Source organism: Nitratidesulfovibrio sp. D1, from assembly GCF_051133415.1.
GTDB lineage: Bacteria > Desulfobacterota > Desulfovibrionia > Desulfovibrionales > Desulfovibrionaceae > Cupidesulfovibrio.
In genome coordinates this window covers 1-56,959 of record NZ_JBPGNZ010000005.1, presented here as the reverse complement: position 1 = coordinate 56,959, position 56,959 = coordinate 1, and the positions used below count along the sequence as shown (strand labels likewise).

45 protein-coding genes, 1 tRNA gene and 1 other RNA gene (1 of these 47 cut by a window edge) are annotated in these 56,959 nt (G+C 67.0%); 4 read left to right on the top strand and 43 right to left on the bottom strand.

Features of this window, described 5'->3' with window-relative positions:
• Positions 1-1,192 carry the 5' portion of a phosphoglucomutase (alpha-D-glucose-1,6-bisphosphate-dependent) gene (gene pgm, locus ACR4XJ_RS10750; protein WP_434755217.1) on the bottom strand. 458 nt of this gene lie to the left of the window's left edge, so only the first 1,192 of its 1,650 coding nucleotides appear in the window; the start codon lies at positions 1,190-1,192; its stop codon lies beyond the left edge, outside the window.
• Between the two features lie 327 nt (positions 1,193-1,519).
• Here pgm and ACR4XJ_RS10745 point away from each other — a divergent pair, with 327 nt between their 5' ends.
• Positions 1,520-2,593 carry a hypothetical protein gene (locus ACR4XJ_RS10745; protein ID WP_434755216.1) on the top strand — a complete coding sequence of 358 codons (1,074 nt, stop codon included), beginning with the start codon at positions 1,520-1,522 and terminating at the stop codon, positions 2,591-2,593.
• A gap of 315 nt (positions 2,594-2,908) precedes the next feature.
• Here ACR4XJ_RS10745 and ACR4XJ_RS10740 read toward each other — a convergent pair whose 3' ends face one another.
• From ACR4XJ_RS10740 to ACR4XJ_RS10720, 5 genes are all read right to left on the bottom strand, one after another.
• Positions 2,909-3,778 (bottom strand): DNA adenine methylase, encoded by an 870-nt coding sequence (locus ACR4XJ_RS10740; RefSeq protein WP_434755215.1) that lies wholly within the window; start codon positions 3,776-3,778, stop codon positions 2,909-2,911.
• A gap of 244 nt (positions 3,779-4,022) precedes the next feature.
• On the bottom strand, positions 4,023-5,120 hold the full coding sequence (locus tag ACR4XJ_RS10735) for a virulence RhuM family protein (protein WP_434755214.1): 1,098 nt from the start codon (positions 5,118-5,120) through the stop codon (positions 4,023-4,025).
• A 116-nt stretch (positions 5,121-5,236) separates the two neighbouring features.
• The gene (gene ychF, locus ACR4XJ_RS10730; RefSeq protein WP_434755213.1) at positions 5,237-6,337 is read right to left on the bottom strand and encodes a redox-regulated ATPase YchF; all 1,101 of its coding nucleotides are present in this window, start codon (positions 6,335-6,337) and stop codon (positions 5,237-5,239) included.
• 186 nt (positions 6,338-6,523) lie between these two features.
• Positions 6,524-7,177, bottom strand: a complete 654-nt coding sequence (locus tag ACR4XJ_RS10725) for a LysE family translocator (protein WP_434755212.1) — start codon at positions 7,175-7,177, stop codon at positions 6,524-6,526.
• 512 nt (positions 7,178-7,689) lie between these two features.
• A complete protein-coding gene (locus ACR4XJ_RS10720) occupies positions 7,690-10,434 on the bottom strand; it encodes a M16 family metallopeptidase (protein WP_434755211.1) in 2,745 nt (914 codons plus the stop codon).
• 390 nt (positions 10,435-10,824) lie between these two features.
• Here ACR4XJ_RS10720 and ACR4XJ_RS10715 point away from each other — a divergent pair, with 390 nt between their 5' ends.
• A complete protein-coding gene (locus ACR4XJ_RS10715; protein ID WP_434755210.1) occupies positions 10,825-12,561 on the top strand; it encodes an STAS domain-containing protein in 1,737 nt (578 codons plus the stop codon).
• A 144-nt stretch (positions 12,562-12,705) separates the two neighbouring features.
• Here ACR4XJ_RS10715 and ACR4XJ_RS10710 read toward each other — a convergent pair whose 3' ends face one another.
• From ACR4XJ_RS10710 to ACR4XJ_RS10690, 5 genes are all read right to left on the bottom strand, one after another.
• The gene (locus ACR4XJ_RS10710; RefSeq protein WP_434755209.1) at positions 12,706-12,978 is read right to left on the bottom strand and encodes a hypothetical protein; all 273 of its coding nucleotides are present in this window, start codon (positions 12,976-12,978) and stop codon (positions 12,706-12,708) included.
• A gap of 141 nt (positions 12,979-13,119) precedes the next feature.
• Complete coding sequence (locus ACR4XJ_RS10705; RefSeq protein WP_434755208.1) at positions 13,120-15,777, bottom strand: TIGR03960 family B12-binding radical SAM protein; 2,658 nt, start codon at positions 15,775-15,777, stop codon at positions 13,120-13,122.
• 226 nt (positions 15,778-16,003) lie between these two features.
• Positions 16,004-16,372: a hypothetical protein gene (locus ACR4XJ_RS10700; protein ID WP_333505492.1), complete on the bottom strand. Its 369-nt coding sequence runs from the start codon at positions 16,370-16,372 to the stop codon at positions 16,004-16,006.
• An 84-nt stretch (positions 16,373-16,456) separates the two neighbouring features.
• A complete protein-coding gene (locus ACR4XJ_RS10695; protein WP_434755207.1) occupies positions 16,457-17,671 on the bottom strand; it encodes an MFS transporter in 1,215 nt (404 codons plus the stop codon).
• A gap of 115 nt (positions 17,672-17,786) precedes the next feature.
• The gene (locus ACR4XJ_RS10690; RefSeq protein ID WP_434755206.1) at positions 17,787-18,851 is read right to left on the bottom strand and encodes a phosphotransacetylase family protein; all 1,065 of its coding nucleotides are present in this window, start codon (positions 18,849-18,851) and stop codon (positions 17,787-17,789) included.
• Positions 18,852-19,273: 422 nt separating this feature from the next.
• Between ACR4XJ_RS10690 and rnc the strand changes: the two genes are divergently transcribed.
• Positions 19,274-19,966 carry a ribonuclease III gene (gene rnc, locus ACR4XJ_RS10685; protein WP_434755205.1) on the top strand — a complete coding sequence of 231 codons (693 nt, stop codon included), beginning with the start codon at positions 19,274-19,276 and terminating at the stop codon, positions 19,964-19,966.
• 100 nt (positions 19,967-20,066) lie between these two features.
• Here the strand turns inward: rnc and ACR4XJ_RS10680 are convergent, their stop codons facing one another.
• The gene (locus ACR4XJ_RS10680) at positions 20,067-20,963 is read right to left on the bottom strand and encodes a flagellin (protein WP_434755204.1); all 897 of its coding nucleotides are present in this window, start codon (positions 20,961-20,963) and stop codon (positions 20,067-20,069) included.
• Between the two features lie 262 nt (positions 20,964-21,225).
• Here ACR4XJ_RS10680 and ACR4XJ_RS10675 point away from each other — a divergent pair, with 262 nt between their 5' ends.
• On the top strand, positions 21,226-21,693 hold the full coding sequence (locus ACR4XJ_RS10675; protein ID WP_434755203.1) for a flagellar protein FlaG: 468 nt from the start codon (positions 21,226-21,228) through the stop codon (positions 21,691-21,693).
• A gap of 250 nt (positions 21,694-21,943) precedes the next feature.
• Here the strand turns inward: ACR4XJ_RS10675 and ACR4XJ_RS10670 are convergent, their stop codons facing one another.
• The 31 genes from ACR4XJ_RS10670 to hysB all read right to left on the bottom strand — a co-directional run bounded on the left by ACR4XJ_RS10670 (position 21,944) and on the right by hysB (position 56,473).
• Positions 21,944-23,590 carry a flagellar hook protein FlgE gene (locus tag ACR4XJ_RS10670; protein WP_434755202.1) on the bottom strand — a complete coding sequence of 549 codons (1,647 nt, stop codon included), beginning with the start codon at positions 23,588-23,590 and terminating at the stop codon, positions 21,944-21,946.
• A 66-nt stretch (positions 23,591-23,656) separates the two neighbouring features.
• Positions 23,657-24,439, bottom strand: a complete 783-nt coding sequence (locus tag ACR4XJ_RS10665; RefSeq protein WP_434755201.1) for a flagellar hook assembly protein FlgD — start codon at positions 24,437-24,439, stop codon at positions 23,657-23,659.
• A 9-nt stretch (positions 24,440-24,448) separates the two neighbouring features.
• Positions 24,449-26,389 (bottom strand): flagellar hook-length control protein FliK, encoded by a 1,941-nt coding sequence (locus ACR4XJ_RS10660; protein ID WP_434755200.1) that lies wholly within the window; start codon positions 26,387-26,389, stop codon positions 24,449-24,451.
• A gap of 260 nt (positions 26,390-26,649) precedes the next feature.
• Positions 26,650-28,215, bottom strand: coding sequence for a glycosyltransferase family 9 protein (locus ACR4XJ_RS10655; RefSeq protein ID WP_434755199.1), 1,566 nt, complete (start codon positions 28,213-28,215; stop codon positions 26,650-26,652).
• 12 nt (positions 28,216-28,227) lie between these two features.
• Positions 28,228-30,114, bottom strand: a complete 1,887-nt coding sequence (locus tag ACR4XJ_RS10650) for a CgeB family protein (RefSeq protein WP_434755198.1) — start codon at positions 30,112-30,114, stop codon at positions 28,228-28,230.
• A 17-nt stretch (positions 30,115-30,131) separates the two neighbouring features.
• Positions 30,132-31,277, bottom strand: a complete 1,146-nt coding sequence (locus ACR4XJ_RS10645; protein WP_434755197.1) for a FapA family protein — start codon at positions 31,275-31,277, stop codon at positions 30,132-30,134.
• A 120-nt stretch (positions 31,278-31,397) separates the two neighbouring features.
• Positions 31,398-31,742, bottom strand: a complete 345-nt coding sequence (locus tag ACR4XJ_RS10640) for an STAS domain-containing protein (protein ID WP_434755196.1) — start codon at positions 31,740-31,742, stop codon at positions 31,398-31,400.
• Positions 31,691-32,161, bottom strand: coding sequence for an ATP-binding protein (locus ACR4XJ_RS10635; protein ID WP_434755195.1), 471 nt, complete (start codon positions 32,159-32,161; stop codon positions 31,691-31,693). Before ACR4XJ_RS10635 ends, ACR4XJ_RS10640 begins: the two co-directional genes overlap by 52 nt.
• 94 nt (positions 32,162-32,255) lie before the next feature.
• Positions 32,256-33,677, bottom strand: coding sequence for a PP2C family protein-serine/threonine phosphatase (locus ACR4XJ_RS10630; RefSeq protein ID WP_434755194.1), 1,422 nt, complete (start codon positions 33,675-33,677; stop codon positions 32,256-32,258).
• The gene (locus tag ACR4XJ_RS10625) at positions 33,664-34,239 is read right to left on the bottom strand and encodes a D-aminoacyl-tRNA deacylase (protein WP_434755193.1); all 576 of its coding nucleotides are present in this window, start codon (positions 34,237-34,239) and stop codon (positions 33,664-33,666) included. The genes ACR4XJ_RS10630 and ACR4XJ_RS10625 overlap by 14 nt, the downstream gene beginning before the upstream one ends.
• 73 nt (positions 34,240-34,312) lie before the next feature.
• The gene (locus tag ACR4XJ_RS10620) at positions 34,313-36,064 is read right to left on the bottom strand and encodes a long-chain-fatty-acid--CoA ligase (protein ID WP_434755192.1); all 1,752 of its coding nucleotides are present in this window, start codon (positions 36,062-36,064) and stop codon (positions 34,313-34,315) included.
• A 201-nt stretch (positions 36,065-36,265) separates the two neighbouring features.
• Complete coding sequence (gene ispD, locus ACR4XJ_RS10615; protein ID WP_434755191.1) at positions 36,266-37,579, bottom strand: 2-C-methyl-D-erythritol 4-phosphate cytidylyltransferase; 1,314 nt, start codon at positions 37,577-37,579, stop codon at positions 36,266-36,268.
• Between the two features lie 338 nt (positions 37,580-37,917).
• Positions 37,918-38,281, bottom strand: an RNA gene (gene rnpB, locus ACR4XJ_RS10610) — RNase P RNA component class A.
• 26 nt (positions 38,282-38,307) lie between these two features.
• Positions 38,308-39,057 (bottom strand): zinc ribbon domain-containing protein, encoded by a 750-nt coding sequence (locus tag ACR4XJ_RS10605; protein ID WP_434755190.1) that lies wholly within the window; start codon positions 39,055-39,057, stop codon positions 38,308-38,310.
• An 18-nt stretch (positions 39,058-39,075) separates the two neighbouring features.
• Entirely contained in the window at positions 39,076-40,110 is a 1,035-nt protein-coding gene (locus ACR4XJ_RS10600; RefSeq protein ID WP_434755189.1) for a Nif3-like dinuclear metal center hexameric protein, read from the bottom strand.
• Between the two features lie 190 nt (positions 40,111-40,300).
• Positions 40,301-40,376: transfer RNA gene (locus ACR4XJ_RS10595), tRNA-Ile, on the bottom strand.
• Between the two features lie 147 nt (positions 40,377-40,523).
• On the bottom strand, positions 40,524-41,453 hold the full coding sequence (locus tag ACR4XJ_RS10590; protein WP_434755188.1) for an NAD(P)/FAD-dependent oxidoreductase: 930 nt from the start codon (positions 41,451-41,453) through the stop codon (positions 40,524-40,526).
• A 229-nt stretch (positions 41,454-41,682) separates the two neighbouring features.
• Positions 41,683-42,429: a protein phosphatase CheZ gene (locus ACR4XJ_RS10585; RefSeq protein ID WP_434755187.1), complete on the bottom strand. Its 747-nt coding sequence runs from the start codon at positions 42,427-42,429 to the stop codon at positions 41,683-41,685.
• Between the two features lie 311 nt (positions 42,430-42,740).
• On the bottom strand, positions 42,741-43,184 hold the full coding sequence (locus tag ACR4XJ_RS10580) for an NIL domain-containing protein (protein WP_333505471.1): 444 nt from the start codon (positions 43,182-43,184) through the stop codon (positions 42,741-42,743).
• A gap of 34 nt (positions 43,185-43,218) precedes the next feature.
• Positions 43,219-44,223 (bottom strand): tol-pal system protein YbgF, encoded by a 1,005-nt coding sequence (gene ybgF / locus ACR4XJ_RS10575; RefSeq protein ID WP_434755186.1) that lies wholly within the window; start codon positions 44,221-44,223, stop codon positions 43,219-43,221.
• A 61-nt stretch (positions 44,224-44,284) separates the two neighbouring features.
• The gene (locus ACR4XJ_RS10570; RefSeq protein WP_434755185.1) at positions 44,285-44,479 is read right to left on the bottom strand and encodes a PLD nuclease N-terminal domain-containing protein; all 195 of its coding nucleotides are present in this window, start codon (positions 44,477-44,479) and stop codon (positions 44,285-44,287) included.
• A gap of 10 nt (positions 44,480-44,489) precedes the next feature.
• Positions 44,490-44,990 (bottom strand): signal peptidase II, encoded by a 501-nt coding sequence (lspA, locus tag ACR4XJ_RS10565; protein WP_434755184.1) that lies wholly within the window; start codon positions 44,988-44,990, stop codon positions 44,490-44,492.
• Between the two features lie 87 nt (positions 44,991-45,077).
• The gene (ileS, locus tag ACR4XJ_RS10560; protein WP_434755183.1) at positions 45,078-47,903 is read right to left on the bottom strand and encodes an isoleucine--tRNA ligase; all 2,826 of its coding nucleotides are present in this window, start codon (positions 47,901-47,903) and stop codon (positions 45,078-45,080) included.
• Positions 47,904-48,109: 206 nt separating this feature from the next.
• On the bottom strand, positions 48,110-48,733 hold the full coding sequence (locus ACR4XJ_RS10555; RefSeq protein WP_434755182.1) for an arylesterase: 624 nt from the start codon (positions 48,731-48,733) through the stop codon (positions 48,110-48,112).
• A gap of 120 nt (positions 48,734-48,853) precedes the next feature.
• Complete coding sequence (locus ACR4XJ_RS10550) at positions 48,854-49,105, bottom strand: HypC/HybG/HupF family hydrogenase formation chaperone (RefSeq protein ID WP_434755181.1); 252 nt, start codon at positions 49,103-49,105, stop codon at positions 48,854-48,856.
• Positions 49,106-49,153: 48 nt separating this feature from the next.
• Positions 49,154-49,648 carry a HyaD/HybD family hydrogenase maturation endopeptidase gene (locus ACR4XJ_RS10545; RefSeq protein WP_434755180.1) on the bottom strand — a complete coding sequence of 165 codons (495 nt, stop codon included), beginning with the start codon at positions 49,646-49,648 and terminating at the stop codon, positions 49,154-49,156.
• A 231-nt stretch (positions 49,649-49,879) separates the two neighbouring features.
• Positions 49,880-51,583, bottom strand: coding sequence for a nickel-dependent hydrogenase large subunit (locus ACR4XJ_RS10540; RefSeq protein ID WP_434755179.1), 1,704 nt, complete (start codon positions 51,581-51,583; stop codon positions 49,880-49,882).
• Between the two features lie 254 nt (positions 51,584-51,837).
• The gene (locus tag ACR4XJ_RS10535) at positions 51,838-52,791 is read right to left on the bottom strand and encodes a hydrogenase small subunit (protein ID WP_434755178.1); all 954 of its coding nucleotides are present in this window, start codon (positions 52,789-52,791) and stop codon (positions 51,838-51,840) included.
• A 458-nt stretch (positions 52,792-53,249) separates the two neighbouring features.
• Complete coding sequence (gene hysD, locus ACR4XJ_RS10530) at positions 53,250-53,729, bottom strand: NiFeSe hydrogenase maturation protease (protein ID WP_434755177.1); 480 nt, start codon at positions 53,727-53,729, stop codon at positions 53,250-53,252.
• A gap of 227 nt (positions 53,730-53,956) precedes the next feature.
• A complete protein-coding gene (gene hysA, locus ACR4XJ_RS10525) occupies positions 53,957-55,489 on the bottom strand; it encodes a NiFeSe hydrogenase large subunit HysA (protein ID WP_434755176.1) in 1,533 nt (510 codons plus the stop codon).
• Between the two features lie 30 nt (positions 55,490-55,519).
• Positions 55,520-56,473 (bottom strand): NiFeSe hydrogenase small subunit, encoded by a 954-nt coding sequence (gene hysB / locus ACR4XJ_RS10520; protein WP_434755175.1) that lies wholly within the window; start codon positions 56,471-56,473, stop codon positions 55,520-55,522.
• Between the last annotated feature and the right edge of the window lie 486 nt (positions 56,474-56,959).

The window sequence follows — 56,959 nt, the reverse complement described above, 5'->3', positions numbered from 1 at the left end:
AGGACGCCCCGGCGCTTTCCTCGCCCCCAAAGCCGCAACTGCCTTCCAGCAGCGGCTGCACGAACCACTTGAAGCCCACGGGCACCTCCACCACCTTGCGGCCCAGCGACGCGGCCACCCGGTCCACCATGGAACTGGTGACCAGCGTCTTGCCCACGGCGCACTGCGGCGACCACTGCGGGCGGTGGCGGAACAGGTACCACACGGCCACGGCCAGGTAATGGTTGGGGTTCATGAGGCCCGATGCGGTGACGATACCGTGGCGGTCCGCGTCGGCGTCGTTGCCGAAGGCCACGTCGAACTTGTCGCGCAGGTTGATCAGCCCGGCCATGGCCCATGGGGACGAACAGTCCATGCGGATCTTACCGTCCTTGTCCAGCGGCATGAACCGGAAGGTGGGGTCCACCGCGTCGTTCACCACGGTGATGTCGAGGCCGTACGCTTCGGCGATGGGCCTCCAGTACGCCAGCGACGAGCCGCCCAGCGGGTCCGCGCCCAGCTTGAGTCCGGCGGCCTTGATGGCGGGCATGTCCACCACCGAGGCGAGGTCGGCCACGTAACCGCGCACGAAGTCGCGCTGGCTCACGCACGGGGTGGCCAGCGCGTCGCGCAGGTGCATGCGGCGCACGGCGCGGTTGCCGTCATCCAGAAGTTCGTTGGCGCGGCGCTGAATCCATTTGGTGGCGTCGGTGTCCGCCGGGCCGCCGTGGGGCGGATTGTACTTGAAGCCGCCGTCTTCCGGGGGGTTGTGCGACGGCGTGATGACGATGCCGTCGCCAAGGCCCTGCGCGCGGCCTGCGTTCCAGGTGAGGATGGCGTGGGAGATGACCGGGGTGGGGGTGTAGCCGCCGCCCTGCTGGATGACCGTGGACACGCCGTTGGCGGCCAGCACTTCCAGCGCGGTGCGATGGGCGGGTTCCGACAGGGCGTGGGTGTCCATGCCCAGGAACAGCGGCCCGGTTATGCCCGCCTGCGCGCGGTATTCGCACACCGCCTGGGTGACGGCGAGGATGTGTTCCTCGTTGAAGCTGCCGGACAGCGCGCCGCCCCGGTGGCCGGAGGTGCCGAAGGACACGCGCCGCTCGGGCGCGGCGGTATCCGGATGCTCGGTGTAGTAGGCGGCGACCAGCGCCGGAATGTCCACCAGTTGCGAAGGTTCGGGCCGCTGCCCGGCCCGCGGATGCGTTGCCATGCGTTCTCCTGCCCTGACGGTGCGAAGTGTGCTGAAGTGTTTGGAGAATTTATATACCGTCGGGGCAGGGGGAGCGCAAGGGTGGGTGTAGAGTTATAATGGCGGGATAAGCTCCCGCAGGCAAACCGTTAGCCAAAGAGCGAGCGGCTTTAGCCAGTTGAAAGAGCGAAGCGACTGAAACAGAGAGCCACCCGCGATGTGGGGGGGGCTTGCTGAACCTCCTCGCCATTGCCACCACTTTGCCCCACTGGTATAGCTTAACCGCAACAACAAGACCCGCAGGCCGCGGACAACTTTGACATATCCCTTTGCCTAGGAGAGCCTCGCATGAGTAATTTCGCAACGTGGGAACAGCGCAACCTTTCTGTCGACAACCTTCGCCTAGACCCCATAAACCCACGCTTGCCTGAGATTATGCAGGGCGAAAATCAAACCAATATTAGACACTACCTAATAGACTCATTTAATGTGCTAGAAATAGCGCAGAGCATTGTTCGTCACGGTTTCTTTCCCAATGAAGCGCCCATTGTTGTCAAAGAAAAAAGTCATTTTGTGGTGCTTGAAGGTAATAGACGCGTAGCCGCCCTTCAAGTGCTTCGCAACCCGGACCTTGCCCCTCCGGGCAAAAAAGCCACCTACCGCGCGCTTGCCCGCGAAATCGATACCGCCATCTGGGCAAAAATCATCACTTTTATAGCCCCTACACGCCTAGACGCTGCCCCCATCCTCCTCGCGCGCCATGGCGATGGACAAATCAGCAATTGGAAGCACACGATGCGCATGCGCTATCTAGCAAAGCCTATCCTAGATGGAGCCAATATCGTCGAGTTTAGCCAAACCGTGGGCGTGGCCCAAGGCGATCTCCGCCAAGCGGTTATTGAGATTCTTATCAGACAAATGCTGTTAGAATCTGACATTTCAGAAACGGAAAAAGAGCTCTATACTTCGGAAGAATTTCCCCTCACGACAATGTGGCGCATTGTTGGAGATGTGGCATTCAAAGAAATCACCGGGCTTGACGTCACAGGTACGACACTGAAATATACAATCGATGATGCAACATTCCTTTCTATTATAATGCAAATTTGCAGCGATATATCTGGAAAAGCACCTATAAAGAACTCTCGCGACCTTAACGACAAAGATTCTAGGAGAGGCTATATCGATAGTGTATTAAAGCCTATTTCAGATCGCGGGACGCGCGAGCCAGGAAGCTACACTCCAAAAAACCTACCTCCACCACAACCAAAACCAGAACCACGCAAGCGGCAAGCGCGCTCACCCCAAGAGAAACTAATTCCGGAATCGTTTGACGTGGTCACAGGGCACACTAAACTTGATGCCTTACTTGCAGAAGGAAAAAAATGCCGCTTGGAGTATACCCCCTTTGCGGCGCAATGAACTATAGATTAGCGTTTGAGCTAGGCATTGTAAAAATACTAACAGACCACGGACTAGATAGTGTCATCCGGAACAAAAATGGATCAACAAAGGGTTTGAAGCAACTTTTACAAGTGCTGCTAGAAAACCCGCAATGTTTGCGTGACGTACGCCAGAAGGATAGGCTTGCGCGCTTTGCCTCAGACGATAATCCAACATTCATCCACTTTGAAACGCTACACCATTACGTGCATAGCGAAGGCGGGATTCCGTCCAAAGATCAATTGCGAGCCCTTTGGGGCGAAATAGCAGAATTTTTGCAATTAGCCGGCAAATCTAGTTGCTAACGCGAACAAGGGCAGGCATCGCTCCGTGCAAATGAGTCCACGGCGGAAGCACTAGCAACTCCGTTCCCACGCGCTTACGTTGCGCAAAATAGTTAATAGCAAAGGTGGCCGTAGTGAACCCCTCTCGATAAAGGCTTCTAATAAACGATGTGTCATCATAGGTCATCACCCAATTAAATCCTCTGTTTGTGGATAGAAACCGGGCAAGATTCCTATGATCCTCATCGCCATAAGCGTTCAGATACAATTGTCCTCCTTTTTCGTGATATGGAGGGTCTAGAAATACAAATAAATCTGCCTGTTCTGCTGTTTTCATCTCTGCAAGAAACTTTAGTGCATCCAGACAATGCAATTCTATATCTGAAGCGCGGAGAGCTATCTTCTCAATGCGCTGCGCCAATCCAGTGCGAGTGAATCGAACATCGAGTTTCCACTCTCCTTTTTGCTCCAGTCCACCAATAGGATTGGCCATCAATATTCCGGACCGATTGCACCTGTTAAGGAAAAAGGCAGCAAATCCACGCTCCAGAGACACGCCAAGTTCGGCGTCAAGGAGACGAGATTTCTGCCTATGCCATTCTTCTACTGTCACCGGAACAGTCCACAGCAGGCGCAAAAAATCTTCCGTGTGATGCAACACTGCATTCCAAAAGCTATAAATATTCTTGTCCGCATCATTCAGTATGATGCGCCTCACTGCACCGTCCAACAATAGCTTGATTGCGGCCCCTGCACCCCCGGCATAGGGCTCGGCGTATACGCCACCCAGCAGATTGTTGTCGCCTAGCAGGGTGGTCAAAAAGGGGGTCAGCGCGGACTTCCCCCCTGGGTAGCGTAGTGGGCTCGCGATAATGGACATGAGCATAGTCTACTTTACCACACCGCCATGGTAAAGGGGGCTCTGGCCTCGTCCCCCCCCTAGACAGGGATAGTGTTCACCTGACACTGCCGTGCTCGGCGGGATGCTGATCAGGCGGCCTCCTACCCCACGCTATGCTCGCCCGGAATTGTCCTTATGACGTGTAAAAAAACGCTTTTTTGGGGCCCCTGCGGTGGCCAAGGACGGCAGCCGTTACACGAGCCTGCGATCGTCGCCTTGGTCGTCAGTTTTTTTCGCGCCGCAGTTTGTCGCGTGTTGAAGGCATCGTCGGATGTTCAGGTTCTTTCGGTGCAGGCAGCGCCTTGGCGGCGTCCTCCAATGCCCGCACATTGAACTTTTCCCCTTCGGCTTCCAGCAGTGCGCGCCGTTGTGCGGCAAACTGCTCATACTGGCCTTCCGCGTGGGTATCCGCCTGTTTTTTGGAAATCCGGCCCGCGCCTTCAAGCACATCGCGTTCGTTGAATTTCAGGAAGGAATCAAGCTTTTCGGCCCAGTCCTTGAGGAAAATCTCCTTGCGGCGGTGGGCCTGGTCTTCTGCGAAGTCCAGCCACATGGTGACGATGCGGTTGAGTTCGCCAATCTCCGGTTCGTGCAGATAGTTCTTGGCAACGGTGACGTCCGCCTTTTGCACGCTTCCCGACTTCCATGTCGTCAGCCCCATATTCGGCAGGTTGCTGTCGGCCCGTTCGGCGATGAGTTCCGCAGCGGTCTTGCCGGTGACGGCAAAGTGCAACTTGTTCTGGATGAACCGGAAAAACTGTGTGGTTTCCGGCAGCGTGGGGGAATAATCCGCCGCCATTGCGAATATCTCGCGCACGCGCAGGTACATCCGGCGTTCGCTGGCCCGAATGTCGCGGATGCGATCAAGCAACTCGTCAAAGCGGTCCGGCACGGCTGATCCGGCAACGGGCGGGTTCTTCAACCGTTCGTCGTCCAGAGTAAAGCCCTTGACCAGATACTCCCGCAGCCGCTCCGTAGCCCAGCGACGGAACTGGGTGCCGCGAGGCGAACGGACGCGATAGCCCACGGCCAGTATGGCGTCGAGACTGTAGAACTTGATGCTGCGCCGGACCTGCCGCACCCCCTCGGACCGAACCTGTAAGTAACTCTTACATGTTGCCTCGGGGGTAATTTCGCCTTCCGCGTAAAGTGCCTTCAGATGCAGGGTGATATTTTGTGACGAAGACTGGAACAACTCGGCCATCATTGCCTGCGAAAGCCAAAGCGTATCCTCGGCAAACCGGCATTCCACACGGGTATGACCATCCTCGGTTTCGTAGAACAGGAATTCACCCGGCAGTGGCGATTGAAGGTCGGTCATCCCTCCTCCTGACTGGCATCTTGCAAGGATGGTGGCTTGCGTCCGGCGGGACTGCGGGGCACGGCCCGCGCCCCGGCGAGCTGTTCTCCGGGGCGCCGAACCTGACGATGCATGCGTTACACGTTGAACAGGAAGTGCACCACGTCGCCGTCCTTCATCACGTATTCCTTGCCTTCCACGCGCAGCACCCCGGCGGAACGGCAGGCCGCCTCGGTGCCGTGCTTCACGTAGTCGTCGTAGCCGATGACCTCAGCCCGGATAAAGCCGCGTTCGAAGTCGGTGTGGATCACGCCCGCGCAGGCCGGGGCCTTCCAGCCCTGCTGGATGGTCCAGGCGCGCACTTCCTTCTCGCCCACGGTGAAGTAGCTGGCCAGACCCAGGGTGTGGTAGCCGGTGCGGATGATGCGCACGAGGCCGCTTTCCTCGATGCCGTAGGACGCCAGCATTTCGGCCTGTTCCTCGTCGGAAAGGCCCTGTAATTCTTCCTCGATCTTGGCGCAGATGACCACCATGTCGCAGCCGCGCGCGGCGGCCAGTTCGCGCACGCGGCGCACGTGGTCGTTGTCGCCGTCCAGGTTGGCCTCGTCCACGTTGGCGCAGTAGATGACCTTCTTGGCGGTGATCAGGCCCATCTCGCGCATGGCCTGCCTGAACAGGTCGTTGTCCTTGCCTTCGAAGGTGGCGGCCGGGTTGCCCGTGTTCATGTGTTCCAGCAGGCGGGCCAGTTCTTCGGACGCGGCCTTGGCGTCCTTGTCGAACTTGGACATCTTGGACAGGCGTTCGTACCGCTTTTCGGCGGACTGGATGTCGGCCAGCAGCAGTTCGGTCTCGATGGTCTCTATGTCGCGGATGGGGTCGATGGCCCCGTCCACGTGGGTGATGTTCTCGTCGTCGAAGCAGCGCACCACTTCAAGAATGGCGGCGCATTCGCGGATGTTGGCCAGAAACTGGTTGCCCAGCCCTTCGCCCTTGCTGGCCCCGCGCACCAGCCCCGCGATGTCGATGAAGTCCACCGTGGCGTGGATGGTCTTCTGCGGCTTGGCCATTTCGGTCAGCTTGTCGATGCGCGGGTCGGGCACGGCCACCGTGGCCTTGTTGGGCTCGATGGTGCAGAAGGGGTAGTTGGCCGCCTCGGCGTTCTGGGCCTTGGTCAGCGCGTTGAACAGGGTGGACTTGCCCACGTTGGGCAGCCCGACGATGCCTATGCTGAGAGCCATGTCTGTCTCCGGAAATTGCGAGGATGGCGCGCGCGCCGGATGCGGCGCGGGGCGCGCGGATTGGGGGCGGCGTGGCCGCCGGGGCTTCATAGCGTCTTTTACGTGGTTTGGAAAGGGCGCACGGGGGATGGGCCGGGGGAAGGGGGCGACGGGCCGGTATGGGCGACGCCCACACGCCAGCCCGGACTAAAACAGGGAAAATACCGAAATGGCCAGCAGCGCGCCCAGCGCTGCGTTGCACCAGCGCACCGCACTTGGCGAATGCAGCAGCCCGCGCAGGGCCGTGCCGCCCGCGCACCAGATGGCCACGGACGGGAAGGCCATCACCGCGAACACGGCGGTGAGCGCCAGCAGTTCCTGCGATACGCCGTGCAGGCCAAGCGCGTTTGCGGCAAGGGCCGATTCCGCCCCGCCGCCGTGCCCGGAAACGTAGGTGGTCACCCCGGCCACGGCGGCCAGCCACGCCTTGGGGTTTACCCACTGGAACAGCGCCCCTTCGATGAAGGTCATGGGGCGGGCGGCATTCCGGCCTTTGGCGGCTTCACCGGGCGTGGGAGGCGCGGCCGTGGCGATGCGCCAGGACAGCCACAGCAGGTAGGCGGACCCCACCCAGCGCAGCCAGTGGTGCAGTTGCGGCACGGCGGCGAAAATCCGGTCCATGCCGAGGCCCACGGCAATGATCATCAGCGGGAAGCCCAGCGAGATGCCCAGCAGGTGGGGCATGGTGCGCCAGAAGCCGAAGGTGAGGCCCGACGACATGACCATGGTGTTGTTGGGGCCGGGGGTGACGCTCATGGCGACGGCATAGGTGCTCATGGCGGCCAGGGTCGCGAATTCCATGGGATGCTCCGGTGAGTGTGGATGCGCCGTTGTACAGGCAGCGGGGATAAAGGGAAAGCGTTGGGGAAGGTGGGACGGGACGGGCGGTGGGGTTTGGTGGTGAGCGGGGACGCTGCTGTCGGAATCCGCGCGCTGCGGTCGCCATCCGTAATGATCGTGCTGCACACTCTCATAACGGCTGCCGCCTTTTTCCGCCGGGTTGCGTTGGCTGTCTTTTTTTGATGCTCACGTACATAAGTACGCTCCGCTCAAAAAAAGCCATCCGCCTTGCCCGGCGAAAAAACTCGTAATTCCTTGCATCGCCCCCGCACAGCCATCCGCGCCGGAAGACCGGCGCGGAGTATAAGGAAGCAAGGCAAGTTGGGACTGAAGAGTGAGGAACCCTTGGCAACGCTAGCAGGTTCCTCATTTTCATTCAGAAACGCGGCCCCCAACGGATACGAAAGCGCCGGGGCATCCATGCGGATGCCCCGGCGCGGGAACTGCATCAGATCATGGTTCCGGCGTGCCGGTTACGGCAGCACGCGCACCGTATACGCCCCTTCCACCTTCAGGTACTTGCGGGCCAGGGAGCGCAGGGCCTCGGCGTCCAGCCTGGCCGCCTTGTCCACCACCTGCTTGTTGAAGGCCAGCGGGTACCCCTGCGAGGTCAGCACCGCCGCCTCGGAGCTGCGGCTGCCAAGGCGCTGATGTTCGCGGTAGTAGTCGCCTTCCAGCTGGTTCTTGCCGCGCCGCAGTTCGTCCTCGGGCAGGCGGTCGGCGTGCAGGCGGGCGATGACGTCCTTGAAGCCCTGCGTGGCCTGGTCCAGCTTGCCCGGCTCGGTGCCGATGTAGAAGATCATGAACCCGGCCTGCTCGGACTGCCAGTTCATGGCGGTGACGGTGTAGCCAAGGCCCTGCTCGTCGCGCAGGTCGCGGAACAGCAGGCCGCTCTGGCCGGACAGGATGGCCTGCATCAGTTCCAGGCCGGGGGTGTCGTCGCTTTTCAGCGACGCGGTGGGGAAGACCAGCATCAGGTGGGCCTGGTTGCGGCCGGGCAGGTGCAGGTCGAGCCCCTTGTCCTTGCTCCACGCGGGGGTGGACAGGCTGGCGGGCTTCGCGTCGGGCGCGGGCAGTTCCTTGGCGTGGCGGATGACCGCCTCGCGGTCGTACTGGCCGCACACGGCCATGACCCACGGTTGGCGCGCCTGCCGCGTCCAGAAGCCGCGCACGTCGGCCACGCCGAATGTCTGCACCGCCTCGGGCATGCCCAGGTGATAGTAACCGTAGGTGTGGCCGGGGAACAGGAAGGGCGTCAGGTGGCGGAAGGCCAGGCCCATGGGCTGGTCCTCGCGCGCCTTGATGGCGGCCACCTGGTTCACCCGTTCGCGGGCCACTTCCGCGTCGGCGAAGGCGGGCGCGGCCAGCACCTGGCCCAGCAGGGCGAACATGTCGTCATTGAAGCGAGAAGGCTGCCGCAGCGACAGGCTGAAGGTCTGCCGTCCGGCGGATGCGCCCATGCTGGCGGCGCGGTCGGACTGGTAGGCTTCCATGGACGGGGCGTCCAGCCCGTCCGCGATGCCCGCGGCCTTGGCCGCGGCCGACTGCGGCGCGGGCAAGGTGCCCTTCACCAGCGCGCTGGCGGCCAGCGAGGCCAGGCCCTGCTTGTCGGCGGGCAGCAGCGCGTTGCCGCCGCTGAACACCATGTCCACCGCCGTGTAGGGCAGGGTGGCGTCAGGCATGAGGATGAGCGTGCGGCCCTTGCCGAGGTCGATGACCTCGGTCTTGTCGGCCACGGCGGCGGAGGAGGCGTCGGACCCGGTGCGGGCCGGGGCGGGCCAGGCTTTCGCCAGCGCGGCGGCCAGGTCGGGCGTTTCGGACTTTTCCGGCGTCAGGGCCACCACGGAAAGCCGTTCGGGCCGCAGCCAGCGGGAGATCAGGTCTTGCAGGGTGGCAGGGGTGACGTCGTGCAGGCCGCGCAGGTAGTTGGCCTCGCCCTGCACGCCGGTGAAGAACTGGAAGTAGCCGAGCTTGGAGGCAAGGCCGGGCAGGGTTTCCTTGGCCCGGAACATGTCGTCTTCCAGGTTCAGCTTGGCGCGCTCGATGTCCTCCGCCGTGAAGCGGCTGGCGGACAGCGAGGCCAGGTCCGCCGTCAGGGCGGTCCAGAAGGCGTCCAGCTTGTCGGCGTCCAGTTCCGCCGCCAGGTACAGCATGCCCACGCGCTCGAAGCTGTAGTTGGACATCGAGATGGAATCCACCAGCTGCTTCTCGTACTTGTAGGTGCGGTACAGCAGCGAGGTGCGGTCGCCGCCCAGCAGGTGGGCCAGCACGTCGAGCTGGGGCGATTGCACGTCGCCGAAGCCGGGCGCGGGGAAGGAAATGCCCAGGTACACCTTGTTCCACGGGCCGGGCTCGATCTTGACCGTGGGCGTGGGGGGCGCGGGGGCGGCTGCGGTCGGCGCGGCGGTCTTGCCGCCGTCCGTCTTTCCGGTTTCAACCAGGGTCAGCGGCCGGGCCAGCAGCTTTTCCGCGTCGATGGGCGCGGGCGGGGTGACCGTGGCGTCGTTTTTCAGGTCGCCGAACAGGCGCTGCGCCTCGGCCAGGGCTTCGGCGGGGTTCACGTTGCCCACCACGGCCAGCAGCATGGACTGCGGCTGGTAGTGCCTGCGGATGTAGTCGCGGATGTCGTCCGCCGTGAACGATTTGATGGTCTCGCGCAGCCCGATGATGGGCGATGCGTACGGCGTGCCGTTCAGGGTCAGGGCCTGCATGTGCTGGAACAGCCGGTTGTCCGGGCTGTCCTCGCCACGTTGCAGTTCGGCCAGGATGACGTCCTTTTCGGACTCCAGCTCGGCCGGGTCCAGCGTGGGGTGGAAGGCCATGTCCTTGAGCACTTCCATGCCCAGCTTCCACTGCGCGGCGGGCATGTCGGTAAGGTACACGGTGTAGTCGAAGCTGGTGGCGGCGTTCAGGTAGCCGCCTGCGCGCTCCACGTCGCGGGCCACGGCGCCCTTGGGCCGGTTTTCCGTGCCCTTGAACACCATGTGCTCCAGCACGTGGCTTATGCCCGCCTCGCGCGGGGTTTCGTAGGTGGAACCCGCATGCACGTACAGACGCAGCGAGGCCAGCGGAAAGCGCTCGTCCGGCTGGATGAGCACCGTCAGGCCGTTGGACAGGCGGGTCAACTGCGGGTGCGGGGCTGTCGGCGTGGCGGCCGTGGCAGCGGTCGGCATCGTCAGGGCTCCGAGGAGAAGAAACAGGGTGAGAAGGGTGCGCATTGCGAATGTCTCCGATGCGCCGCGCGGGGCGGCGTGCGCTGTGTCGTGCCGGCTGCCGGGGCGGCGGCCGGAGATGGCCGGAAAACGCACGGCGCGGCCCTTGCAGGGCGCGTCCGTGGGGCCGGGTGCGTCGGCATGCCGACGGCGCGTGCGGCGTCCGCTCCGCCGGGGCTCCGCGCGGCTCGCGAAAGGCGCGTTGACACGGGTTCCGCACGACGGGGCCGACACGTACATGTAATCGTTTCCCGGCGCAAGGCAAGGTGGCGGCGGAAGACAAACCGGCGCTTTGCTGCTAGTGACGCAGTGGGAAGCCGCGCTGGAGCTTCGCCGGACCCGCCGCGCGCATAATCATGTTTCCGTCACGCCCGCCGGCGTACACAGCAAAAGGCCATGCAACGACTTCTCAAGCAATACCGCAACGACGTGCGCGACGCGCTGGCCGAGGCCGACGTGCACCTGCTGGAATTGGAAGTGGCGGGCGACCGTGCCGACCCGGAACTGCTGGGCCGCCTGTCGCGCCTGGTGCACGGGCTGCGCGGCTCCGCCGGGCTGCTGGGGCTGGAGGGCGCCTGCCGCATGGCCCGCCTGCTGGAGGCCGCCTGCGAACTGGCGCGCGACGGTTCGTTGCGCCTTTCGGCAGAGGCCGTTTCCACCCTGGAAGGCTGCATGCGCGCGCTGGCCGGGCTTTCCGGCGTGGTGGAGCCGGGCGAGCCCGGTGATGCCATGGCCGGGGCCACTGCCGCCGGTGATGGAACGGACGCCGCCGGGCAGTATCCGGCGGTGTGCGTTTCCGGCGACCCGGACGCGCTGGACCGCGAGGATACCCCCGCGGGCCGGGCGCTGCGGCGTTTGATTGCCCTGCTGGACGAGGCGTTGCCGGAGAGCCTGCGCGCCCCCGCGCGCGAGGCGTTGCCGGTCAGCGACCCCGACGGGTATTGCCTGTTCCATCTGCACGGCATCGACGTGCTGCGCGCCCTGCGCGACGGGCTGTTCCTGTACGTGGTGGAGTTCGGCGGGTCGGACGACCTGCTGCGCAGGGACCTGAGCCCGCTGGGGCTGCTGGCTTTCCTGCGCAAGAGCGGCCTGGTGCTGGATGCGCGCTTCGTGCCCGGGCCGGACGGCGTGGAGCCGAGGGGGCCGGGCTGCGGACTGCGGGTGCTGTATGCGTCCATCCTTGAGCCCGACCTGGTGAACACGGTATTTCAGGTGGAATCGGCCAGGGTGCATCCCATCGACGTGGACGGGCTGCGGCGCGGCGAGGCGGGTTGGCAGCGCCCCGCGGCGCGCCCGGCCTCCGCGCTGGCGGTGGCCCCGCGCGATGCCCCCGACGCGGACAGCATCGACGATCTGGTACGCCAGTACGACACGGCCATGCGGAAAATGCGGGAGGAGACCATGAGCAACGGTACCGACGACGAGAGCAGGTTTTCCGGCACGGTGGTGGACCCCGACGCGGAGGAACGCCGCCTGGCGGAACTGGAGGCGGAACTTGCCGCGGGCATGGACGCTCTGGCCATGGATGGCGATTCCGGGCTGGATGTGATCGCCCCCGGCGATCGCTTGGCGGACGAGCCGGGCATGGCCGCTGCCGCTCCGGCGGGTGGCGCCGGCGCGACGGATGCAATCGGAGACGACGCCGACCCCGATGCCGACCTGTTCGCCGACAGCGGCGAAGCCCCCGATCTTTCGTACCTGGACGCCGTGCTGGCCGAGCGGCCGGGCACCGGCGTGGCCCTGGATCTTTCCGGTGGGGCCGCCAGCCGCACCGTGGCCGGGTTCACCGTGCGCGCGGCCGATGGCGAGGGCGGCGAGGGCGGCAAGGGCGTGCTGGTGCTGTCCGGGGAGGTGACCATCGAGCGCGGGGCGGACCTGCGTGAGGCATTGCTGGATGTGCTGGACCATTTCGCGGCGGTGCGCATCGACATGACCGGCGTCACGGCGGCGGACCTGACCCTGGTGCAGCTGCTGCAATCGGCTGCCGTCACCGCGCGGGCCCGCGGGGTGGACTTGGCGGCCACCGGCCCGGTGGCCGAGGCCGTGGCCGAGGCGGCCCGCCGCACGGGGCTGGATGTCCCGGGCATTCGCCGCGTGGGGCTGGAAAGGCTGCTGCTGGCCGAGGGCGCATAGCTTCGGCAGCAATACCGCGATGCATCACGCGAAACGGCGCGGCCCCCATGGGGTGTCGCGCCGTTTTTGCGGTGGCCGGTCATCGGCTGCCGCCATGGAGCGGCAGGAACCCGTCCCCGGAACTCGTCCCCGGACGTACCGGCGTCAGGCCGCGCAGGCGGCCACGGGGCCGTCGCAGTAATAGTTGACGAACTGGCCGATCTGCACGCCAAGGTGCACGCACTCGATGCCGTCCAGGCACTTGGCCGCGTCAACGGCGTTGATGTGCGTCCACAGTTCGTTACCGTCCTTGCGCAGATGGACGATCCAGGCATCCTTGCCGTCGTCGAAGGCGATGCGCAGGGAAATCCCGTGCCTGTCCAGGGCGGGGTGTATCTCGCGGATCTTGTCCGCGAGGATGGCGGCGGTGATGTTCATGGTGCCTCCCCGGCGGGCGGACCTGCCCGCCTACGGAAAGGATAGTGCCGCCTCGCGCCAAGGCAACACCTTGCACCTTCCATCACGAACGGGGCCGCCCCTTGCGGAGCGGCCCCGTGAATTTCCCGGAATCGCGGCAGGCTATGCCCTGGCCACTCCGTCGAAGCGCTGGGACATCTTGAGCAGGCGCACCTCGTGGATTTCCGCCTGCGGAGTCACCGCGCGGGCCAGCGAAAGGGGCGACACGTACAGTTCGGTCCAGTCCATGTCCAGCAGCACGCTGCCATCGTCGCGCACCTCGATGGACCGGAACAGGGGCCGGATGTCGGTGGTGCGCGGGCCCTTCTTGGTCTCGCGCGTCCACTCCAGCGCGGGCGCGGCCGCGAAGTCGCGCCACGCCTGCATGAACGCATCCCGGCGGGTGCCATCCACGCCGTAGCGCAGTTCGAAGGTTTCCCCGGCGGGCTGCGGCGCGGTGTTGCGGCCCACGGGCAATTCCTCCACGAAGGTCACGCGCATGCCGCGCGGCAGGCGGCCGTCCAGCGCCCGGCGCACCTCGTCGGCGGTACGGTGTTCGCGCAGGTACACGGCCAGCCATTCCGCCCGGCTGGCCACGCCCACGGGCAGGGCCCGGCCGAAGGAGAGCAGCGGCAGGGGATGGAACCCGCGCGAGAACGCGGGCGGCAGCCCGGCCCTCCGCAGGGCGCGCTCGAACAGCGATTGCAGTTCAAGCTGGCTGAGGAACACCGCCATGTCTTCCTTGGTGTACCAGATGCGGTAGTGGCCCGCCTTCAGCGCCAGTTCGTCCGAAATCTGCGGCGGTTTGTCCGTCTTTTCCGGCATCCGCACCCGGCCATGCTCGTCCAGGGTGGGCTGGTGGGCCTGCTGGTCGCGCTCGGGCAGGTTGGTCCGGTTGGCGTAGGCGGCGACGCCGGGCAGCTTGTCCAGCCGCGAGGGGGAGGACTTGGTGTCGCATACCCCGCACAGGTGGCAGGCGCCGTAGCGGCAGTCGCCCGTCAGCTTCATGTCCAGCGCGCGGTGGCGTTCGCGCAGCAGGAATTCACGGCTGGCCCCGGCGTCCAGATGGTCCCAGGGCAGGGGTTCGTCCTCGCCGCGCTCGCGGGTGTAGTCCGAGGCGGCAAGGCCGTGTTCGGCCAAGGCGTCCAGCCACGGGGCAAGATCGAACCCTTCGATCCAACTGCTGAAGACGGCCCCCTTGCGGTAGGCGCTTTCCACCACGTCGGCCAGCCGCCGATCCCCGCGCGAGAAGATGCCCTCCAGCGCGCTCATGGACGCCTCGTGCCAGCGCATCTTCAGGCATTTCTCGCCCTTGAAGCGGGACAGCAGGTAGCCGATGCGCTCGCGGATTTCTTCAAGCGACAGTTGACGTTCCCACTGGAACGGGGTGTGCGGCTTGGGCACGAAGGGCGAGATGGCCGCCGTCACCTGCAAACGCCGGATGCCCGGACCGGCCGCGTCGCGCACCTTGCGGCACAGGTCCACGATGGCGTCCAGGTCTTCCCGCGTCTCGGTGGGCAGGCCGATCATGAAATACAGCTTCACCTGCTGCCAGCCGTGCTCGAACAGCTTCTGCACGTGCAGCAGCAGCCCTTCCTCGGTGACGCCCTTGTTGATCACGTCGCGCAGCCGCTGGCTGCCCGCTTCCGGGGCCAGCGTGGCCCCGGTGCGGCGGATGCCCGCCATGCGGCGCATGATCTCGTCGTCGATGGACCCCACCCGCAGCGAGGGCAGCGATACGGCCACCTGCTCCTGCGCGCAGCGGTCCACCGTGGCCAGGAACAGTTGCTTGAGCGCCGAGAAGTCGCCCGTGCTCAGGGACAGGAAGGACACGTCGTCGTAGCCGGTCTGGTTCAGGCATTCTTCAAGCAGCGCATGAAGGTTTTCGGTGGAGCGTTCGCGCGCCGGGCGGTAGATGATGCCCGCCTGGCAGAACCGGCAGCCGCGCGTGCAGCCCCGGCCGATCTCCAGCGCCAGCCGGTTGTGCACCGCGCCGAAGGGTACGGTCTGGCTGGCCGGGTAGCGGGCGGTGTCCATGTCGGCCACCACGCGTCGGGCCACGCGGGTGTACCCTTCATCCACAGGCGGCAGGGGGGGCAGCAGGGGACGGGGCGGAGTGCCGGGCACGTTGCGGGCCGTATCCGGCGGCACGCTGCCTTCGAAGAATTCCGGCACGTACACGCCGGGAATGCGCCGGGCGTCGTCCAGGAAGCGGGACCGGGAATGCCCGGCGGCGCGGGCGGCGGCCAGCAGGTCCACCAGTTCCGCCATCACCTCTTCGCCTTCGCCCAGCACCATCAGGTCCATGAACGGGGCCAGCGGTTCGGCGGCCAGGGTACAGCCGCCGCCAGCCATGACCACCGGCCACGCCGCAAGCGAATCGGCCGTGGCGCGTTCGGACACGCGCAGGGGAATGCCCGCAAGGTCCAGCATGTACAGCACGTTGGAATAGCACAGTTCGTGGGTGATGCTGAACCCCACAAGGTGCGTGGCGGCCAGGGGGGTGTCCGACTCCAGGGTTGCCAGCGGCGCGCCGCGCTGGCGCAGCACCGCGCCCGCGTCGCGGCAGGGGGTGAACACCCGCTCGGCCCACACGTCGGGCCGTTCGTTGAGGATGGCGTACAGGATCTTCTGCCCGAGGTAGGACATGCCCACCTCGTACATATCGGGAAAGGCCAGCGCCACGCGCAGGGTGGACGCGTCCGGCGTCTTGTGGACGGTGCCTTCCTCGATGCCGATGTAGCGGCTGGGCTTGGGCAGCAGGGGCAGAAGTTCGCGCATGGTTCCTGGAGGGATGAAGGGTGTGCGTGGGCCGGAGTGGCGGTTGCGCCCCGGCCATGGAAACGTGCTGGCTGACCGGCGCGGGCGGGCCTGTCTGGAGCCGACGTGAAAAGGGGGCGGCAGAGCCACCCCCCGGAACATGCCGCGGCCCGGCCCGACCCGGTTCGGTAGGTCCGGTTGGGTCCAGCCACGCCGACCGGCGTGCGGCGTTTTGCCGCAGCCGGGCCTACTTCTTCAGCAGGTCGGAAATGCCGGTGATCTTGCCGCCCGCCGGGCCCTTGGCCAGGTTCAGGTTGCCGAGCCCGCCGCCAAGCCCCCCCGTGGACAGGGTGAGGTTGGACGTGGCTTCGAGGTACTTGGTCTTCAGTTCCTCGGGGCAGGTCTTGTATTCGTAGATGACGTGGGTGCGGCTGATGGTGCCGTCGAAGCCCTGTTCGAAGGGGTAGCCGTAGGGCAGCAGCATCATCTGCACGCCCTGCTGGGTGGGCACGGTTTGCAGGGCGGCCACGTCCGTGAGCGAGTTGGTGGCCTCGTCGAACTTGCCGAGCACCAGTTCGCCGTTCACGAGCTTCACCAGTCTGATATCGTAGGCCATCGGGGGTGTCTCCTTGGTGGATGGTTCCCGGCATAGGTAGGGGCTGGGGCTGTTGCTGTCAAGCAACAGCGGGGCGCGGGGGCGTCAGCGTCCCGTTTCCGGCGGCAGCAGCCGCAGGGGGATGATGGAGACCAGCGCCAGCCCTCCCAGCAGGGCGAACCCTGCGCCGAAGGTCCAGGTCTGCCCCACCATCCCCAGCAGGGCCGGGGCCGCGCCCGTGCCGATGAGCGACGATACCGGCGTGGCGATGCACAGCACCGTGGGCTGGCGTTCCGCAGGCCAGCAGCGGGCCAGTTCCTTGAAGATGGCGGGAAAGATGAACGCGGTCATGGCCCCCTGCACGGTCATGCCCGCCGTGACGATGCCGATGGACGGAAAGGCCATGGCCAGCAGCGAGATGCCGGTCAGCGCAAGGCACACGGTGATGGCGCGCCGGGCTCCCATGCGGTCGGACACCCAGCCCCCGGCCAGCGCGGCGAACGGCGTCACCACGCGCGAGGCCGCCAGCAGGCCGTTGGCCGTACCGGGCGCAAGGCCCAGCCCGTCCACCAGGTGCAGCGGCAGTACGCTGTAGGTGGCGTATTCCCCGGCCACCCCAAGGGCCAGCAGCCACGCGAACAGCCATGTCAGCGGCGAGCGCAGCACCCCGGCAAACCCGCGCACCGAGGGCGGCTCCGCCAGGGTAAGCCCCCCGCGTCCGATCCAGGCGAAGACCACCCCCGCCAGGATGCCCAGCACGCCCACGGCCAGCAGCACGCCCCGCCAGTCGGTGACGCGCATGCCCGCTTCGGCCAGCAGGGGCACGGCCACGAAGCTGAGGTTGGGGCCCAGTTCGTGGATGGCTACGGCCTTGCCCCAGTCGCGCTGGCGGGCCAGCGATCCCAGGGTGGCCATGCCCGCCGGAAAGTACAGCCCGGCCGCCAGCCCCATGAGCACGAACATGTACCGCGCCGTGGCGTGATCGCGCATGGCGGACATGCCCATGAGCACCGCGCCGGTGGCCATGCACGAAAAGGCGGCCATGCGCCGGGGCGCGACCCGGCTGAGCAGAAAGCCGCTGGCCGCGAGACTGGCGGTGAACCCGCAGGCCATCAGGAACAGCAGGCGGGTGGCCTGGGCATGGTCCAGGCCCAGGTCCGCCTCCATGGACAGCAGCAGCGGGGCAAGCACGGCGCGCGAGCCGTAGTTGACGAAGAACAGCAGGGCCACCAGCACCACCCAGGGCCGGGCCGTGGCAAAGGCGGGGGCGGTGCCGCCGGATATGTCAGGTGATGCGTTCGGGGGCGTGTTCGGGGGCATGTCGGTTGCGGCACGGTGGTGCCGGGGCTGCTGGTGGCTGCGGGGGCGCGGGCGCGGGCCGCAAAAAAACGGGGGGGCAGGAGCCCCCCCTTGTGTTTCGCTTGTCGCCGTGCGGCTACAGTCCGGCCGCTTCCTTGACGTAGGCGAAATCGATGGAGGAGCTGACGAGCTGCGCGCCCTGTCGGATCTTGATGACGTCGCGCAGCTTGTGGCGCGAGAGGATGACCTCCATCTTCTTGGCCACGGTGTACGTGTCGTCGCGCACCACCACGATGGGAATGTTCAGCACTTCCGAACGGGTGAGAATGATGTCGTTGGGGTACAGGTTGCCGGTCAGCACCAGGCACGGGCAGTTGCCCTCCAGCGCCACCAGTTGCACGTCGGACCGGTCGCCCCCCACGATGACGGCGGAATTCTTGTTCTTGCGGAAGTGGGTCATGAAGTTCTCGACCTGCATGGTGCCGATGAGGAAGTTTTCCACCACCTTGTCGGACTTGTTCTGGGCCGAGATGACCTTGCCGCCCAGCCGTTCGGCCAGGTCGCCCACCTTGATGGCCCCCATCAGCGGGTCCTTGGGGATGACGCCCACCACGCGCACGCCGTTGCGCTCCAGGAACGGCCTGATCAGCCCTTCCACCTCGTTCATGAAGTTGGCGGGAATGTCGTTCAGCACCACGCCTGCCAGGTTGTCGCCCAGGGTATCCTTGAGCACCACCAGGTAGTCGTAGTTCAGTTCCTTGTGCAGGCGGTCGATGATGATGGCCTTCATCCCCAGTTCCTTGACCACGCGGATGCCGTCCACGTTGCAGTAGCGGCCGGAATACATGCTGCCGGAACCGGCCACCACCATCACGTCGTGGCGGCTGGCAAGCTGGCGGTAGGCATCGACGATGCCGGGCATATAGTCTTCGCACTGGCCGCTGAAGGCGCGCACCTTGAAGTCCTGGGTGACCAGCACCGGGGTGACCAGGTTCGAGGGTTCGTCCAGCCCCAGCACGTCCTGCACGAAGAAGGCGTCCTCGTCGCCCAGCACACCGCCGCGTTCCTGCGGCATGGCGCCCACGGGCTTCATGTAGCCCACGTTGTAGCCATCCTTCTGCAGGCGCAGGCCAAGGCCCATGATCACCATGTTCTTGCCGGAGTACCCGGCCGTGGAACCCACGTAGATGCCCGCCGCCATAGCTGCCTCCTGTTGCTGAGTGCGCGCGCATGCCCGCCTCCGGCCTGCCTGGCCGGGGGCGCGGTGCATCCGGCCGTTTTCCGCGATGCGGTGGCCGGTGCGGCATGCCGTGTGCTTGGCCGATTCTGCCCCGAATAACAGCCGAAAATCAAGGGACAACTGCAAACTTGTGGCTGTTCGCCCGCTCAGTGCCGGTGCGCGCGGCGGGGAAACGTCCGGCGGCCGTGTGGGGACGGGACGGGGCAGGGTGGCGGAGGGAGGCGGAGTGCCCATGCCGGAATTTTGACGAGCGCGGACGGCCTTGCGCAACGGGGGCGGTGCCGGTATCGTTCCCGGCCATGACTGGGCCATGACCGGGCATGACCGGGCCACCGGGCGGCAAAAGCTGCCGGGCGGCACCCTGAAGGAGCGACCACCGACACATGTTCGAGAATTTGCAAAGCGACATCCACTACGCCTTCAACGACACCGGGCTGCTGGCCACGGCCATGACCCACAGCTCATGGGCCAACGAGCAGCAGGAACACGTGGAGCACAACGAACGCCTGGAATTCCTGGGTGATGCCGTGCTTGAACTGTGCGTGTCGGAAGAGCTGTTCACCCGCTTTCCCGGCGCCCGCGAGGGCGACCTGACCCGCATGCGGGCGCGGCTCGTCAGCAAACCGGCGCTGGCCGAGCTTGCGCGCGACCTGAAGCTGGAACAGTACCTGCGGCTGGGCAGGGGCGAGGAAAGCCAGGGAGGGCGCGAGCGCAGCTCCCTGCTGTCGGACGCGCTGGAGGCCATGCTGGGCGCGGTGTTTCTGGACGGGGGGTACGAGCGGGCGCGGGCCGTGGTGCGCCATGTGCTGGCGGCCCGCTGGCCCTGCGACACCGACGGCAAGCGCAGCAAGGACTACAAGAGCCGGTTGCAGGAAATGACCCAGAAGGTGTTCCGCGAGCGGCCGGTGTATGCCCTGATGGGCAGCAGCGGCCCCGAGCACGAGAAGCGCTTCGAGGTGCGGCTGACCCTGCCCGACGACACCGTGTTCACGGCCGTCGGCCCCAGCGTCAAAAGGGCCGAGCAGATGGCGGCCGGTCTTGCGCTGAAGGCGCTGGAATCACGCAGCGAGGGCTGAGATGGAGACAATGACCGGGGAGGCCGTTCCTCCCCGGTCCTGTTGTCTTTGGTCAACCTTCGCCAACTGATGCGCGGCGTTACGCCGTGGGCGCTGTCCGCTAGCCGCTGATGAGCTGCATGGCCATCTGCGGCAGCGAGTTGGCCTGCGAAAGCATGGCCACGGCGGACTGGGTGAGGATCTGGTTGCGCACGAACTCGGTCATTTCCTCGGCCACGTCCACGTCGGAAATGCGCGACTCGGAGGATTGCAGGTTTTCCGCCTGGATGGTCAGGTTGCTGATGGTGTTCTCCAGGCGGTTCTGCAGGGCGCCGAGCGCCGCGCGGATCTTGTCCTTGGAGATGATCGCCTGGTCAAGGGCGGTCAGCGCCTGCTGGGCGGCGGACTGGGTCGAGATGGTGTAGCCCGCCGCGTGGACGCCCGTGCCCGACGCGTTGCCGATGCCGAGCTGCGACGCCGTGGCCCCGCCGATCTTGATGTAGTAGTAGTCCTCGTTGGAGTCGTTGCCGGTGCCGAAGTGGATCTTCAGCTCGCCGGTCTGCCGCAGCCCCGACCCGTCGTGGGTGCCCGAAAGGGTGCCGTCCAGCAGGTGGATGCCGTTGAAGTCCGTGGCGTTGGCGATACGGGTGATTTCCGAGGCCATGGCCTGATATTCGGATTCGATCATCAGGCGCTGGTCGGAGTTGTAGGTGCCCGTGGCCGCCTGTTCGGCCAGTTCCTTCATGCGGATGAGCTTTTCGTCGATGATCTGCAACGCGCCGTCGGCGGTCTGGATCATCGAGATGGCGTCGTTGGCGTTGCGGATGCCTTGACGCATGGTGGAAATATCGGCCCGCATCAGTTCTCGAATGGCGAGGCCCGCGGCGTCGTCGGCCGCGGTGCCCACGCGCAGACCCGAGGACAGGCGGCGGGTGGACGTTGCCAGGCGACCGTAGCTCTCGTTCAGGTTGCGAGAGGCGTTCAGCGCCATCATGTTGTGATTGATGACCAAAGACATGTGGTGAACCTCCTTCGGGTTGTCTGGCCAACATTAAGCAATGTTGGTGCCAACGCATTTTTTACAAAGAAAGGTAAAGCGTTAGCAAAACTCTAGACACCCCGTGCCCGGTTGCCGACGCGCCCATGCCAAAATTTTCCCAGGGATTGCGGCGCGCCGCGCGGCGACAGGGGGGGCTAGGGGGGGCCAGAGGGGGGGCCAGGGGCGGCGCGGAGGAATTTTTTGCACCCTGCCCGCCTGCCTGGAACCGCGCCCTAATCCGATGGAGAAATCTGCCGATATAGGGTGTGAGACGATGTTTCCGGGGGAGACAATGTCGCCTCGAGGAGGAACCATGATGCTGCTGGACGACATCCAGGCGGTAACGGCAGGTTCTTCCGCGGGATCGGATATGAATCGCCCCCCGGCACGCGGCCTGGCCGCCGCATCCTCATCCGCTACTTCTCCATCTCTTGCGGAACGGCAGCCGACCGGGGACGAACGACCCGCGGAAGCGGAAAACGTGGACATGCAGCAGCTTGAACGCTCGCTGAACGACCTTTCGCGCACCCTTGAAGCCAAGGGCGCAGCGCTGAAGTTCGAGATCGTGAGCGACCAGGGCGTGGTGCAGGTCGAGGTTTCCGAAAAGAACAGCAACAAGGTGCTCATGCGCATCCCGCCCGAAGGGGTGCTGCGCGTCGGCAAGGACGGCGGCATGACCATCGGCGGGCTGCTGAACCGGCAATACTAGGGCGCGGCGGCGGGTTTTTCCCACCGCCGCGCCAACCCGCCCCTTTCCCGCCCATCTCCGCTTCTTCCCACGCCTCCCGCCGGATGTTCCCCGGCCCGCGCATCGCCCGCCGCGCCGACGCGAAACATCCCGGCCTGCGCCCCTCGGGGGCAGTCCGGGATGTTGCACGGGGGGGCGCCTGGGGCGCTCCCGCCGACACGGCGCGGACGCGGGTTCGGGCCCGCGTCCGCCGGTCGATCATGATCCGCCGCTAACGCTTCATGTTCACGACGGTTTCAAGCATGGTGTCCGTTGTGGTGATGACCTTGCTGTTGGACTGGAAGCCGCGCTGGGTGGTGATCATCTGCACGAACTCGCGGGCAAGGTCCACGTTGGACTGTTCCAGCGAGTTGGAGTTGATGGACCCGTACCCGTTGGCGTTGGCCGGACCCGCCAGCGCATCGCCCGAGGCGCGCGTTTCGGAGAACAGGTTGCCCCCTTCGCGCCGCAGGTTGGTGGGGCTGGTGAAGTCGTACAGGGTGATCTGGTACAGGTCCAGGATGACCCCGTTGGAGTACCGGCCGTGCACGATGCCGTCCTGGTCCACGGTGATGTTCTGCAGGAAGCCGAAGGTGTAGCCGTCCTGCTTCTGGAAGATCATGGACGACGAGCCGCCGTAGCTGGTCATGGCCGTGGACTGCCGTTCGCCCTGCGCGCCCAGCCCGCCAAGGTCGCTGGCGTTGCTGCCGATGGCGGCGGCGCTGCTCGGCATACCGGCGGCCCACGCATTGCTGGTGTTCTTGAGGCCGAAGTTCAGTTCCATCAGGTACGGTTCGGCTTCTTCCGACACGCCGGGAGCGGTGAAGCTGGCGTTGGACACGCCCGAGAAGTTGGCCACAAGCAGCGGGTAGCCGTTGTTGGAGAAGGTGGTGGGCACCCAGTTGTTCAGGTCCTTCAGGTCGCCGGCGGCGTTGCTGGCGATGGTGAAGGCGGTCATGTCCGTCAGTTGTCCGCCAGTGTCGAAGGTCAGCGTGCCGGTCATCAGGATGCCCGCCGCCGGAGTGCCTGCGAAACTGTTGGTGTCGCCATCCACCGCGCGCTTGTCGTCCGCCGGGTTCATGGTGACCATGTATTCCCAGTAGCGCTTGCCGCTAGCCGGGTTATCCAGCGTGTCGGTGGCCACCTGGTCGAAGTAGATGGTCAGTTCATGGGCAGTGCCGCCTTCGTCATAGACCTTGATGGTGGTCTGGTAGGCGAAGCGGCTGTCGGCCAGCGGCGTAGAGGCCGAGCCGTCCCAGTTGTTGAAAAGCGAGAAGAACGGGTTGACGGAGTCGATAGACTTGTCGCCGCCGTCGCGCGCGTCGAGGTTGTGCGCAGAGGTGATGGTGGAGGTGTGCTGCGGCTCGGCCGTGAAGCCGTCGAGCTTGATGTCCTTGGGCGAACCCGCCCCCTTGATCTGCGAGGTGGTGGCGGTCACCTGCGCGGTGGAGGTGGACAGCGAGGGCCGGGCCTTTTCGATTTCCCATCCCTGCAGCACGTAGCCGTGCGGGTCCACCAGGTAGCCGTCGTTGTCGAAGCGGAAGTTGCCCGCGCGGGTGTAGTACGCGGTCTCCTGCCCCTTGGGCCGCACCTGGAAGAAGCCCTTGCCGCCGATGGCAAGGTCCGTGGCCTCGTTGGTGGTTTCAAAGGCGCCCTGGCTGAAGTCGCCGAAAATGGCGCCGATGGACACGCCGCGTCCCACCTGGCTTACCCCGGCCGCGCTGTAGACGTCCTGGTTGATGAAGTCCTGGAAGTCCATGCGCGAGCCCTTGAAGCCCACGGTGTTGACGTTGGCGATGTTGTTGCCGAGAACGTTCATCTTCTCGCCGTGGGCCAGCAGTCCCGAAACGCCGGTCCACATACTTGCCGTGACACTCATGATCGACCTCCTGTGTCCGTGGCACCCGCAGGGGGTGTTGTGTGCTTGCTGTCGTTCCGCGGGGCGCTAGCTTTCGCTGTCCGTGCCGCTGCCGGAACCGTCTCCGGAATCGTCTCCGGAATCGCCGTCGTCTCCGGAATCGCCGTCGTCCGTGTCGCCGCCGCCGCCCGTGGTGTTGGGGGCCACGATCTCGGACACGTTGCTGAAGGCGATGTGGCGGCCGTCCGCCAGGCGCAGGTAGGGTTCGCCGTCCACGTTGACCACGCCGTTGACCTGACCGGTGACCTGGGTGGTGATGTAGACGGCCTTGCCGTCCGTGCCTTCTCCGTACATGGCCACCGCGTAGATGCCGTCCGGCACGGTGGACCCCTGATAATCCTTGCCGTCCCACTGGTACGAGTAGGTGCCGGCCTGCTTGGCGCCCATGAGTTCGGTGCGCACCAGGTTCATTTCGCCGTCGTAGATGTTGATGTAGCCGTTGGCCACCTGCGCCTGCACCGTGAAGAACACCGTGCTGGTGGACGTGGCCGACTTGCTGATCTGGTAGCCGCCTGCGGTCACTTCCTTGCCGATGTAGCCCACGGCCGAGGACATCTGCTGCTGCTTGGCGCTCTCGTTCAGGTCGGTGATGCCGGTGGAGATGTTGGTAAGCTGCTCAAGGCTGGTGAACTGCGCCAGCTGGGCGACGAATTCCTTGTCGTCCATGGGGTTCAGCGGGTCCTGATGGCTCAGCTGGGCCACCAGAAGATTCAGGAACGCCTGCTTGTCCAGCGAGTCGTTCTTGGTCTTGGCGCCAAGGTAGCTGTCGAAGTCCTTCTCGGCCTGGCCGAGTACGGGGCTGGTTGCCATGGTGGACTCCTATGCGATGATGTCGAGCCCGGAGGCGGTAAGAGTTGCCGGGCGCCCGGCGGCAGCGGCTGCTGCGGCCGCGTCCACGGCCTGCGCGCCGGCGTCGTCGCCGCCCTCGCGCAGGCGGCGCAGGCGGCGGTAGCGCTCGCGCTCGGCGCTGCGGGCCTGCTGTTCCTGCCCGGCGTTGTGCTGGGCCGCGTCCTGCCAGGCCTGCGAGAACGAGTTGTCCTGCAACTGGGTCTGCACTTCCAGCCGGTCCACCTTCAGGCCCTGCTGTTCCAGCGCGGTGCGCAGCACGTGCAACTGGTCGTTGATGGCCTGCGCGGTCTCGGTGCGGTCGGGGCGGATGGTGGCCTTGACCTCTCCGTTGCGTACGGAAAGCACCACGGTCACGTTGCCCAGTTCCACCGGGTCCAGCTTCATGGTCAACTGGCGGGTGCCGTCCTGCATGGAGGTGAGGATGCCGCGCTCCAGCTGGGCCGCCGCCTGTTCGGAAAGATAGGGGGTCAGGGCCTGGCCCTGGCGCTGCGCCGCGCCCGCCGCATTGGCGGCTGCCTCGGCGGACATGCTCTGGGCCGCGCCGCTCAGGGACGGGCTGACGTCGATCCTGCGCAGCAGTTCCGCCCACGGGTCGCCGCTGCCGCCGCTGCCCGTGGAGGACCGGCCGTGCTGCTCCTGCTGCCAGGCCGAGCCCTTGCCGTCGCCCGGCTGGGAGGACGCGGCCTTGTCCAGGCCGAACGCCTGGGCCGAGGCATTGCCCTGCGCCACCTGCGCCTGCTGCCCGGCAGTGTGGCCGCCGTTGCGGCCATCGTTGCCGGTGGGCAGGTTCTGCTGCACGGATCCGGCGGCCTGCCCGGTCTGGGCGGCATGGCGGGCGTCGGCCGCCGCGCCTGCGTGTTCCTGCGTGCCGCCCCCGGTGCGCATCAGGCCCGACTGGCGGGTCTTGCCCGCGTTGGCGGACCCGCCGTCGCGGCGTTCGGCGTCCAGCGCCGGGGCCACGCCGTTGCCGTTGCCCTTGCCGGTGGCGGTTTCGCGGATCAGCACTTGGCTGCGCTGGGCGGCGCGGTCGCCGCGCCGGTCGGACTGCTCGATGCGGTCGGCAGACTTTTTGGCCGCCTGCAACACCGGGTCCAGCGCGGAGCCCAGGGCCGAGGCCAGGTTGCGGTCGGCCTGCTCGCGCGTGGCCATTTCCTGCCCTGCGGGCACCAGCACCGACTTGAGCCCGGAGGCGGTGGTGGAGATTTCCGTCTGCCCGCCGAACAGCGTCTTCATGGCGGCCAGCACTTCGGGCGACAGGCGCAGACCCTTGGCCATGGCTTCCAGTTCCGCCACGTTGACGTCGATGGCGTCGCCGTCGGTCTTGCCGGTCAGCTTGCCGCTCAGGGCCTTCCACACCGCGTCGGTGTTGCCCGCGTCCATCTGGGCCAGCATGTTGTCCGCTTCATCGGGCAGCATACCGATCTTCTGCAGGAACTGCTTGGCGTCCAGGCGCTGGTTGCCGTTCAGGACGGTGGCGGCGGCGCCGTCGGTGTCCAGGTTGGCGTAGGGGCCGTCCTTGCGCAGGGCCGAGATGACCTGGCCCAGCGAGTAGGTGCCGGGGGTGGAGGCCATCTGTGCGAGCCGTTCCAGCCTGTCGGGCGAGACGCCGCTCTTTTCCAGCTGGTTTCGCAGCGCGATGACGTCCTGGTAGGAAAGACTGATCTGGCCCGGCGCGGTGAGCACGCCGCCGTCCTCGCCCCTGCGCACCTTGCCCTTGGCTTCCGTGGCCGCGCTGGCGGCGGTGCGGAGGGCGGAGTTGCCCGCGCCGACCCCCGCTCCGAAGAAGGAGCGCGGGCTCGCCTTTTCCGCAAGCACGGACGCGAAGTCGAGGGTGCTGGCAGTGACCTTGGAGCGCCGCGTCACGTCGGACGGCGCCTTTGCGGTCTCGGGAAGGAAGGGAAAAATATGCATGCCGGGGCTCCTTGCGGCCAATGAATTACAAGGACCGTTCCAAAATTTTGTGCGGCATGATTTCAGTGGGTTACAGAACATGCGCAGGGTCCGCCCGGCAATGCCTGCCGTGCGCGGCGGCGTGCCGGGCGGGCGGCGTTTGCAATTCCTGACCATTCTTGATGGTCGCGCGGGGCGGGAAGAAGACCGTGGAGAAGGAGACGCGCCGTCTGGCCGGTGGAGCGGGGCGGCGGCAGGTGGCGGATGGGCCGGGGCGCGGATCAGGCCGTGAGGGAGGCCAGGGCCTCCACCAGGTCCAGGGCCTCGGCCCAGGCGGCGGGAGTGGCGTCGGCGTTCTGCACGGCCATGTGCAGGTACCCGGTGAGCGGGCGCAACATGGGCGGGTGGCGGTGCCAGAAGTCGGGCGGCAGCGTGGCCTGCCCGGAGCCGAGGCCGCGCAGGGCGCGGGCCAGGTCGCGGCCCAGGCCGGACAGGGCGCGGCGCAGGGCTTCGGCCAGGCGGGGGGATGCGGCGGCAAGATCGACCCAGGCCCGGCGGGCGGCGGCCTCGCCGTGCAGGCCGAGCCGCCAGGCCCAGAACGCCTTCCAGAACAGGCCGAACAGGCGGCGCGGCGCGGCTTCCGGCCCACCCCCGGGCGAGGACAGGGGAACGAGGTCGAACAGGCCCAGCGCGTCGCGCCCGGTGCGCAGCAGTTCCAGCCCCGGCAGGCGCAGCCGGGCAAGGCGCGAGGCGGGGGACAGCGCGGGGGCCGCGTCCTGCTCGCGCAGCAGCGCGTGCGCCAGCGAGGCCACCCGGACCGGGTCGAACCTGTCGCGGCAGAGCACGGATGGCTGGGTGCACCGCCAGCACCCCACGCAACTGATGGTGGCGCGCAGCACGTGGTGGCCGGGGGGGAAGGGGGCGGTTTCCCAGGCGTTCACCGGTCCCATGGACAGGTTCAGGGTGGGGGTCTGGGTCCAGGCGGCCACGTGCATGGGGCCGGTGTCCGGCGTGACCAGCAGGCGCAGCGAGCGGGTGAAGGCCACCAGTTCCGGCAGGGTGAAGCGGCCGCACAGGTTCAGGGCCGGGGTGCCCGCGCGGCGGGCCACGTCGGCGCCCAGCGCGGCTTCCGCCGGGCCGCCCAGCAGCACCGGCTTCAGCCCGCGCCGCAGCAGGTCGCGGGCCAGCGTGGCCCAGAATGGCGCGCCGGGGTGCTTTTCCGGCTCGCTGGCCCCCAGGAACAGCCCCACGCGCTGCGGGTCGCGCCCCTGGTGTTGTGGGGCGGGCCAGTCGGTGGACCGCAGGCGGCTGGCTGGCACGCAGTCCAGCGCGTTCAGGTCGGCCCAGTGGAACTGGTTGTGCCGGTTGTTGTGCACCAGCGAGGTGCGGTACAGTTGCCAGCGCCCGTGCACGTAGGTGGTCCGGCCGCCGCCCGCGCCTGTTCCCGGCCCCGCTCCTTCGCCCGTTCCTTCACCGGTCTGGCGCGGGCCGAAATGGGCGTCGGCCCGCAACTGCCCGGCCAGCGCGGCGGCCTCGGGCCGGTGGCTGAGATTGATCACCAGATGGTAACGGTGCTGGCGCAGCCGGTGGGCTGCGGCGTAGGGAAAGAAGACCGCTTCCGGCCCGATGGGCATGAGCCCTTGGAAGAATTTTTCCTCGCCCACCACCCACAGCGGGCGGCGCGGGTGTTCCGCCCGCAGCCAGGCCAGCAGCGGAAAGGTCAGCACCAGGTCGCCCATGCGCTGCATCTGCAACACCAGAATGGGAGCGTCGTCCGGCCCTGAAGTGTTGTCCGTCACGGACGCGGCGGGCGGCGGGGTGATGAGGGGCGTGGGAGCGGCGGTCATGACGTGGGACGGCTATCCGGCGCGGGCCGGGCCGAAGATGCGGCGCATGTGGTCCAGCAGCGCCCGCAGCCGGTGTTCGTAGGTGTGTTCGGCAAGGATGCGCCTGCGCGCGGCGGCCACCACGCGGGCACGCTCTTCCGGGTGGTCCAGGTAGCGGCGCAGCAGGCCGTCGGCCTCTTCCGGCTCCGCGTAGCAGACCACCTCGCGGCCCGGCTCGAACAGGTTTTCGATCTGGTCGCGCCAGTCGGTGAGCACGAACGACCCGGTGGCGGGCACGTCGAACACCCGCTGGTTCACCGCGCCCTTCATCTGCTTGCTGGTGCAGTTGAAGTTGATATCCGACAGGGGATAGAACGCGGGCAGTTCACTGTAATAGTTGATTTCCGGATGCAGCCGCCAGCCTGCGGGCGCGGTGCGGAACACCTTGCGCCAGCCTTTGTCGCCCACGATGAGCGGGGCGAAGGGCAGGGTGCGCGCCACGCAGGCGGCGCGGTACTGGCGGGTGGCCTCCCACGTCAGCATGGTCTCGTAGGACAGGCGGCGCTCGGCGTCTTCCAGCCCGTCCAGCCCCCCCAGCCCGTCGTACACGGCGGCCAGTTGCGGCTGGTGCGCCCGCAGGTAGGCCCCCACGGACCGCTCGCCGTGCGCGCCGAAGCCCGCCGCCACCTCGCGGTACGAGCGCAGCAGGGCAGCGGGCAGTTTGCCCGCCTTCATGCGGTGGGCCACCTTGTAGACCATGGAATTGCCCACGAACGACACCCGCGCCCGCCACGGATGGCTGGCGGGCAGCGGCGACGCGGGAGGGGCGAAGCGCACCGGGTCCGTGCCCAGGGGCAGGTAGGCCACGTGCTCGAAGCCCAGGTCGCGCAGCGAGGGCAGGTTATCCGCGTCCCAGGTGAAGATGGCCGTCCACGGGCTGACGATGCGCCGGTACAGGTAGAGGATCAGGTGCGGGTTGTCCACGAACCACGAGGCCAGGGGCAGGCGCAGCTTTTCCAGCAGATCGGTCAGCACGCCTTCGCGGTCCACGCCCAGGTGGTTGATGGTGAAGGCGAAGTCGGGCCGGAATTCCACCACGGCGCGCAGCAGCTTTTCCACGAACTCGCCCCGGCCCACCTCGTCGTCGTCCAGGGTGAGCAGGTGATGCGGCACGCCCAGGCGCTGGCAGGCGGTGACGATCTCGCCCATCAGGAAATACTGGCTGGTGATCAGCAGCACGCGCGGCAGGGCGGCCGGGTCCGCGAATTTCGGGTAGGCGGCCCGTTCCCAGAAGTTGAAGCGGGCGCTGGCGGAGAGCACGTCGCGCAGCCGGGCGTAATGGGCGCGGTCCAGCCGCAGGTAGAAGGGGTGAGGCAGGGGCAGCAGTTGCAGGCCGCCGTTTTCGTACTGCCAGCGGGTGAGCGTGCGCAGGGCCGCGTCCGCGTCGTCGTCGGTCACCCACAGGATGCGCTCGGCGGCGGTGGCGTCGGCATGGCGTTCGCGCAGGCGGGTGGCGGCAAGGATTTCCGTGGATCGGTCCACCACGGCCACGGGGCCGGGGTGCAGTTCCAGCAGGCGGGCCAGGGCCGCGCCGGTGCCCGCGCCCAGGAGAACGGGCAGGACTGGCAGGACTGACAGGACGGGCGGGACTGCCTGCGCGGACTGGCCGGGCGCGGCGGACCGGGCTTCCGCCAGAAGTTTCTCGTAGGGGGCCAGCAGGGCCAGTTCGCGCGCCGGACCGCCAGCACCCAGCATGGGCATTGTGCGGCCGTCCACGGTCACTTCCACGTCGGCCACGCCAGCGCCGGCCACGTCAGCGTCGGCCACCCCCGTGCCGGGGACGGATTGGAACGGCACGGCCCGCGCCGCGATCTTCGGGCGGGGCGCGGCCTCGCGTGGGGTTTCGTCAACTGGCGGCATGGTCGGTGAGCGGTCCGTCAGCGGGTGGCGTGGGCCTGGGCTGGAGTCAGGGCGGGCGATTCCACCGCCAGTTCGCCGTCGCGCAGCACGATGCGCACGTCGCGCAACTCCTCGCGCACTTCCATCCACGATTCCTCGATGGAAATCTCCACGCCCGGCATGATCCGTCCCGGCACCACCAGTCGGCAGCGTTCGGCGATGGGGCCGCCGCGCTTCAGGTCTTCCCACAGCGCGGCGCGCTGGCGCAGCAGGCGGTCCATCTTCTTCAGCGCGGCCTCCAGGCGGCGCACCGGCTCCTCCTTGCCCGCCGGGGTGTCGGCGGCCACGGCCTCGTAATGGATGATGCGCTGGCGAAGGTCGCGGATGTTTTCCTCCAGCCGGGTGATCTTGCGGAACTTGAACGGGTCGTAGCCCAGGTTGACCTTGGTGGGGGTGCCCTGCGCGCCGCCCAACTGGTTTTCGATGTACACCAGGCCCGCGCCGTGCACCGTGCCGCCCTGCACGCGGTCCTTCACGACGAGATTCGCCCCGGCGTAGATGCGGCAGTGCAGGGCGAAGCGTTCGATGTACATGTTGCCGTGCGAGCGCAACTCCGCGTTTTCGGCAAAGGGCACGCGCAGGGTGTCGCCCGCGTCCAGCAGGCAGCCCTTGCCGCCCTTGATGCCGCTTTCGCAGGCTATGGCGCCCCGGGCGCGCACCACCGCGCCTTCCACCACGCCCTTGATCAGGATGTTGTCGGCCTGGATCTCGAAGCCGGGCTTCACGTCGGCATGGGCGGCAAGGTCGCCCACGAAGAAGATGTTGCCGGTGTGGAAGTCCACGTCGCGGCGCACGTTGAGCATCTTCTTCACCGTGATCAGCCCGTCGTGGTAGAACACGTACCCGTTGGCGTCGGCCAGCACCCGCGTGGGCGCGGCGGGGTCCACCGCGCAGTTGGGACCGCAGGGCAGTTCCTTGGGCGCGGCGTCGTACACGTAGCGCGGGTCCGGCGGGCCTTCGCCCGCCTCCTCCAGCGGCACCAGTTCCGCCAGCACCTGCCCCTTCACCACGTTCTGGACGTAGCCGAGGTTGTAGCGGTCGATGTTGCCGGCATCGTCCGCTTTGGGCTTCAGGTGCATGTAATCGAAGTCGGGTTCGAAATGGTGGCGCAGGTAATATGGCATGGGCGCTCTCCGTGGGCTGTGCCTGCGGCGTCGCGTGGCGCGCCGCGTATCCGGACTGCGGGCGAGGGATGGCGTGTTCTTGCGGTTGCCGTGCCGCACCCTGCCCCTGTGGCAGGGGCGCTAATCGGGCAGCAGGGCCAGCAAATCCTCCTCGTCGCCGAGGATGGGAAAGAATCCGGTGAGTTGCGCCGTTTCCATGGTGTGCACCGCCTCCGGCGTGGGCCGGTACAGCAGCAGGCGGCGGCCCATGGAGCGCGCCTTGGTGCTGGCGGCCACCAGCGTGCCCAGTCCCGAGCTGTCCATGAACGACACGGCGCCAAGGTCCAGCACCACGTCGGACACGCCCTTGCGGGCGAACAGCCGTTCCAGTTCGTTGCGAACCTCGGTGGCGTTGGCCAGGGTCAGTTCGCCTGTCAGCGCCGCGACAAGGATGTTTCCGTGATCGTCAAGCTCGAGGTGCGCCATTGTTCCTCCGGGATGGCCAATTGCAGATGCAGGGTGTTGCCGTCCGGGCCGGTTTCACCCGTCACGGCATCGCACAGGCAGGCGATGATGCGCAAGCCCCGTCCGGACGTGGCTTCGGGAGCCGCTCCGGGCGTCTCGGGCGGGGGCAGCGGGCATGCCGCGCAGCCGCGCCCCCAGTCGGTGACGGCCAGCGCCATGCCCACGCGCGGGTTCACCGTAAGGCGCACCCGCAGCGGACCGGGCTGCCCCGCCGGGTAGGCGTGGCGCACCACGTTGGCGCAGGCCTCGGCCGTGACCAGTTCCAGCGGGTGCACCAGCACGGGGGTGGCCAGGTAGGCGGCCATGGTGCCGGCGATGCCGCGCACGAAGGGGCGGTAGGTTTCGCGCAGGGCGGTGGTGGAGAATTCGTAGCTGTGCATGACGCGTATACCCGTCGATGAAGGTGGCCGCGTAGGGCGTCCGGCCTGTCGGGATCAGTTCTGGCTGGTCCGGGTCAGTCCGGGTCAGTCCGAGTCAGTCCGGATCAGTCGGTTTTGTCCGTTGGCCTGCGATGGGGCCATCGCGGCGTATCCACAGGGCGGTGACATCGTCGCGGAAGGGCGGCGTGCCGCCCGCCGCCTCGCGCAGGGCCGCCTCCATGGCCGCCAGCACGTCGCTGCCCGCGCGCAGGCAGGGTTCGGTCATCTCCATGAACCGCTCCGGGCCAAGGCGCGCCCCGCCGCGCACGGTCCAGTCGTGCAGGCCGTCGGTGAACAGCAGCAACTGGCTGCCGGGCGGGAAGGGGCGCATCTCCGCCGCGAAATCGGCGCTGAAGAACCCCAGCAGCGGCGCGTTGGAGGGCAGGCGGGTCACCGTGCCGTCGCGGCCGCGCAGCAGGGCGGGACAGTGCCCGGCGTTGACGTATTCCAGAGTGCCCGCCCCGAAGTCGATGTCACCCGCGAACAGGGTGACGAAGTCCGGTTCGCCGCCGATGATGTCCACCAGATGCCGGTTGATGCGGCGCACGGTCTCGGTCAGCGGCTGGGGGGGCATGCCGTCGGCATGGCGGGCGGCCGCGCCGTCGTTCTGGGCGCGCACCAGGGTGCGCACGATGCTCATGAGGAAGGCGGCGCGGGCTCCGTGCCCGGACACGTCGGCGATGACCACCCGCAACACCGGGCCATCCCCTGCATCGGGAGCGTGGGGGGCATGGGGTACGGTGGGGACGGCCTCCGCCCCGGCGCGCGGCGGCAGCAGGAAATAGTCGAAGTAGTCTCCGCTGGCGTCGCCGGACGGGAGGTACAGGCTTTCCACGTGCAGGCCCGGCAGGTACGGCGAGGACGAGGGCAGAAGGCGCATCTGCAACTCGGCCACCCGGGCCATCTCGCGGGTCAGGCGGTCGGAATAGGCGCGCAGGCGGCGGGCCATGCGGGCCTGGCGGGCGCCCACGGCCACGCGGGCATCCAGTTCCAGCGGTTCCAGCGGCAGGCGCAGGGCGTCGTTGGCGCCCAGGGCCAGGGCTTCGGCCCGCAGGTCGTGGTCCTCCGGCTCGGTGAGCACGATGAGGAACACGTCCTCGTCTCCCCGCTCGGCACGGACGGCGCGCACCAGATCGAGCACGGGGCGGTGGTCGCCCGCATGCGCGGCATGCACGGCGGGAGGCGGGGCGGAATCGTAGGGCGGCGGCGGAGGCGGCGTGACGGCGGGTGGCGCCGTGTCCGGCCTGTCGGGGCTGTCTGGCCAGTTCGGGCTGTCCAGCCTGTCTGGGCGTGCCGGGTCGGGCAGTAGGGCGTCGATGACCACCACGTGGGGGTGCCGCGCGGCGTGCAGGTCCAGCGCCTCGGCCAGGGTGGCGGCGCGCAGCACGGTGCGGCCGGCGCCGGGCAGGCGGCGCAGCGCCTCGCGCGTCAGCGGGGAGGGCGCGGCGATGAGAAGGGTGATGTCATCCGCCGCCATGGGGTGGTCGCCGCTCCGGAAAGAGGTCGTCGTCGCTCAACCAGATGGTCACCGGCCCCCAGTTGACGAGGGACACGTCCATGTCGGCCGCGAAGATGCCACAGCGTACCCGCCCCGGCAGGCGTGCGTCAATATCGGCGGTCAGTTGGTCGAAAAGCCGTGCGGCCACGGCGGGCGGCGCGGCGGAGGAAAACGACGGGCGGCGGCCCTTGCGGCAGTCGGCGTGCAGGGTGAACTGGGGCACCAGCAGCAGTTCGCCCAAGGACGCGCCCGGAATGGCGGCGATCCCACCCGGAATGACGCCGGTCCCGCCCGCGCCGCGCATGTCCTGCGGCACGGTCCATTCACGCAGGCCCACGTTCATCTTTCCCGCGTCGTCGGGAAACACGCGCAGGTCCAGCAGCTTGTCGATCATGCCCGCCCAGCGGGGCTCGCCGGGCAGCGCGCCGGTGTCGCGCGGGCCGAAGCCCGCCAGCACCACCAGCCCCGGCCCGATGGCGGCCACGGTTTCTCCGCCCACCGCCACCGATCCCCGGCGCGCCCGTTGCAACAGCAGTCGCATGGCCGTTTCCTTTGACGTGGGTGCCGTGGCCGGGCCGGGTCGCGGGCCTCTGTCCGCCGCGCGGCGGACGGGCCTACTGCGCCCCGTCCTCGTCCGAAGCGGCGGTGTCCGCCGGTGACGCGGCCAGTTCCGCCTTCAGCTTTTCTTCTTCCTCGGCGCGCAGGATGCGGCGCAGCACCTTGCCCACCACGGTCTTGGGCAGGTCGTCGCGGAATTCCACCTGCTTGGGCACCTTGTAGCTGGCCAGCTTTTCGCGGCAGTGGACCACCACCTCGGCCTTGGTCAGCTTTTCGCCGGGCTTCACCACCACGAAGGCCTTGATGATCTCGCCGCGCGTGGGGTGGGGCACGCCCACGGTCACCGCTTCCTTGACCCTGGGGTGCTCGTGCAGCACCTCGTCGATCTCGCGCGGGTAGACGTTGTAGCCGCCCACCAGGAACATGTCCTTCTTGCGGTCCACGATGCTGAAGTAGCCGTCCTCGTCCATGGTGGCGATGTCGCCGGTGTACAGCCAGCCATTGCGCAGGGTGTTGGCGGTTTCGTCCGGGCGGTTCCAGTAACCCTTCATGACCTGCGGGCCACGGATGATCAGTTCGCCCACCTTGCCCGCGGGCAGCGGCACCAGGCCCACTTCCATGTCCACGATGCGCGCCTCGGTGTCCGGGAAGGGGATGCCGATGGAGCCGGGCTTGCTCACCCCGTGGATGGGGTTCAGGTGGGTGACCGGCGATGCCTCGGTCAGGCCGAAGCCCTCGATGACCTGCGCGCCGGTGAGTTCCCTGAAACGCTTGATGTGCTCCACCGGCATGGGCGCGGAGCCCGAGATGCAGTAGCGGATGGAGGTCAGGTCGTAGTCGCCCACCTCCTTCTGCTGCATCAGCGAGATGTAGATGGAGGGCGCGCCGGGGAAGATGGTGGGCTTGTGCTTCTGGATGCCCACCAGCACGTCGCGCGGAACGTAGCGCGGGAAGGGCACGACGGTGGCCGAAAGGGCCGTGGGCAGGGTGAGGCAGGTGGTCAGCCCGTAGACATGGAAGTAGGGCATCAGGCCCAGGAAACAGTGGTCCATGTGGCAGGCGTCGCCAAGGATGGTGGTGATCTGCTGCACGTTCACCGACATGTTGTGGTGCGTCAGCATGACCCCCTTGGAAATGCCGGTGGTGCCGCCGGTGTACTGCAACACGGCCAGGTCGTCGGTGGGGTTGCACGTGGTGGTGGAATAGCGGGCCTTGCCCTTAAGCAGGGTTTTCCACGGCAGCACGTGCCTGCCGTCGAAGGGCAGGTCGCGCCAGGTGCCCTCGCGCTTGGCCTTGAAGGCGTACAGCAGGTTGAGCGGAAAGGCCAACCCGTCGCCGATGCGGGTGAGGAAGTACTTGTCGATGCCCAGCCTGTCGCGCAGGGGTTCGATCTTGGGCCACACCAGGTCGAGGGCGATCATGAACCGCGCGCCGGAATCGTGGATCTGGTGGACCAGTTCCTTTTCCATGTACAGCGGGTTGGTCATCACCACCACGCCGCCCGCCTTCAGCACCGCCCAGAAGGCGATAACCGTCTGCGGCAGGTTGGGCAGCATGATCGACACCTTGTCGCCGCGCCGCACGCCCTGGGCGCGCAGGTTGGCGGCCATGACCTCCGCCAGTTGGCGGAGTTTGGCGTAGCTGATGCGGTAGTTGCGGAAGGCGATGGCCGTGCGGCGGGGAGTGCGTTCCGCCGCCCTGTCCAGCAGGGTGAACAGCGGATAGGTTTCGTAGCTGATGTGGGCGGGGACGCCCGCGTCGTAGCTGGCCAGCCAGGGGAAATCGGCGGAGGTGTTGGGTTCGGTCATACGTGGTGGCGGACCGTGGCCGCCACGTCATTCCGCGCGTTCCGCCCGGCCCGTCACGGCAGGTACGGCGCACGGGCGCTGGCGCAGGCCCGTATTGTTCGTGTGTTCAAGGGGATGGAAGGCAAACCTTCGGGTTTGTACTATGTGGCCCGCGCCCGCGCAAGCCCCATGGGCAGGGCGGGGATGCCGTGTGTGCGGGCGTCAGGCGCTGCCGGTGGGGCCTGTGCCCCCGGCGTCTCCGGCGTCTCCGCCATTGCTGGAATCACCGGGGCGTCCGGCCCGCACGGGCCGCAGGCCGGTGACGGCGGCCACGGCCTTCAGGCCCTTCTTCTCGCCGGTGAAGCCCAGCTTTTCCTCGGTGGTGGCCTTCACGTTCACCATGGTCTCGTCCAGCGCCAGCAGGCGGCAGATGTTGCGGCGGATCTGCTCGCGCCACGGGGCCAGCCGGGGCACCTGCGCGATGATGGTCAGGTCCACGTTGGTGATCTCAAGCCCCGCCGCGCGCGTCAGGCGCAGCACCTCGTCCAGCAGCACGGCGGAGTTGGCGTTGTCCAGCGCAGCGTTGGTATCCGGGAAGTGCTGGCCGATGTCGCCGCCCCCGACGCATCCCAGCAGGGCATCGGTGAGGGCGTGCAGCAGCACGTCGCCGTCGGAATGGGCCACCACCTCCGGCCCGCCGGGAATGGGCACGCCGCCCAGTTTCATGGGGCGGGCGGGGCGGCCGGTGTCTTCCTGCCGCGCGTAGCGGTGCACGTCGTAGCCCCAGCCGGTGCAGGGGATCAGGCGGGCCTGCCCCTTGCGCGCGTCCCACGGGTCGCGGGCGGTGTCGTCGTCCAGCATGGCCAGGTCCTCCGGCGTGGTGATCTTGGCGTTGGCGGCCTCTCCGGCCACCATGTGTACGGGCAGGCCGCAACGTTCCAGCAGGGCCGCGTCGTCGGTGACGGTCCAGCCTTCGGCGTGGGCGCGCTCGTGGGCCTGCCGCAGCGGGGTCAGGGCGAAGCCCTGCGGGGTCTGCACCGCCACCAGCCCGGACCTGTCCGGGGTATGGGTGACCAGGCCGTGTTCCGTTTGTTTGATGGTGTCCGTCACCGCGACGCCCGGCACCACGCCCGGCGCGCCTGCGGCCAGCGCGTCGAGCACCGCGTTGGACAGCGCGGCCGTGGCGAACGGGCGGGCCGCGTCGTGCACCAGTACCGCATCACATTCACGCGGCAGGGCCGCAAGACCCGCCGCCACCGAATCCTGCCGCAGCGCGCCGCCCGCCACCGCCCGCCACGGCACGCCCAGCGCGCGCCCCGCGTCCAGCGCCGTCAGGCGTTCCCGCTCGGCCTCCAGCCTGTCCTGCGGGAACACGAAGACCAGCCCGCGCACCCGCGCCACCGACGCGAACGTCCGCGCCGAGCGCCAGTACAGCGGCGCGCCCCGGTGATCGATGAACTGCTTGGCCGTGGTCAGCCCGGCCGACGCCAGCCGGGTGCCGCTGCCCGCCGCGAGAACGATGGCCCATGCGTGCATGTGCGGTCCTTTGGGGAAAAAGAATGAAGAACAGAAAAGATACGGGGGGAAGGGGGCTTTGCGCTTTGCGGTCGCCATCTGTAAGCCTCACGCTTCGCGTTCGGCTAACAGCTGCCGCAAAGCCCCCTTCCCCCGTACCCCCCTCCCGCAAACTTTTTAATTGGGGGTAGGGAGGTGAGGCAGTGGTTTTTGCACGTGCCGTGTCTTTCCGTCGATTCCGGGCCAAAAAGAAGCCCCCAAATGAAAAGTTTTGGGGAAGGAAGGAGGGGGTCCGGGGGAGGGAGGAAGGGACTTTTTTAAAAGTCCCTTCCTCCCTCCCCCGTAATCGCCTTTTTAACTTCGGGAGTCGGACTGTAAGCCGGGTTCTGTACCCTTGCGGGCGGCTGTCATTCCTCTAGGAGCGCCGTTGCCGACGCCCTCAAGCAACCGACCCGGAAGCATCGGCCGGGCAGGCCTCGAACGCTTCCCTATTTGGTCTTGCTCCGGACGGGGGTTACCGAGCCTGGCGCGTCGCCGCGCCAGCTGGTGGGCTCTTACCCCACCGTTTCACCCTTACCCGGCAGGCGAGCCTGCCGGGCGGTCTGCTTTCTGTGGCCCTGTCCGACGATCACTCGTCCTGGGGGTTACCCAGCGTCCTGCCCTGCGGAGCCCGGACTTTCCTCCCCGGGCCTTGCGGCCCGCGGCGACAGCCCGTCCGGCTCCCGAAAGTGGATGCGCGGCGTCCCGGCCTATTCGGCGGCCGGGGTTTCCACGCAGAAGTGTTCGCTCCAGTAGATGAGGCGTTGGCAGTTGGGGCAACTGAGGATCTGGTGGCCCTTCTGCAACTCGATGTAGCTCTGCGGCGGGATGGCGATGTGGCAGCCGGAGCACACGCCCTTGTCCACGGGCACGATGACCGGGTTTTCCAGCCGCTGGCGGATGAACTCGTACCGGCTCAGCACGGGCGGGGGCACTTCCTTGCCCGCGGCGCTGCGCTGGGATTCCAGGTCGGCCAGGCCCGCGCCCGCTTCGGCCAGGCGTGCGTCCAGGCTGGCCTTTTTGGTTTCCAGGTCGGCCTTGAGGGCGGTGTAGCGCTCGTCCATTTCGGCCATGGCCTCGGTCTGGCGCTGAAGTTCCTCGGCCAGGGCGAGCTTTTCCTCTTCGCGCGAGCGGTTCATCTTTTCCATGTTGTCCATTTCGCGCATCATGGCGTGGTATTCCTTGGTGTTCCCCACGAGCATGAGCTTGGACTTGCTCTTCTTGATGCGCAGGGAATCGTCCTCGATCTCGGTGCCGAGGCGCTTTTCCTGCTCCTTCAGGTGGGTCAGCTTGTCGAGGAGGCGGTTGCGCTGTTCCTCCAGGACGTCGAAGCGCTGCTGCAACCCTTCCACTTCCTGCGGCGCGTTCTTGAGCTCCGCCTTGATGCCGTAGATGTGGTCGTCCACCTTCTGCAGGGCGACAAGCTGTTCGATCTGCTTGAGATAGAGGCTCAACGTCATATCCTCCTGAAATGCGGGTTAGGCCGGATGTTCCGGAACGCGGCCGCCGCCCGTGCCCGTGGGCGAGGCGGGCAGGTGCAGCCGCAATGGATCGCTGGATGGCAGGAAATGCACGGGCAGGCCGGGCAGCGCGGCGCGCAGGCCGTCGGCGAAGCGGCGCATCATTTCCTCTTCAAGGGCGAAGTGCCCCACGTCGAGCAGGCAGCCACGGGCTTCCAGCGCGGTGTGGTACTTCACGTCGCCGGTGACGAACACGTCGGCCCCGAGGGCGAAGGCGGCATCGGCCAGCGAACTGCCGGAACCGGTGCAGTAGCCCACCCGGCGCACCATGGTGGGGACGGGGCCGCTGACGTGGCAGTGGGCCCGCCCGGAAAGCTCGTGCAGCCTGCGGGCAAAGGCCGGAAATTCGATGGGTTCGGGCAGGTCGCCCACCAAGCCGAAACCGAAGACCTGCGCGGGCAGTTCCGGCTCGGCGGGCAGGAAGGCCGGGGCGGCGTCCTTCGGGGCTTCGGACACGATGGCCGCGCGGATGGCGGGCCAGGCGGCGGCCTCGCAACTGAGCACGGCGGCGGAGCCCAGCACCCGGCAGGCCAGCACGCCGGGCAGGCTGACCCAGCGCGGGGAGGGCGCACCGGCGGCCACGATGCACCGGGTCACGCGCTCCTGGCGCAGGGTGGGTTCCAGCACCACGGGCGATGCCAGCGAAAGTTCACGGGCCAGCCAGCCCACGGGGCCTTCGGGGTTGGCGTCCAGCGAGGTGTGCGCGGCGTACAGCCATGCCCCGCGCGCCAGCACGGCCGAGGCCACGGCGTGGTGGTCGTCCAGCGTGTCCAGCGCGCGCGGCGTCATGACCAGCGGATGGTGGGAAAGAATGACGTCCGCGCCAAGGTCCAGGGCGGCGGCGACGGCGGCGGGGGTGGGGTCGAGGCAAACGGCCAGGGCCGTGGCCTCGGCGTCGTGCCCGGCCACCTGCATGCCCGACCTGTCCCACTGGGCGGCGGAGGCCGGAACCGCCGTTTTTTCAATAATGTTAATTATTTCAGATCGTTTCATGCATCTTCCCCAAGCAAAGAGGGTGCTTCGCCGGATGAACGCGGCGCAAGCACCCTCGAAGCGGCAAGGCGTGGTTCCGGAATTGGTGCTGCTCCAATGTCCGCGTTCCTGTCCCGTTGCTCTGTTGGCGGCAGGGGGCACTGGCAGTGCCCCCTGCCGGGGCGGCGCGTGCGCCTGTCCGGGAAAGATTTGGTGGGCCTAGCGTGACTCGAACACGCAACAAACCGGTTATGAGCCGGGGGCTCTGCCAATTGAGCTATAGGCCCACGCGCATCCGGACCGGCCCGGCCCGTCGTCCGAATCCGACGCCCGGAATGCTGCCCGGTGAGCCGAATCTGATACGCCCCGGCGGTGCGGCTGTCAAGCCGGGCGCCCGCAGGGCTGCCGGCAGGCCCGCCCACAGGATCGCCGGGCTACCCGGCCTTCTTCACGCCGCACTGCTCCTTGGCGAAGGCGATGGCCGAACGGGCCGCCTTGGCCCCTTCGCCCACGGCCACGCCGATCTGAAGAAAGCCGCCGGTGCAGTCGCCCGCCGCGAAGACGCCGGGGATGTTGGTGCGCTGCTCGTCGTCGGCCATCAGGAACACGCCCTTGCGCTCCACGCCCAGCGAGTAGGCGAAGTCCAGGGACGAGGCCTCGCCCATGGCCACGAACAGGCCGTCCAGCGCCTGTTCCGCGCCGTCGGCGAACACCACGCGCTCAAGGCCGTTGTCCCCGGCCAGGCGCGCTATCTTGCGGGTGTCCACGGCGATGCCCGCGTCGGCCAGGCGCTGCTGGAAGTCGGGGGTGAGCGCGGGCTCCTTGCCCTGGGTGCAGATGCACACGTGGGGGGTGTACTGGGTCAGTTCCAGGGCCTGGTTGGCCGCGAAGATGCCCTCGCCCAGCACCAGCACCTGCTTGCCGCGATAAAAGAACCCGTCGCAACTCACGCAGTAGGACACGCCCTTGCCCTCGTAGTCGCCCAGGTTGTCGATGCCGGGGCGCACGCGGGCAACGCCCGTGGCCAGCACCACGGCGCAGGCGTCGTATGCGCCCTTGTCGGTCTTGACGTGGAAGCCGCCGGCGTCGCCATGGTGCACGGCCAGCACGCGCTCTTCGCGCAGTTGCGCGCCGAAGCGTTCTGCTTGCCTGCGGCCGCGCTCGATGAGGTCACGGCCGGAGATGGTCTCGTCGAAGCCGAAGTAATTGTCGATCTCGTAGTCGCCCGCCACCTTGGGGGCGCTGCCCAGCACCAGCGTGGGAATGCCCGCGCGGGCGGTGTAGATGGCGGCGGAAAGCCCGGCCGGGCCGGAGCCGATGATCACCAGGGGGGTGGAGGCGGATGCTGCGGCGGAAGCGGACATGGCATCTCCGTGAGGAAAGGCGCGGGCGGCGCGGCCGTGCGTCTGTTGCGGTTTCCGGAGCGGCGCGCGGGACTGCGGGAGAGGGGGGACCGCCCGCGCATGGCGCGCCGAATCAGAAAGTAGGCAGTCCGAAGCGGCTGGCAAGGGGGCGTTCGGAGAGGCCGCGACTCCCGCCGCCCCGCCGCCCGGCCGTCTGCATCCCCCGCGCACCCGGCAGGCTCTTGCGGTCCTACAGCCCGAGCTGGGCCAGCAGGTCGTCCACGTTTTCCTGCGAGACGCCGCGCTGCGGCCCCTTCAGTTCGGAGACCACCTGGCGGGTTTCCGCCTCGATCTGCGAGATGTCTTTTTCCGGGGTTTCCTCGCGCGCGCGGATCAGCAGGCCGGTGGACAGGTAGAGCTCCACCACCGTGCTTTCGATGGTGCGCAGGGCCTCGATGATCTTCTTGATGCGTTGGCCGGTCAGGTCCTGGAAGCCGAGGGTGGTCAGGATTTCCACCAGCCCTTCGCCCAGTTCGGCGTTGATCTGCGCCATGCGCTCCAGGGCGCGCTCCACGCCCGCCCCGGCGCGGACGGCCTCCAGCAGCACGGCCGCCTCCTTCTGGCGTTCGATCTGCACTTCCACCACGTCCATGATCGATTCGGTGGCTTCCTGCGTGGTGACCAGGATTTCGTCCAACTGGCGCGAGGCCTCGTTGAACAGGCGGTCGGCGTCCTCGCGCTGCACGGGCTGGGCGTCTTCGGGCGCTTCCTGCGCGCCGGGCTTCGCGGCGGTGGAGATTTCGCGGTAGATGGTTTGCAGGCCCCCGCGCATGTCGTCGCTGATGCGGCGGTAGAATTCGCTTTCCACCAGGGCGCGGGTGAGGTTGGTGGTGAGTTCCCGCTCGATGGTGGCGGAAAGCACGTCGCGGATGTTGACGACGAGGTTGTTCGTCACGCGTTCCATCACGTTTTCGAGCAGTTCTTCCTGCGTGACCATGCTGCGCTCCTGCTGGTGGTGTGTGCGCCACGGGATGGCGGCGTGCGGACGGAAAGCGTGGGCCGTGATCGAAGGCCGGAAGTCCGCATTGGCGAACCTAGCAGATAGTCGGCCGCCGGAAAAGCGGAAAACGGCGGAACGGGCTCCCTTCGTCCGTGTGTAGGGGGGAGGGAGGGGAGGCGGAGCGGCGATGCCCGCAAAAAGGCGGGGCATGCGCGGAACATGCCGCGCACGCCCCGCCGGGGAGCGTCATTGTGAAGCCGTTGCGGGCAGAGCCGATACGGGCAAAGCCGGTGCGGCAGCGGTGGCGGCTACAGGCCGCCGTTCTCCACTTCCACGTTCATGGCCCCCACGGGGCACACGCGCGTACACAGTCCGCAGGCGGTGCAGCGGTCCTTGTCGAACACCACCACCCGAAGGGCGGTGTCCATGGCCAGGGCCGAGGTGGGACAGATGGCGGTGCACATGCCGCAGTGCATGCAGCTTTCCTCGTCGCGCGAGATGCGCTGCGAGACGTCGGTGACGGTTATCTCCTGCTCGCGCAGGTAGGCGATGCCCTTCAGACAGTTCTCTTCGCCCCCCGAAAGCTCCAGGGTCAGGTAGCCTTCCTTGCGCGGGGTGATCTGGGCCTTCAGGATGTTGACCGTAAGGTCGTACCTGCGCACCAGGTCGCTCACGATGGGCTTGCCGGAGATTTCGGGCGGGAACGTGAGATGGATGTTCTTGCGGTAGGTTTTGGTCTGTTGTTCGCTCATGACTGGTTCCGGGCCGGAGCTCCGGGTACTCGGATTATTTGTTCTCGCTCAGGAACTTCTTGGCGCGCTGCGCCTCGGGCGAATCGGGCAGCTTCTTGATCAGCTCGTCCAGGCGCACCTTTCCGGCGTCCTTCTTGCCGAGCCTGTAGAAGCTGATGCCCTGCTTGAGCAGCGACGAGGCGTACTTGGAGCTCTTGGGATACTTGGAGATGACCTGTTCGTACGCCAGGGCCGCCCGGGCGAAGTCCTGTTGCTGGAAGTTCGCTTCACCCTGCCAGAACCACGCGTTGCTGGTCAGCTTGTGGTCCCCGAAGGTGTTGGTGAAATCGGTGAAGGCCTTCACCGAATCCTTGTAGCGCCGTTCGTTGAACGCCGTCATGCCCTGGTCGTACAGCGCCTGGGCCGTGTCCACGGCTGCTGCGGCGGGCTTGGCGGCGGGAGTCGCGGCTCCCTTGGAGGGTTCCGCGCTGGTCACGGACATGGTGCCGCTTTGCGCCGGGGGCACCGTGACCGGCCCGGTGGGCTGGCTCGATGGCGCGACGACAAAGCCGTTCTCCTTGCCGGGGTTTACGAGCAGGACCGGGGCGTTGGGGTCGCCCGCGTGGGTCGTGCCGGTGGACGAGACCGCGCCGCCGGCGGCCCCCGTGGGGGCGGGCGCGGCGAGCACGCTGTCTATGTCGATGGCCAGTTGCGAGGCCATCTGCCGCAGGGCGATATCGTGGCGGTTCAGCTGTTCGCGCATCTGGGGCAGGTCGCGGCTCTGGTCGCCGGTGGCGTTCAGGCGCATCTGCATGTCGTCGATCTGGCCGCGCAGGGTGGCGATTTCCTGCCGGGTGGACTGCACCTGCGACCAGGTGTCCGCCTGTGCGGGCTGCACGCCGGAAAGCTGCGAGTTCAGCATCTGGATCTGCTGGTCCTGGCGCATGACGCGCGAGTTGAGGGCGTCCACGTCTTCCTGGCGCACGCAGCCGGAAAGGGCCACCAGCGCCGCCAGGGAGCAGACGGGAAGGAAACGACGGGAAAGGATGCGGGTCTTCATGGCTTTGGTCCGCCTTTCGGTTCACTTTGCGTGGCGTAAGGGTTCGCCGCCTCGGCCTGCGTCATGCCTTGCGGGCGCGCCGCCGGCCGAAGACGAGGTAGGCAAGCCCGCCGAGCACGGGAAGGAATATCCCGGCCGCCATCCACAGGGCTTTTTCCGCCGGGCGTTCGAACTCGTGGGTGTAAGAATGCCAGATGCACCACAGGTTGGGCAAGATGGGAATGGCGAGCAGGGGGATGAGCAGGAATGTGTTCACGTGTGGGCTCCTACTTGGCCTTGGGCGTGGTGTTGCGGGGCGCGGGCTGGCGGTACATGGCGATGAAGGCCAGGAACGCACCCACGCAGATGGCGATGTCCGCCACGTTGAAGGCGGGCCAGTGCCAGTCGCCCACGTAGAAGTCCAGGAAGTCGATCACCGCGCGAAAGCGCACCCGGTCGACGAGGTTGCCGAGGGCCCCGCCGAGGATGCAGCCGAACCCGGTGAACAGCACCTTGTCTTCCTGCGCGGCGCGCGTCAGCGATATGATGGCCCACACCGCCAGCACCGTGGCCACCAGGAACAGCCAGAACTGCCACTCTATGTCGGAGCGGTTCAGGAAGCCGAAGGCCGCCCCCCGGTTGCGCACGTTGACCAGGTCGAAGAGCCCGGCGACGACCGGCACCGAATGGTGTTCGGGAATGGCCGTCACCGCCCACAGCTTGGTGAGTTGGTCGAGGCCGATGACGGCCGCGGCGATGGAGAAGACCATGACGAATCTGGGACGCATGGGGCCTCTTGGGGCTTGGGCGTATGCCCCTTCCCGGCGGCGCGTCGGCGTCGTCGGGAAGGGGGAGCATGATCGGGCTTGTTGCCGCTACCCGGCGCCGCCGGTGCGCAGCACCGTGGTGCAGCGGCCGCAGGCGCCGGGGAAGTCCGGATCGGCGCCAAGGTCCTCGTGGTAGATCCAGCAGCGCTCGCACTTGGCGCCGGGGGCCTTGGCCACGCCGATGCGCAGACCCTTGACCTCTTCCGAGGCGAAGGCGGTTTCCGGCGCGTCCTCCAGCGGGGCGATGTTCAGCCTGGAGACGATGAACACCGCGCGCAGGTCGGTGCCGGTGGCGCGCAGCAGGGCGGCCAGCTTGTGGTCGGCGTACAGGGTCACGTGGGTGTCCAGCGAATGGCCCACCGTGCCCGCCTTGCGCAACGGCTCGATGGCCTTGGTCACCTCGGAGCGCACGGCCAGCACGGCCTCCCACCGTTCGCTTTCGTCGGAGCTGACGTTGTACAGCGGCGTGTCCGCACCGCGCAGGGCGAACACCGTGGGCGCGGCGGGGCGCAACGCCTCGGGGATGTGGCGGAACACTTCCTCGGCCGTGAAGCTGAGCACCGGGGCCATGTCGCGCGCCAGCACCAGCAGGATGTGCAGCAGGGCCGTCTGGGCCGAGCGGCGTTCCGGGCTGTCCTTGGCCGAGGCGTACAGGCGGTCCTTGAGCACGTCGAGGTAGAAGGCGCTGAGGTCGGTCACGCACAGGTTGTGCAGGGTGTGGAACACCTTGTGGAACTCGAACTCGGCATACGCCTCCTGGATGCGGGTGTGGGCGTCGGTGACGATGTCCAGCGCGTAGCGGTCCAGCGGGTCCATGACCGAGAACGGCACGATCTCCTCGGGCGTCAGGTCGTCGAGGTTGCCCAGCAGGTAGCGGCAGGTGTTGCGGATGCGCCGGTAGGCGTCCACCAGGCGGCTGAGGATCTCGTCCGAAATGCGGATGTCCTCGCGGTAGTCCACGGACGCTACCCACAGGCGCAGGATTTCCGCGCCGTACTTGTCGATGATCTCCTGCGGGGCGATGACGTTGCCGATGGACTTGGACATCTTGCGGCCCTCGCCGTCCACCACGTAGCCGTGGGTGAGCACGGCGCGGTAGGGCGGCACGCCGCGCGTGCCGATGGAGGCCAGCAGCGAACTGTGGAACCAGCCGCGATGCTGGTCCGAGCCTTCCAGGTACAGGTCCGCCGGGAACGAGGTGTCCCCGCGCTGCTCCAGCACGGCGGAAAAGCTGGTGCCGGAGTCGAACCACACGTCCAGGATGTCGGTTTCCTTCTTCCAGTGGCTGCCGCCGCAGTGCGGGCAGGCGAGCCCGGCGGGCACGATCTCTTCCAGCGGGGTTTCGTACCAGTAGTCGCAGCCGGTGGGGTGCTTGGCGAAGCGGTCGGCGATGTCGCGCATCCACGCGGCGTCGTTCCACGCCTCGCCGCAGCCTTCGCAGAGCAGGGCGATGATGGGCACGCCCCAGGTGCGCTGGCGCGAGATGCACCAGTCGGGGCGGAATTCGATCATGTTGTGGATGCGTTCCTCGCCCCAGGCCGGAATCCAGCGCACGTCGTTGCGGATGGCCGACAGGGCGCGGGCGCGCAGGTCGTTCCGTTCCATGGCGATGAACCACTGGGTGGTGGCCCGGAAGATGACCGGCTTCTTGCAGCGCCAGCAGTGCGGGTAGCTGTGCGAAATCTTGCGCTCCGCCAGCAGGTTGCCCACCTCGCGCAGCTTTTCGATGACCTTGGGGTTGGCCTCGAACACGGTGAGCCCGGCGAAGAAGGGCATGGAATCAAGGAAGCGCCCTTCGTCGTTGAGCGGCGAAAGGATTTCCAGCCCGTAGCGCAGGCCGGTCTCGTAGTCCTCGCGGCCGTGGCCGGGCGCGGTGTGCACGCAGCCGGTGCCGGAATCGAGCACCACGTAGTCGGCCAGCACCACCGGAGAGGGGCGGTCGTAGAAGGGGTGCGCGGCGGCCAGCCCTTCCAGCTTCGCGCCCGGCACGGTGGCGACGACTTCGTGGCCTTCCCAGCCGAAGGTCTTGGCGCAGCCATCCACCAGCGCGGCGGCCAGCACGTAGTGCGCGCCGTCGTGGCGGACCACGGCGTAGTCGTGGTCGGGGTGCACGGCCACGGCCATGTTGTCGGGCAGGGTCCACGGGGTGGTGGTCCAGATGACGATGTAGGCGCTGGCCGCGTCTGCGGGGGACAGGCCCAGCACGTCCGCAGCCCTTGCGTCGCGCAGGGGAAAGCGCACGAAGATGGAGGGCGAGGTGTGGTCGTAGTATTCCACCTCGGCCTCGGCCAGGGCGGTCTGGCACGAGCAGCACCAGTAGATGGGCTTCTTGCTGCGCACCACGTTGCCCGCGGCCACGAAGTTGCCGAGCTCACGCGCGGTGGCGGATTCGTAGGCCGGGTCCATGGTCATGTACGGCTTGTCCCACGCGCCCAGCACGCCGAGGCGCTTGAATTCCTTGCGCTGGATGTCCAGGTACTTTTCCGCGTACTGGCGGCAGCGCTTGCGCACCACGTGGGCGGGCAATTCCTTTTTCTTCTCGCCCAGTTCCTGCTCCACCTTGTGCTCGATGGGCAGGCCGTGACAGTCCCAGCCGGGCACGTAGCGGGCGGCGTAGCCCTGCATGTTGCGCGACTTGACCACCATGTCCTTCAATATCTTGTTCAGCGCCGTCCCGAGGTGAATGTGCCCGTTGGCGTAGGGGGGGCCGTCGTGCAGGACGTACGCGCCCTTCTGGCCGGACGCCTGAGCCATGGCGCTGTAAGCGTCAATGCCTTCCCAGAACTTGAGCATTTCCGGCTCGCGCTGGGTAAGGTTGGCCTTCATGGGAAATTTGGTGTCGGGCAGATGCAGGGTCTTCTTGTAGTCGCTCATGGACGTGCTGCTCCTGGGGGGTGTCGGCATGCCGGAAGGTCCGGCGGCGGCGCATGGCCGCGCCCGGCGAGGGTGACGGCGCGCGTGGCGCGTACCGCCGGGTGATGCAAAACGATGTAATTGGTTCAAGAAGGTGCGGAAGTCAAGCCGCGCGCGGCCCGCGCGGGCGCTGGAACGGCGGGGAGATGGCTGGCGTGGTGCGCCCGCTACGATCCGTCGGTTCCGCCGCCCCCGACCATGTCCAGCACGTACGGCAGGGCCGCCCTTGCCATGCGCTCGGCCCCGGCGGCATTGGGGTGCAGGCCGTCCCACAGGGTCAGGTCCGCCACGCCCCAGATGCCGTCCAGCACGTAGGGCCACAGGGGCACGCCGAATCGTGCGGCCAGACGTGGGAACAGGGCGTCGTAGTCTTCGGCGTAGTCCGGGTCGTCGGAGAACTCGGCCTTGAACCCGGCCAGCAGCGCGGGCACGCCCCGTTCGGCCAGCAGGGCCAGGATGGCGGCCAGGTTTTCCTCCATGTCCTGCGGGTCCAGCCCCATGAAGCCGTCGTTGGCCCCCAGTTCCACGATGGCGAAGCGGCGCGGGGCCGCGCCCTCATCGTTGGCGAAGTCGGGGTTGCGGGCCAGCCACGCGCGCAGGCGGCGCAGGCCGCCCGCCGTGGTGTCGCCCGAAAGGCCCAGGTTGACCACCGTGGCGTCAGGGTGACGCGCCGTTGGGCCGCCCGCGCGCAGCAGCCGTTCCAGCGCGGCGGGAAAGGCGGCCTCGGGTTCCAGGCCGTAGCCTTCGGTCAGGCTGTCGCCGAGGGCCAGCAGGGTGAGGGGATGGGACATGATGGACTCCGGTGGCTGGCCGGGAAACGGGAAAGGGAAGAACGTCCGCCGGGCGCGGCGTTCTTCCCCGTGATTCGGCATGGCGCGGGCCGGGCAGCGTACCGGCAGGCCCCGCGCGGATCAGAACCCTGCGGGCTGGCCTTCCACGGCCTCGGACATCTCGCGCAGCAGCCGCAGGGTTTCCTCGGCCTCGACCTTGTCCAGCACGCGCAGGGCGAACCCGGCGTGCACGATGACGTATTCGCCGATGGCGGGACGTTCGGGCAGCAGCATGGCCGAGACGTTGAGGTAGGTTTCGCTCTTGCCCACACGACACTTGGCCATGCCGGCGTCATTGATTTCAACGATCTCGGCGGGAATGGCGAGGCACATCGGGTCTGCTCCGTCGGGTTGTTCGGCCTGATTGTCCAGGCGGTTTGTTCAGTCGGCAGCCGGGGCGCAGTCGCCGCCCGCGCGGCGCACCTCGGCGACCACGGCGTCGCACAGCAGGGGCAGGCGCCGGTCCGCCACGGGGGAAAGTTCGGTGCCCAGCGACTGGTAGTCGTGGGGCTCCATGCCGATGATCACCGCCTCGGGGCGTTTGCCCGCAAGTTCGCAGAAGATCAGGGTGTCCACGAGGTCGGTCTGGTGCATGGAGTCGTTGAAGCCGAGGCTCTTGCGCAGGTCGTCGCCGGTCAGGCGGTAGATGGCGCCGGGTTCGTCGCCCGCGAGCACGGCGTCCACCACGATGAGGTGGTCGCACCCCATGATGGCGTCCATGAGCCGCATGCCGAGGGTGCCGCCGTCCATGACGGTGACGTTGTCGCTGAAGGCGTGCGCCTTCTGCAACGCCTCGACGGCGCGCACGCCGATGCCTTCGTCGGTGTACAGGATGTTGCCCACGCCAAGGACGAGGATGTTGGGGCGGTTGCTCATGTGGGGTGTACTATAGGGTTGGAAAAGGCCCGGCGCAAGGCCGGAACCTCGACATGCCAGCGATGTGCCGGGTTGCGAGGTTGCGCAGGCGGCCTGCGTGGGGCGCTGATCCGGTTGGTTGAAGACGAAAACGGCTCGCTGACGGCGCGGGCACGCCGCGCCTGCTTGCCGTTTTCGGGGGCTGCTGTTGGCGGAGCCCCGCCAGCCAAGGCCGACGGGGCTCCGGATAGCCTACAGGATGCGGAACTTGTGCACTTCGTTGGTGTGCCCGTCGATGACGTGCACGCCGCAGGCGATGCACGGGTCGAACGAGTGCACCGTGCGCAGGATTTCCACCGGGCGCTTGGCGTCGGCCACCGGGGTGCCGATGAGCGACTCTTCCACCGGGGACAGCTTGTTCTTGCCGCAGCGGGGGCCGAGGGTCCAGGTGGAGGGCACGACCAGCTGGAAGTTGCCGATCTTGCCGTCCTCGATGCGGATCCAGTGCGACAGGCCGCCGCGCGGGGCGTTGACGAAGCCCACGCCTTCCGCCTGCTTGGGCATTTCCCACGGGGCGCAGATGACGTTGTCGCCGCTGGCGATGTTGTCCTTGTACTCCTGGAGCATCACGCCCACGTATTCGGCGATGACGGCGGTTTCGATGCCGCGCGCCGCCGTGCGGCCCAGGGTGGAGAACAGGGCTTCCGGACCCACGCCCAGCTTGGCCAGCACGGCGTCGGTCAGGGCCTTCACCTTGGGATGCCCCTGCGCGTAGGCCACCAGCACCTGGGCGAGAGGCCCGGTTTCCATGGCTTCACCCATGTAGCGGGGGGCCTTCATCCACGAGTAGCGGTCGTCGCCGTGCAGGTCGGTGTACTTGGGCTGGGTCTGGCCCTTCCACGGGTGGAGGGCTTCCGCGCCTTCGTACCAGCTGTGGCGCACGTGCTCTTCGATCTGCATCTTATCGAAGGGCTTGAGGTTGGCGAGGTCGCGCTTGAAGACCACACCCGGCTTGAAGTACCGGCTGTTCAGGTCGTACTCGTCCTTCGGGAATTCGCCGAAAGTGATGAAGTTGGTGGTGCCGCCGTACTGCGACCAGTCCTTGTAGGCCGCGGCCACCACCAGCAGGTCGGGGATGTACACTTCATCCACGAACGCCTTGGTTTCCTTCCACAACGCCTCGAACTCCGCGATGCGCTGCGGGGTCAGGGCGTCGTAGCAGGTCACGCCGCCCACCACGGTGAACTGGGTGTGCGGGTTCTTGGCGCCGAAAACGGCCATGGCGCGGGCCGCCTTCACTTGCAGGCGCAGGGCCTCCAGGTAGTGGGCGGTGGCGATGAGGTTGGTTTCCGGGTCCAGGTAGTAGGCGGGGTGGCCGCCCAGGAAGTAGGCGTTGGTGAACGGGCCCAGCTGCCCGCTGTCCACGAAGGTCTTCAGCTTGTCCTGCACGGCCTTCAGGTCCGCCGCCGTGGTCTTGCGGGGCGAGATGGACGAGGCCACCTTGGCGGCCTTGGCCGGGTCGGCCTTCAGCGCGGCGGTGACGTCCACGAAGTCCAGGGCGTGCAGGTGGTAGAAGTGCACGATGTGGTCGTGCAGGTACTGCGCGCCCAGCACCAGGTTGCGGATGTAGGTGGCGTTCTTGGGAATGTGCACGCCCACGGCGTTGTCCACGCAGCGGGTGGAGGCCAGCGCGTGGGTGTAGGTGCACACGCCGCAGGTGCGCTGGGTGAAGTGCTGGGCGTCGCGGGGGTCGCGGCCCTTCAGGATGATTTCCAGGCCCCGGAACAGCGTGGAACTGCTGTACGCGTTCTTGACCTTGCCGTTCTCGACTTCCACCTCGATGCGCAGGTGGCCTTCGATGCGGGTCACCGGGTCGACGACGATGGGACCGCTATAGGAACTCTGGGGCGTCACGGGGATGCCGCCCGGAGCATTCTGGGCTCTGCAGCCGCTCATGGTATCCTCCTTGGCTGTTGCCTGGTCGGGTAAGTGGTGACCTGGGGCTGTTTCAAAATTGTCCTTTCGCCCGCTGGCGTCGTCAAACTTCGCCTGCCATTTCAGTCAAATACGATGAGAGCGCGTTGCGGTCCTCATCCGTACGGCTCGAAGACTCGCCAACGGCTGAGGCATGCTCCCTCATGGCAGGCTTGTTTTCCTTGCCAGCGAACGAAAATCCTAATTTAGACACAGCCCCGCGCGCGTGCGCGTGATCAGTTCTGGTAGAACGGGGTCATGGCGTCCCAGAAGTCGGGTTCGCTGCACCCGATGCAGGGGTGCCCCGCGTCCACGGGCCAGTTGGTCTGGTTGAACTTGATCTTCGGGCAGTTGTTCATGGTCACCGGGCCCTTGCAGCCCAGCTCGTAGAGGCACCAGCCCTTGCGGGCTTCTTCCGATTCGAACGACGGGGCGAATTCGCCCGCGTCGAAGTGCGGCAGGCGGGGGCACTGCTCGTGCACCGTCAGGCCGAAGAACATGGTGGGCCGGTTCAGGCTGTCCAGTTCGGGCGCGGCCTTGTTCTGCAGGTAGTACACGATGGTGCCGACCAGGTTGTACGGGTTCGGCGGGCAGCCGGAGATGTTGATGGAGTTGACGCCGAGGTGCTTCAGCGCGTCGTTGACGCCCTTGGCCCCGGTGGGGTTGGGCTTGGCCGCCTGCACGCCGCCGAAGGTGGCGCAGGTGCCGTACGAGATGACGGCCTGGGCCTTGGGCAGGATGCGCGAGCAGATGTCCAGCATAGTGTGGTTGGCCACCTTGCCGTAGATGCCGTTGGCAGCCGTGGGAATGCCGCCTTCCACCACGGCGATGAAGCCGTGCGGGCTGTTGACGGCCTGTTCCAGGGCGGCTTCCGCCGCCTCGCCCGCGGCGGCCATGAGGGTCTCATGGTAGTCGAGGGAGAGCGTGTCCAGAATGAGGGTGTCGATGTAGGGTTCGAACGCGCGCAGCACCGATTCGGAACAGCCGGTGCATTCGGCGTTGTGCAGGTAGACCACGGACGGACGCCGGGGACCCATGAGCGCGCGGGCAACTTCCGGCGCGAACGCGGGGCCCATGCCCATGGTCACGGCGATGGCCGTACAGAACTTGAGGAAGTCGCGTCGTGACACGCCGCGTTCCGCAAGCCTTTCCTCCACGCCCTCCTTGCCGAGACCGATCGAGATTTTCATCCCTGCCTCCTTCGGCACGGCGTCACGCCGTGCCTGCCCGCCGCCAGCGGCGCGGCGGGGTAAGGGTCGTACTGGTGCGAAAGGCCCCCCGAATGCGGGCGCTTCTGCGTGCATCCGTTTCCCGCGGTGACCTGTCCGCACGTTTGGCGGGAAGATACAACACATTGAAACGTTATTCCAATTGAAAATGCAAATGACGCACACATTTCCGCATCGCGGAAGGAAATGCCTGCCTGCAACGCCCGCCACGGCGTAGCGCACGCCGCGCATCCGCCATGCAATGAAGGAGGAATTGCTGCCGTATTGCATTGTTTGTGTATTCAACTTTGGGTGGTGAGTGCGCGAAAGACGGACATTGGGGAAACCAAAACAAGTGCCACGTTTCTTAAAAACGTGGCACTTGTTTTGGTGCACTGACTATCCCGCGCCGCCGGGCGAGGGAGGGCGGCCTGCGCGGTTCAGCCGGCCTGTTCCATTTCCGCGATGATGGTGCGGATTTCTTCGCGCGCCACCTCGATGAAGCGCGGAAAGGCGGCCTGCACCGGCTCGGAAAGCCCGATGTTCCAGTTCAGGAAGTCGTGCGGCTCCATGCCGATGACCTGCAAGCGCGGACGCGGGCCGCGCAGTTCGGCCATCTTCAGCGAGTCGATGAGATCCACGTCGTGGATGGACAGCCGCTGCTTCTCGTTCTGGACCAGATCGTCTTCGGACAGGCGGTAGATGGTGCCGGGGGCGCCCTTGGCGTGCACGATGTCCAGCACCAGCAGGCGGTCGTACCCTTCGAACAGGTAGAAGATGTCCTGGGTGAAGGTGCCGCCGTCCATGATGGTGACGTTCTGCGGCCAGGTTTCCTTCATCAGTTCCTCGGCGGCGAACACGCCGACACCGTCGTCGGTGAGCAGGGTGTTGCCGATGCCGAGTACGAGCAGCTTCTGCATGTGATGCTCCGGTGTCTTCTGGTCTTCGTGCGTGGGCGGAAAAATGGCGCCGCATGAAGCGGCCCGGCCGATGCCGGTGCGCGCGGACGGCCCGCCCGCCGGGCAACCACCTTATGGCGGGGCCGGTGGCGGCGCAAGACGGCGGGGGCCCCGGGCGGGCGGAAAAAGAGGAGGGGGCCCGGCCGGTCCTGCCGGTCTGGCCCCCTCCGTAGCGTCGGTAGCTTCGTCTACTTCACTTCGACGACGGAAACCTTGCCGGATTCAGCGTGCAGCACGTGCACGGCGCAGCCCAGTCACGGGTCGAAGGCGCGGATCACCCGCGCCACGTTCACCGGGTTGCTGATGTCCGGCACGGGGGTGCCGACCAGCGCGCGTTCCACCGGGCCAAGCTGGCCGTTGTCGTCGCGCGGGTTGCAGTTCCAGAGCGTGGCGGACACGATCTGGTAGTTGTCGATCTTCTGGTCCTTGATGTTGACGTAGTGGACCAGCGAGCCGCGCGGCGCTTCGGTGAAGCCCACGCCCTCGGAACTGGCGGGGATTTCGGCGGCGGCCCAGGTTTCTTCGCCCGCCTTCACTTCCTTCAGCCAGCGCTCGATGGCGCCGAGCATGTAGTAGGTTTCCTCGGCGCGGGCCACGTGGCGGCCCATGACCGAGAAGGCGGCTTCGTCGCCCAGGTCGCGGAAGCGCTTGGCGTTCAGCTTGAAGAGGTCCTTCAGCAGCTTCTGGCCCGCGGGCGACAGTTCGGGGTTGGTGATCCACATGCGGGCCACCGGGCCGGATTCCACGGCCTTGCCGTTGTAGCGGGGCGCCTTGACGAAGCTGTACGCGCCGGCCTTGTTGGGCGCGGGCACCGTCTTGCCTTCCGAGAAGTGGAGGCCGGTGGTGGCGTCGTCGAACCAGGAGTACTTGACGTATTCCTTGATCAGCTTGGGATCGAACGGCTGGTCCTTGCCGTCGATGTACACGCCGCGCTTCAGGTGCAGCTCGGTCATGGCGTCGTTGAGCGGGAACGCGCCGAACGAGATGCAGTTCTTGTAGCCCTGGCCGAACTTGAACAGGTCCTTGTAGGCCGCGCCCACGGTGTAGGCCACGGGCACGTACTTGGTCTCGACGAATTCGCGCACCTTTTTGAAGCGGGCGGCGTATTCGACAAGGGCTTCCTTGGTGGGGATTTCGGTGGTGCCGCCCACGACCTGGCCCTGCACGTGGGGCATGCGCCCGCCGAACATGGCGACCATTTCGTGGCAGATGCGGCGCACTTCAAGCGCTTCCAGGTACTGGTCCACCGCGGCGGCGTTGATGTCCTTGGGCAGGCGCAGGTCGGGCTTGGCGTAGCGCGGCACGAAGGGCGCGCTGTCCGGCCCCTGCACGAAGTCCAGGGCGGCCAGGTGGTAGAAGTGCAGGATGTGCGACTGCAGGTAGTTGGCGCCGAAGGTCAGGTTGCGGGTCAGGCGGCCGTTGGTGGGCACCTTGACCTTGAAGGCGTTGTCGAGCGCAAGGCACGACGCCGTGGAATGGGCGGTGGGGCACACGCCGCAGATGCGCTGCACGATCTGCGAGGCGTCGCGCGGGTCGCGGCCGCGCAGGATGGTTTCGAAGCCGCGGTACATGCCGCCGGACAGGCGGGCGTCAACCACCACGCCGTTCTCGACGACGACTTCGGCTTTGAGGTGCCCTTCGATTCTGCTTACCGGGTCGATGGCGATGGTCGCCTTGCCGGTGGCCCCGGCAGGAGCGGCCTTGGGTGTACAGCCGGACATGGTTTCCTCCTTGGAGTATGGCGCCGGGGGCTAGGCCGAGTAGAAGGGGGACTTGCCGTCGGGGAAGTCGGGTTCGACACAGCCGATGCACACCGCGTTGGAGATGCACCAGTTCACCCCGCCGTTCCACTTGCGCTCGAAGCTGTCGCACATGGACATCGGGCCCTTGCAGCCGAGGTCGTAGCGGCAGCCGTCCTTCTGGGTGAAGGTGGCGCTCATTTTCCCGGCGTCGTACGCATCAAGGTAGGGGCAGTTTTCGTGGACGTTGCGACCATAGAACGGGGTGGGACGGCCGTCGCTGTCGAGCAGCTTGACCACTTCGCCAAGGCCGCCGGCAAGGCCCTTGGCCTTGATGGCGTCCAGCGCCACCACCACGGTGCCCACGATCCAGTCGGGATGGGGCGGGCAGCCGGGAATGTTCACCACCGGGGTGGCGATGCCGTTGTCCTTGAAGAACTGCGACACCGACTTGGCGCCGGTTTCGCTGCCCTCTGCGGCGGGAATGCCGCCGTAGGCGGCGCAGGTGCCCACGGCCAGCACGGCCGCGGCGTTGGCGCCGATGCTCTTCATGGCGTCAGCCATGGAGATTTCCTTGTGGTGCGCCTCGCCGATGATGCAGTACTTGCCGTCGGCCTCGGTGGGCACCGCCCCTTCGACCACGACGAAGTACTTGCCCTTGTACTGCTCGGCGATCTTCATCATGTGTTCCATGGCGGGCTCGCCTTCCCACGCCATGACGGTGGGGTGGAACTCCAGGCTGATGACCTTCAGCAGCACGTCGGCAATGGTCGGGTGCACCGAGTTCAGCAGCGACACCGAACAGCCGGTACAGCCCTGGCCCTGCAGCCAGAGCACCGGGGGCCGTTCGCCGTTCAGCGAACCGGAAATGGCTTCACAGACGGCGGGGTGGAACATCTGGGATATCCCGAACCCTGCAACGGTGCCTGTGCACAATTTGACGAAATCACGCCTGTTGAGACTCATCCCTGCCTCCTAGGTTGCGGCGTTTGCATAGACCGTGGCGGCTATTTTCCCGCGATAGCCCCGTATTGTTTCAATGACGAATAGCCCTCCCCCCTCGCCAGGGTCAATGCACTGTCGATGGAAGGGCCGAGTTTTGATAGAAAAAAGTGATTTGCCGGGGTGGGTTGCGACGGTTGAGCGGTCAAACGCGGCTGATGGTGCGAATAAAGAATAAAAAAGTGCTATCGTATCCGGGGCAGTGCTACGCGGGTGTCTTGTCCGGGCGAAGCATTTCTGCCCGTGCCCATTGAGGATTTGCCGGGCCGGGCCGCACGCGGCGTGTGCGGATGCTGTGCAGGATCAGGATGAAATGCTTGGACAAGCATTGATACGGGGAAACAATGGACAAATAAAAATCCACCGGCATAGCCGGTGGTATTTCATATGCGCCTGTAAGGCTCTGTTACCAGCAGCGCCCTAGCAGGCGCATATTTTTAGATCTGGCAT

Excerpts from the sequence above, each read along its gene's own strand:
- ACR4XJ_RS10625 (WP_434755193.1), bottom strand. The coding sequence starts at position 34,239 with ATGCGACTGCTGTTGCAACGGGCGCGCCGGGGATCGGTGGCGGTGGGC.
- ACR4XJ_RS10655 (WP_434755199.1), bottom strand. The coding sequence starts at position 28,215 with ATGACCGCCGCTCCCACGCCCCTCATCACCCCGCCGCCCGCCGCGTCC.
- ACR4XJ_RS10620 (WP_434755192.1), bottom strand. The coding sequence starts at position 36,064 with ATGACCGAACCCAACACCTCCGCCGATTTCCCCTGGCTGGCCAGCTAC.
- ychF (WP_434755213.1), bottom strand. The coding sequence starts at position 6,337 with ATGGCTCTCAGCATAGGCATCGTCGGGCTGCCCAACGTGGGCAAGTCC.
- lspA (WP_434755184.1), bottom strand. The coding sequence starts at position 44,990 with ATGCGTCCCAGATTCGTCATGGTCTTCTCCATCGCCGCGGCCGTCATC.
- hysD (WP_434755177.1), bottom strand. The coding sequence starts at position 53,729 with ATGCAGAAGCTGCTCGTACTCGGCATCGGCAACACCCTGCTCACCGAC.
- ACR4XJ_RS10680 (WP_434755204.1), bottom strand. The coding sequence starts at position 20,963 with ATGTCTTTGGTCATCAATCACAACATGATGGCGCTGAACGCCTCTCGC.
- ACR4XJ_RS10550 (WP_434755181.1), bottom strand. The coding sequence starts at position 49,105 with ATGTGCCTCGCCATTCCCGCCGAGATCGTTGAAATCAATGACGCCGGC.
- ybgF (WP_434755186.1), bottom strand. The coding sequence starts at position 44,223 with ATGAAGACCCGCATCCTTTCCCGTCGTTTCCTTCCCGTCTGCTCCCTG.
- ACR4XJ_RS10700 (WP_333505492.1), bottom strand. The coding sequence starts at position 16,372 with ATGGCCTACGATATCAGACTGGTGAAGCTCGTGAACGGCGAACTGGTG.
- ACR4XJ_RS10585 (WP_434755187.1), bottom strand. The coding sequence starts at position 42,429 with ATGGTCACGCAGGAAGAACTGCTCGAAAACGTGATGGAACGCGTGACG.
- ACR4XJ_RS10545 (WP_434755180.1), bottom strand. The coding sequence starts at position 49,648 with ATGAGCAACCGCCCCAACATCCTCGTCCTTGGCGTGGGCAACATCCTG.
- ACR4XJ_RS10720 (WP_434755211.1), bottom strand. The coding sequence starts at position 10,434 with ATGCGCACCCTTCTCACCCTGTTTCTTCTCCTCGGAGCCCTGACGATG.
- ACR4XJ_RS10590 (WP_434755188.1), bottom strand. The coding sequence starts at position 41,453 with ATGTCCGCTTCCGCCGCAGCATCCGCCTCCACCCCCCTGGTGATCATC.
- ACR4XJ_RS10650 (WP_434755198.1), bottom strand. The coding sequence starts at position 30,114 with ATGCCGCCAGTTGACGAAACCCCACGCGAGGCCGCGCCCCGCCCGAAG.
- ACR4XJ_RS10555 (WP_434755182.1), bottom strand. The coding sequence starts at position 48,733 with ATGTCCCATCCCCTCACCCTGCTGGCCCTCGGCGACAGCCTGACCGAA.
- ACR4XJ_RS10535 (WP_434755178.1), bottom strand. The coding sequence starts at position 52,791 with ATGAAAATCTCGATCGGTCTCGGCAAGGAGGGCGTGGAGGAAAGGCTT.
- ACR4XJ_RS10675 (WP_434755203.1), top strand. The coding sequence starts at position 21,226 with ATGGAGAAATCTGCCGATATAGGGTGTGAGACGATGTTTCCGGGGGAG.
- ACR4XJ_RS10715 (WP_434755210.1), top strand. The coding sequence starts at position 10,825 with ATGCAACGACTTCTCAAGCAATACCGCAACGACGTGCGCGACGCGCTG.
- rnc (WP_434755205.1), top strand. The coding sequence starts at position 19,274 with ATGTTCGAGAATTTGCAAAGCGACATCCACTACGCCTTCAACGACACC.
- ACR4XJ_RS10705 (WP_434755208.1), bottom strand. The coding sequence starts at position 15,777 with ATGCGCGAACTTCTGCCCCTGCTGCCCAAGCCCAGCCGCTACATCGGC.
- ACR4XJ_RS10735 (WP_434755214.1), bottom strand. The coding sequence starts at position 5,120 with ATGACCGACCTTCAATCGCCACTGCCGGGTGAATTCCTGTTCTACGAA.
- ACR4XJ_RS10635 (WP_434755195.1), bottom strand. The coding sequence starts at position 32,161 with ATGCACAGCTACGAATTCTCCACCACCGCCCTGCGCGAAACCTACCGC.
- ACR4XJ_RS10695 (WP_434755207.1), bottom strand. The coding sequence starts at position 17,671 with ATGCCCCCGAACACGCCCCCGAACGCATCACCTGACATATCCGGCGGC.
- ACR4XJ_RS10710 (WP_434755209.1), bottom strand. The coding sequence starts at position 12,978 with ATGAACATCACCGCCGCCATCCTCGCGGACAAGATCCGCGAGATACAC.
- ACR4XJ_RS10630 (WP_434755194.1), bottom strand. The coding sequence starts at position 33,677 with ATGGCGGCGGATGACATCACCCTTCTCATCGCCGCGCCCTCCCCGCTG.
- ACR4XJ_RS10690 (WP_434755206.1), bottom strand. The coding sequence starts at position 18,851 with ATGGCGGCGGGCATCTACGTGGGTTCCACGGCCGGGTACTCCGGCAAG.
- hysB (WP_434755175.1), bottom strand. The coding sequence starts at position 56,473 with ATGAGTCTCAACAGGCGTGATTTCGTCAAATTGTGCACAGGCACCGTT.
- ACR4XJ_RS10580 (WP_333505471.1), bottom strand. The coding sequence starts at position 43,184 with ATGAGCGAACAACAGACCAAAACCTACCGCAAGAACATCCATCTCACG.
- ACR4XJ_RS10640 (WP_434755196.1), bottom strand. The coding sequence starts at position 31,742 with ATGGCGCACCTCGAGCTTGACGATCACGGAAACATCCTTGTCGCGGCG.
- ACR4XJ_RS10605 (WP_434755190.1), bottom strand. The coding sequence starts at position 39,057 with ATGACGTTGAGCCTCTATCTCAAGCAGATCGAACAGCTTGTCGCCCTG.
- ACR4XJ_RS10740 (WP_434755215.1), bottom strand. The coding sequence starts at position 3,778 with ATGTCCATTATCGCGAGCCCACTACGCTACCCAGGGGGGAAGTCCGCG.
- ACR4XJ_RS10670 (WP_434755202.1), bottom strand. The coding sequence starts at position 23,590 with ATGAGTGTCACGGCAAGTATGTGGACCGGCGTTTCGGGACTGCTGGCC.
- ACR4XJ_RS10745 (WP_434755216.1), top strand. The coding sequence starts at position 1,520 with ATGAGTAATTTCGCAACGTGGGAACAGCGCAACCTTTCTGTCGACAAC.
- ileS (WP_434755183.1), bottom strand. The coding sequence starts at position 47,903 with ATGAGCGACTACAAGAAGACCCTGCATCTGCCCGACACCAAATTTCCC.
- ACR4XJ_RS10660 (WP_434755200.1), bottom strand. The coding sequence starts at position 26,389 with ATGCATATTTTTCCCTTCCTTCCCGAGACCGCAAAGGCGCCGTCCGAC.
- ACR4XJ_RS10665 (WP_434755201.1), bottom strand. The coding sequence starts at position 24,439 with ATGGCAACCAGCCCCGTACTCGGCCAGGCCGAGAAGGACTTCGACAGC.
- ACR4XJ_RS10725 (WP_434755212.1), bottom strand. The coding sequence starts at position 7,177 with ATGGAATTCGCGACCCTGGCCGCCATGAGCACCTATGCCGTCGCCATG.
- ispD (WP_434755191.1), bottom strand. The coding sequence starts at position 37,579 with ATGCACGCATGGGCCATCGTTCTCGCGGCGGGCAGCGGCACCCGGCTG.
- ACR4XJ_RS10600 (WP_434755189.1), bottom strand. The coding sequence starts at position 40,110 with ATGAAACGATCTGAAATAATTAACATTATTGAAAAAACGGCGGTTCCG.
- ACR4XJ_RS10540 (WP_434755179.1), bottom strand. The coding sequence starts at position 51,583 with ATGAGCGGCTGCAGAGCCCAGAATGCTCCGGGCGGCATCCCCGTGACG.
- ACR4XJ_RS10645 (WP_434755197.1), bottom strand. The coding sequence starts at position 31,277 with ATGCCATATTACCTGCGCCACCATTTCGAACCCGACTTCGATTACATG.